Origin of the sequence: Bacillus massilinigeriensis, assembly GCF_900117315.1 — a bacterium.
Lineage (GTDB): Bacteria > Bacillota > Bacilli > Bacillales > Cytobacillaceae > Bacillus_BE > Bacillus_BE massilionigeriensis.
Genome location: NZ_LT630337.1, coordinates 288,356 through 346,026, shown reverse-complemented (window position 1 = coordinate 346,026; position 57,671 = coordinate 288,356). Strand labels below are relative to the sequence as shown.

At 36.4% G+C, this 57,671-nt stretch carries 53 protein-coding genes and 1 other annotated feature (2 of these 54 running past the window's edge); of the genes, 20 read left to right on the top strand and 33 right to left on the bottom strand.

The features are described from left to right. On the top strand, window positions 1-16 hold the end of the coding sequence (locus BQ6100_RS21395; protein ID WP_173719801.1) for a hypothetical protein. 143 nt of this gene lie to the left of the window's left edge; the window shows 16 of its 159 coding nt (coding positions 144-159); the start codon falls outside the window, past its left edge; the stop codon is at window positions 14-16. 141 nt (window positions 17-157) lie between these two features. Beyond that, window positions 158-481, top strand: a complete 324-nt coding sequence (locus BQ6100_RS01615; protein WP_075980088.1) for a YbjQ family protein — start codon at window positions 158-160, stop codon at window positions 479-481. 91 nt (window positions 482-572) lie between these two features. Here BQ6100_RS01615 and BQ6100_RS01610 read toward each other — a convergent pair whose 3' ends face one another. Beyond that, window positions 573-815: a hypothetical protein gene (locus BQ6100_RS01610; RefSeq protein WP_075980087.1), complete on the bottom strand. Its 243-nt coding sequence runs from the start codon at window positions 813-815 to the stop codon at window positions 573-575. Window positions 816-1,233: 418 nt separating this feature from the next. Here BQ6100_RS01610 and BQ6100_RS01605 point away from each other — a divergent pair, with 418 nt between their 5' ends. Beyond that, on the top strand, window positions 1,234-2,448 hold the full coding sequence (locus tag BQ6100_RS01605; protein WP_075980086.1) for an MFS transporter: 1,215 nt from the start codon (window positions 1,234-1,236) through the stop codon (window positions 2,446-2,448). Between the two features lie 154 nt (window positions 2,449-2,602). Here BQ6100_RS01605 and BQ6100_RS01600 read toward each other — a convergent pair whose 3' ends face one another. Beyond that, on the bottom strand, window positions 2,603-4,792 hold the full coding sequence (locus BQ6100_RS01600; RefSeq protein ID WP_075980085.1) for a DNA topoisomerase III: 2,190 nt from the start codon (window positions 4,790-4,792) through the stop codon (window positions 2,603-2,605). Between the two features lie 796 nt (window positions 4,793-5,588). Between BQ6100_RS01600 and BQ6100_RS01595 the strand changes: the two genes are divergently transcribed. From BQ6100_RS01595 to BQ6100_RS01555, 9 genes are all read left to right on the top strand, one after another. Next, complete coding sequence (locus BQ6100_RS01595) at window positions 5,589-6,869, top strand: MDR family MFS transporter (RefSeq protein WP_075980084.1); 1,281 nt, start codon at window positions 5,589-5,591, stop codon at window positions 6,867-6,869. Window positions 6,870-6,968: 99 nt separating this feature from the next. Next, window positions 6,969-8,201 (top strand): aminopeptidase, encoded by a 1,233-nt coding sequence (locus BQ6100_RS01590; RefSeq protein WP_075980083.1) that lies wholly within the window; start codon window positions 6,969-6,971, stop codon window positions 8,199-8,201. 128 nt (window positions 8,202-8,329) lie between these two features. Then, window positions 8,330-8,716 carry a large conductance mechanosensitive channel protein MscL gene (gene mscL, locus BQ6100_RS01585; protein WP_075980082.1) on the top strand — a complete coding sequence of 129 codons (387 nt, stop codon included), beginning with the start codon at window positions 8,330-8,332 and terminating at the stop codon, window positions 8,714-8,716. 59 nt (window positions 8,717-8,775) lie between these two features. Beyond that, window positions 8,776-9,411: a Bax inhibitor-1/YccA family protein gene (locus tag BQ6100_RS01580; protein ID WP_075980081.1), complete on the top strand. Its 636-nt coding sequence runs from the start codon at window positions 8,776-8,778 to the stop codon at window positions 9,409-9,411. Window positions 9,412-9,599: 188 nt separating this feature from the next. Beyond that, window positions 9,600-10,088, top strand: a complete 489-nt coding sequence (locus BQ6100_RS01575; protein ID WP_075980080.1) for a MarR family winged helix-turn-helix transcriptional regulator — start codon at window positions 9,600-9,602, stop codon at window positions 10,086-10,088. Next, a complete protein-coding gene (locus BQ6100_RS01570; protein ID WP_075980079.1) occupies window positions 10,081-11,808 on the top strand; it encodes an ABC transporter ATP-binding protein in 1,728 nt (575 codons plus the stop codon). The genes BQ6100_RS01575 and BQ6100_RS01570 overlap by 8 nt, the downstream gene beginning before the upstream one ends. After that, window positions 11,805-13,670, top strand: a complete 1,866-nt coding sequence (locus BQ6100_RS01565) for an ABC transporter ATP-binding protein (protein ID WP_075980078.1) — start codon at window positions 11,805-11,807, stop codon at window positions 13,668-13,670. The genes BQ6100_RS01570 and BQ6100_RS01565 overlap by 4 nt, the downstream gene beginning before the upstream one ends. Before the next feature lie 553 nt (window positions 13,671-14,223). Further along, a complete protein-coding gene (locus BQ6100_RS01560; protein WP_075980077.1) occupies window positions 14,224-14,796 on the top strand; it encodes a TetR/AcrR family transcriptional regulator in 573 nt (190 codons plus the stop codon). 84 nt (window positions 14,797-14,880) lie between these two features. Next, complete coding sequence (locus BQ6100_RS01555; RefSeq protein WP_075980076.1) at window positions 14,881-15,813, top strand: NAD-dependent epimerase/dehydratase family protein; 933 nt, start codon at window positions 14,881-14,883, stop codon at window positions 15,811-15,813. Between the two features lie 38 nt (window positions 15,814-15,851). On the opposite strand, the gene BQ6100_RS01550 is transcribed toward BQ6100_RS01555, so the two are convergent. From BQ6100_RS01550 to rraA, 10 genes are all read right to left on the bottom strand, one after another. Continuing rightward, window positions 15,852-17,186 carry a polysaccharide biosynthesis protein gene (locus BQ6100_RS01550; RefSeq protein WP_075980075.1) on the bottom strand — a complete coding sequence of 445 codons (1,335 nt, stop codon included), beginning with the start codon at window positions 17,184-17,186 and terminating at the stop codon, window positions 15,852-15,854. Window positions 17,187-17,527: 341 nt separating this feature from the next. Next, a complete protein-coding gene (gene abc-f / locus BQ6100_RS01545; protein ID WP_075980074.1) occupies window positions 17,528-19,414 on the bottom strand; it encodes a ribosomal protection-like ABC-F family protein in 1,887 nt (628 codons plus the stop codon). A gap of 157 nt (window positions 19,415-19,571) precedes the next feature. Next, a complete protein-coding gene (locus tag BQ6100_RS21155; protein WP_315970031.1) occupies window positions 19,572-19,709 on the bottom strand; it encodes an RAxF-45 family protein in 138 nt (45 codons plus the stop codon). A gap of 126 nt (window positions 19,710-19,835) precedes the next feature. Next, the gene (locus tag BQ6100_RS01540) at window positions 19,836-20,468 is read right to left on the bottom strand and encodes a response regulator transcription factor (RefSeq protein WP_075980073.1); all 633 of its coding nucleotides are present in this window, start codon (window positions 20,466-20,468) and stop codon (window positions 19,836-19,838) included. Next, window positions 20,461-21,504: a sensor histidine kinase gene (locus tag BQ6100_RS01535; protein WP_075980072.1), complete on the bottom strand. Its 1,044-nt coding sequence runs from the start codon at window positions 21,502-21,504 to the stop codon at window positions 20,461-20,463. The genes BQ6100_RS01540 and BQ6100_RS01535 overlap by 8 nt, the downstream gene beginning before the upstream one ends. Further along, window positions 21,501-22,232: a cell wall-active antibiotics response protein LiaF gene (liaF, locus tag BQ6100_RS01530; RefSeq protein ID WP_075980071.1), complete on the bottom strand. Its 732-nt coding sequence runs from the start codon at window positions 22,230-22,232 to the stop codon at window positions 21,501-21,503. Before liaF ends, BQ6100_RS01535 begins: the two co-directional genes overlap by 4 nt. A 107-nt stretch (window positions 22,233-22,339) precedes the next feature. Further along, the gene (locus tag BQ6100_RS01525) at window positions 22,340-22,984 is read right to left on the bottom strand and encodes a PspA/IM30 family protein (RefSeq protein ID WP_075980070.1); all 645 of its coding nucleotides are present in this window, start codon (window positions 22,982-22,984) and stop codon (window positions 22,340-22,342) included. A 72-nt stretch (window positions 22,985-23,056) separates the two neighbouring features. Then, window positions 23,057-23,404, bottom strand: a complete 348-nt coding sequence (locus BQ6100_RS01520; protein WP_075980069.1) for a lmo0954 family membrane protein — start codon at window positions 23,402-23,404, stop codon at window positions 23,057-23,059. A 193-nt stretch (window positions 23,405-23,597) separates the two neighbouring features. After that, on the bottom strand, window positions 23,598-24,209 hold the full coding sequence (gene safA / locus BQ6100_RS01515; protein WP_075983395.1) for a SafA/ExsA family spore coat assembly protein: 612 nt from the start codon (window positions 24,207-24,209) through the stop codon (window positions 23,598-23,600). Window positions 24,210-25,010: 801 nt separating this feature from the next. Continuing rightward, window positions 25,011-25,490: a ribonuclease E activity regulator RraA gene (gene rraA, locus BQ6100_RS01505; protein ID WP_075980067.1), complete on the bottom strand. Its 480-nt coding sequence runs from the start codon at window positions 25,488-25,490 to the stop codon at window positions 25,011-25,013. Between the two features lie 187 nt (window positions 25,491-25,677). Here rraA and BQ6100_RS21390 point away from each other — a divergent pair, with 187 nt between their 5' ends. Beyond that, window positions 25,678-25,824 carry a hypothetical protein gene (locus BQ6100_RS21390; RefSeq protein ID WP_173719800.1) on the top strand — a complete coding sequence of 49 codons (147 nt, stop codon included), beginning with the start codon at window positions 25,678-25,680 and terminating at the stop codon, window positions 25,822-25,824. 201 nt (window positions 25,825-26,025) lie between these two features. After that, on the top strand, window positions 26,026-27,552 hold the full coding sequence (locus BQ6100_RS01500) for an FAD-dependent oxidoreductase (RefSeq protein WP_075980066.1): 1,527 nt from the start codon (window positions 26,026-26,028) through the stop codon (window positions 27,550-27,552). 108 nt (window positions 27,553-27,660) lie between these two features. Here the strand turns inward: BQ6100_RS01500 and BQ6100_RS01495 are convergent, their stop codons facing one another. From BQ6100_RS01495 to BQ6100_RS01470, 7 genes are all read right to left on the bottom strand, one after another. Next, window positions 27,661-28,614, bottom strand: coding sequence for a DUF4097 family beta strand repeat-containing protein (locus tag BQ6100_RS01495; RefSeq protein WP_075980065.1), 954 nt, complete (start codon window positions 28,612-28,614; stop codon window positions 27,661-27,663). Continuing rightward, on the bottom strand, window positions 28,611-29,171 hold the full coding sequence (locus BQ6100_RS01490; RefSeq protein WP_075980064.1) for a DUF1700 domain-containing protein: 561 nt from the start codon (window positions 29,169-29,171) through the stop codon (window positions 28,611-28,613). Before BQ6100_RS01490 ends, BQ6100_RS01495 begins: the two co-directional genes overlap by 4 nt. Next, the gene (locus BQ6100_RS01485; RefSeq protein WP_075980063.1) at window positions 29,158-29,487 is read right to left on the bottom strand and encodes a PadR family transcriptional regulator; all 330 of its coding nucleotides are present in this window, start codon (window positions 29,485-29,487) and stop codon (window positions 29,158-29,160) included. The genes BQ6100_RS01490 and BQ6100_RS01485 overlap by 14 nt, the downstream gene beginning before the upstream one ends. Window positions 29,488-29,671: 184 nt before the next feature. Beyond that, window positions 29,672-29,806, bottom strand: a complete 135-nt coding sequence (locus tag BQ6100_RS21790) for a hypothetical protein (RefSeq protein ID WP_261798567.1) — start codon at window positions 29,804-29,806, stop codon at window positions 29,672-29,674. 93 nt (window positions 29,807-29,899) lie between these two features. After that, window positions 29,900-31,039, bottom strand: coding sequence for a DEAD/DEAH box helicase (locus tag BQ6100_RS01480; protein ID WP_075980062.1), 1,140 nt, complete (start codon window positions 31,037-31,039; stop codon window positions 29,900-29,902). A gap of 133 nt (window positions 31,040-31,172) precedes the next feature. Further along, window positions 31,173-33,698 carry an EAL domain-containing protein gene (locus tag BQ6100_RS01475; protein WP_075980061.1) on the bottom strand — a complete coding sequence of 842 codons (2,526 nt, stop codon included), beginning with the start codon at window positions 33,696-33,698 and terminating at the stop codon, window positions 31,173-31,175. Then, window positions 33,695-35,110: an ABC transporter substrate-binding protein gene (locus tag BQ6100_RS01470; protein ID WP_075980060.1), complete on the bottom strand. Its 1,416-nt coding sequence runs from the start codon at window positions 35,108-35,110 to the stop codon at window positions 33,695-33,697. The genes BQ6100_RS01475 and BQ6100_RS01470 overlap by 4 nt, the downstream gene beginning before the upstream one ends. A 324-nt stretch (window positions 35,111-35,434) precedes the next feature. On the opposite strand from BQ6100_RS01470, the gene BQ6100_RS01465 reads away from it, so the two are divergent. Genes BQ6100_RS01465 through BQ6100_RS01450 form a run of 4 tightly spaced genes read left to right on the top strand, consistent with a single transcriptional unit; the run spans window position 35,435 to window position 37,888 of the window. Beyond that, window positions 35,435-36,154: a copper amine oxidase N-terminal domain-containing protein gene (locus tag BQ6100_RS01465; protein ID WP_075980059.1), complete on the top strand. Its 720-nt coding sequence runs from the start codon at window positions 35,435-35,437 to the stop codon at window positions 36,152-36,154. A gap of 15 nt (window positions 36,155-36,169) precedes the next feature. Beyond that, a complete protein-coding gene (locus tag BQ6100_RS01460; protein ID WP_075980058.1) occupies window positions 36,170-36,418 on the top strand; it encodes a hypothetical protein in 249 nt (82 codons plus the stop codon). Next, complete coding sequence (locus tag BQ6100_RS01455; protein WP_075980057.1) at window positions 36,393-37,313, top strand: FAD:protein FMN transferase; 921 nt, start codon at window positions 36,393-36,395, stop codon at window positions 37,311-37,313. The genes BQ6100_RS01460 and BQ6100_RS01455 overlap by 26 nt, the downstream gene beginning before the upstream one ends. Before the next feature lie 8 nt (window positions 37,314-37,321). Beyond that, window positions 37,322-37,888, top strand: coding sequence for a ferric reductase-like transmembrane domain-containing protein (locus tag BQ6100_RS01450; protein WP_075983394.1), 567 nt, complete (start codon window positions 37,322-37,324; stop codon window positions 37,886-37,888). 145 nt (window positions 37,889-38,033) lie between these two features. On the opposite strand, the gene BQ6100_RS01445 is transcribed toward BQ6100_RS01450, so the two are convergent. The 9 genes from BQ6100_RS01445 to BQ6100_RS01405 form a co-directional block, all read right to left on the bottom strand. After that, window positions 38,034-39,305 carry a sensor histidine kinase gene (locus BQ6100_RS01445; RefSeq protein WP_075980056.1) on the bottom strand — a complete coding sequence of 424 codons (1,272 nt, stop codon included), beginning with the start codon at window positions 39,303-39,305 and terminating at the stop codon, window positions 38,034-38,036. Then, window positions 39,298-39,975: a response regulator transcription factor gene (locus BQ6100_RS01440; RefSeq protein WP_075980055.1), complete on the bottom strand. Its 678-nt coding sequence runs from the start codon at window positions 39,973-39,975 to the stop codon at window positions 39,298-39,300. Before BQ6100_RS01440 ends, BQ6100_RS01445 begins: the two co-directional genes overlap by 8 nt. Window positions 39,976-40,224: 249 nt before the next feature. After that, window positions 40,225-41,505, bottom strand: coding sequence for a S1C family serine protease (locus BQ6100_RS01435; RefSeq protein WP_084780168.1), 1,281 nt, complete (start codon window positions 41,503-41,505; stop codon window positions 40,225-40,227). A gap of 191 nt (window positions 41,506-41,696) precedes the next feature. Continuing rightward, a complete protein-coding gene (locus tag BQ6100_RS01430; protein WP_159433115.1) occupies window positions 41,697-42,098 on the bottom strand; it encodes an acyl-CoA thioesterase in 402 nt (133 codons plus the stop codon). Window positions 42,099-42,222: 124 nt separating this feature from the next. After that, window positions 42,223-43,623 carry a sensor histidine kinase gene (locus tag BQ6100_RS01425; RefSeq protein WP_075980054.1) on the bottom strand — a complete coding sequence of 467 codons (1,401 nt, stop codon included), beginning with the start codon at window positions 43,621-43,623 and terminating at the stop codon, window positions 42,223-42,225. Then, a complete protein-coding gene (locus BQ6100_RS01420; protein ID WP_075980053.1) occupies window positions 43,620-44,318 on the bottom strand; it encodes a response regulator transcription factor in 699 nt (232 codons plus the stop codon). Before BQ6100_RS01420 ends, BQ6100_RS01425 begins: the two co-directional genes overlap by 4 nt. 427 nt (window positions 44,319-44,745) lie before the next feature. Then, window positions 44,746-45,468 (bottom strand): amino acid ABC transporter ATP-binding protein, encoded by a 723-nt coding sequence (locus BQ6100_RS01415; protein ID WP_075980052.1) that lies wholly within the window; start codon window positions 45,466-45,468, stop codon window positions 44,746-44,748. Further along, the gene (locus BQ6100_RS01410) at window positions 45,465-46,121 is read right to left on the bottom strand and encodes an amino acid ABC transporter permease (protein ID WP_075980051.1); all 657 of its coding nucleotides are present in this window, start codon (window positions 46,119-46,121) and stop codon (window positions 45,465-45,467) included. The genes BQ6100_RS01415 and BQ6100_RS01410 overlap by 4 nt, the downstream gene beginning before the upstream one ends. 99 nt (window positions 46,122-46,220) lie before the next feature. Then, on the bottom strand, window positions 46,221-47,045 hold the full coding sequence (locus BQ6100_RS01405; protein WP_075980050.1) for a basic amino acid ABC transporter substrate-binding protein: 825 nt from the start codon (window positions 47,043-47,045) through the stop codon (window positions 46,221-46,223). A gap of 557 nt (window positions 47,046-47,602) precedes the next feature. Between BQ6100_RS01405 and BQ6100_RS01400 the strand changes: the two genes are divergently transcribed. Continuing rightward, entirely contained in the window at window positions 47,603-49,261 is a 1,659-nt protein-coding gene (locus tag BQ6100_RS01400) for a glutamine--tRNA ligase/YqeY domain fusion protein (protein ID WP_075980049.1), read from the top strand. Between the two features lie 57 nt (window positions 49,262-49,318). Here the strand turns inward: BQ6100_RS01400 and recQ are convergent, their stop codons facing one another. From recQ to BQ6100_RS01375, 5 genes are all read right to left on the bottom strand, one after another. Next, a complete protein-coding gene (recQ, locus tag BQ6100_RS01395) occupies window positions 49,319-51,451 on the bottom strand; it encodes a DNA helicase RecQ (RefSeq protein ID WP_075980048.1) in 2,133 nt (710 codons plus the stop codon). A gap of 193 nt (window positions 51,452-51,644) precedes the next feature. Beyond that, the gene (locus BQ6100_RS01390; RefSeq protein WP_075980047.1) at window positions 51,645-52,667 is read right to left on the bottom strand and encodes a LacI family DNA-binding transcriptional regulator; all 1,023 of its coding nucleotides are present in this window, start codon (window positions 52,665-52,667) and stop codon (window positions 51,645-51,647) included. 206 nt (window positions 52,668-52,873) lie between these two features. After that, window positions 52,874-53,689, bottom strand: coding sequence for a carbohydrate ABC transporter permease (locus tag BQ6100_RS01385; protein WP_075980046.1), 816 nt, complete (start codon window positions 53,687-53,689; stop codon window positions 52,874-52,876). Continuing rightward, a complete protein-coding gene (locus BQ6100_RS01380; RefSeq protein ID WP_075980045.1) occupies window positions 53,689-54,549 on the bottom strand; it encodes a carbohydrate ABC transporter permease in 861 nt (286 codons plus the stop codon). The genes BQ6100_RS01385 and BQ6100_RS01380 overlap by 1 nt, the downstream gene beginning before the upstream one ends. Window positions 54,550-54,678: 129 nt before the next feature. Continuing rightward, entirely contained in the window at window positions 54,679-55,980 is a 1,302-nt protein-coding gene (locus tag BQ6100_RS01375) for an ABC transporter substrate-binding protein (RefSeq protein WP_075980044.1), read from the bottom strand. A gap of 550 nt (window positions 55,981-56,530) precedes the next feature. Further along, window positions 56,531-56,777 (top strand) — a binding site (T-box leader). 82 nt (window positions 56,778-56,859) lie between these two features. On the opposite strand from BQ6100_RS01375, the gene brnQ reads away from it, so the two are divergent. Next, window positions 56,860-57,671: the 5' portion of a branched-chain amino acid transport system II carrier protein gene (brnQ, locus tag BQ6100_RS01370; RefSeq protein ID WP_075980043.1), read on the top strand. Its footprint extends 511 nt past the window's final position; 812 of the gene's 1,323 nt are visible here — the first part of the coding sequence; it begins with the start codon at window positions 56,860-56,862; its stop codon lies beyond the right edge, outside the window.

Here is a 57,671-nt window from a genome sequence, read left to right as displayed (position 1 = left end):
TGAAGAAGACGAATAATTCGATTCTCATTCGTTTTAAATTAGGGGTTAGTGCCTGACAACTTATTGTGCACCCCCCTCGTTCTTTACAAAAATAGTAGTTGGACCCTTTTCAAATTCCCCTGAAGTAAATCACTCTATTAGATTTGGAGGCTTAATAATGGTTATTACTACTACTTCAACTTTACAAGGCAAGGAAATCGAACGCTATCTTGGGATTGTTTCTGGAGAGGCAATAATGGGGGCAAACGTACTTAGAGACTTCATGGCAAGTGTGACAGATATCATTGGCGGTAGAAGTGGTGCCTATGAAAATAAGTTATCGGAAGGCCGAGAAATCGCCATCCGTGAAATGGTGGATAAAGCCAGGAGTCTTGGGGCTAATGCTGTCATTGGAGCCGATTTAGACTTTGAAACCTTGCGTGAAGGAATGATGATATGTGTAGCAACGGGAACCGCTGTATTTGTAAAGGATTTACGATAAAAGAGATAGTCACTATTAGTTTGCCTCTATTAAAACCAAATTGGAAAAGAGGCAGTCCAATCTGGCTCTTTTTAAATAAAACAGCAGAATATTAATGAAAATATGGCATTTCAGCTGGACAATGGATCTTTTTGTATATCCTTAAAAAGTACATAAACTCATCAAATAGAAAGGAATCCTCATCTTCAAACTGAAAGGCTTCTAAGAAGGAAACTAATAACTCTTCATCCTCCCCTTCCAAAATACCGTTTAACCAGAGCTTAAATGCAAACTTTTCCCGAAAATAATGATAGCCCATATTGTCAAAGACATCTGCTATTTGTTGTTTTTCCACATTAATCCCACCTAACCCAATCTATTCATTATCTTTCCACTATTTATAAAAATGGCTGTTTTCGTATAGATTGTTGCTTTTATAACCGCAGCCTGAATACACTCCGCTTTCCGTGGGCGAGCGGTGAGCCTCCTCGTCGCTACGCTCCTCGGGGGTCTCACCTTTCTCGCATTCCCACAGGAGTCTACGTGTATTCAGGCTGCTAAGCCAGTACTCTCTACTTATTTATCATCACAATTTTGAGAAAACAGCCATAAAAATAAATCAAATAAATAAGAGCTCCTCATTCTTGGGCATACAAAATATTAAAAAATGTGATTCATTTTGTTTCTTTTAATGAAGAATTTGCTTTATAGTGTTATGTTAATAATATAAATATTTAGGAATACGAAATGTTTTTCGAAAGAAGTGTTTAGCAATGAATCAGCTTGAAAATGCTCGGCGGAATTTATTTATCATGTGGTTTGCAAATTTCTTTGTTAATTCAAGCATGACAATGGTGCTCCCTTTCATATCCTTATACATCCAAACATTTGGCCATTTTTCAGAAAAGTACGTTCAGCATTGGGCAGGATTAACCTTCGGAGTCACCTTTGTTTCCGCATTTATTTTTTCACCAATTTGGGGGAAAATTGGTGATCGATATGGTCGGAAGAGGATTCTTATTGCTTCAGGACTCGGTATGGCGCTATCAATCTTCTTAATAGGATTTGTTCATAGTGTGTGGCAGCTATTTATTCTTCGTTTTTTTATGGGTTTTTTCGCAGGGTTTATCTCCATGTCGCAGGCCTACATTTCAACTCAAACACCAAAGCATATGGCCGGTCGAGTTCTTGGAACGTTGCAAACTGGTACAATTACAGGAGCCCTTCTAGGACCAATCCTTGGAGGGGTATTAGCCGATGCAGTGGGCTATTCAACAACATTTAAATGGACTTCCATTTCGATATTGATTTCTGCCCTTCTTGTTATGCTTACGAAAGAATATCGTTTACATGAAAAACAAAGCTCAAGATCTATACATTCCAGCAAGGAGCTAATCAAGCATATTATCAGTAATCCAGTATTATTAACAGCTTTACTTATTTCAGCACTTATTCAAATTGCTCACTTCAGTATTCAGCCTATCCTTTCGCTTTATGTAACTGAATTACACGGGAAGGTGAATATTGCTTTTTACTCTGGAATTGCCTTTTCCGTCGCAGGACTAGGAAATTTATTGATGTCCCGCAAATGGGGAGAAGTCGCTGACAAGCATGGTTATGTTAAGGTCTTAATTATTCTCCTCTTTGTTGCTGGAATTGCCTATTTGCCAGGTGCAATTGTCAACAATCTATGGCAGCTTGTGATTATTCGCTTTATTCTAGGAATTGCTCTCGGAGGAATTGTCCCTGTTCAAATTGCCTACCTCCGCCAAGAGGCCCCTATTAGTATGCAAGGGGAGATTATCGGGTATAACACAAGCTTAAGATTTTTTGGTAATATGATTGGTCCATTATTAGGAGGTTTCGTTTCTGGGTACTTTGGTTTTCCAGCCGTATTTATTATGACAAGTTCATTACTACTGCTATGTGGGTGTCTTCTTTTTACTATTGTTTATCGACATCAGGATTTAGTGAAGCATTCCATGTAACTTGAAGTTGCTTCAATAAATACTCTGATAGATAAGAATCCATTTTGTTCATTCTTTTTTCAAAATGGATTCTTTTTATTTATCATAAAATATTAGTTTGTTGGTATTCTTATTAAATCCCTATTTCAAAGCAACAAGTCATTTTCTATAAACTTTAATCAAATTTCAATCCTTTTAGCGCCTCAGCAAGTGCATTATTTAAAGGTTCTTCAACCTTATTTTGATTTTTCAAATACTTCTGTACCGTACGTTTATCTACTTTTCCCTTTGATTCTTTTTTTCGACGTGCTTGGAAGGTAGATAGTTTTTCACGATAACCGCATTTACATGTGAAGATTTGACCCTCACCTTCACCTCTAAGCTCTAATTTTTTATGACATTGTGGACAACGCGCGTTTGTAACTCGTGAGACATTTTTACGATGTCCGCATTCACGGTCCTGACAGACAAGCAATTTGCCTTTTTTTCCGTTTACCTCAAGCATTGGTTTGCCGCAATCTGGACATTTTTTTGTAGAAATATTGTCGTGCTTATATCTTTTATCACTTGCTTTAATTTCAGCAACAATGTCTTTTGTGTGTTTCTTCATTTCATTAATAAATACTTCTTTTTTTAGTTTTCCTTTTGCAATTAACTCCAATTTTTGTTCCCATTCAGCTGTTGTTAATGGTGATCGTAACTCTTCAGGAACTAAGTCTAATAATTGTCGGCCTTTCGATGTGATGTGGATCTCTTTTCCACGTTTTTCAATTAAAAAGGAATTAAATATCTTATCAATTATATCAGCACGAGTTGCAACAGTTCCTAGGCCGCCAGTCGATTTTAATGTGTCTGCAAGCTGTTTATTTTGCGTCTCCATATACTTTGTAGGATTTTCCATTGCCGATAACAATGTCGCTTCTGTAAAACGTGCTGGTGGCTTTGTTTGCCCAGATGTTTGTGTAGTTAGTTTAACGTTTAATGTTTCTCCCTTTTCAATACGAGGCAAGATTTGTTCTTTTACATCATTAGTTGATTCCTCGTCATCAAATTGGTTCTCATAAACCTCTTTCCATCCGGCATTAACGATTGTTTTTCCGCGAGCAACGAAGTTTTCATTTCCTATTTTCGCACGAAGTGTTAACTGCTCGTATTCAAACGCAGGGAATAGAACAGCCAGGAATCGTTTTATGACTAAGTCATAAATTTTTCTTTCTTTATCTGTGAAGGCTGAGAAGTTCACATATCCTTCGGTTGGGATGATTGCATGGTGATCACTTACTTTGCTATCATCTACAAATGATTTAGAAGCCTTAATTGGTTTTTTAAGCACCTTATTTACTAGTGTTCGATAATCCCCTACCCCACAAGCCTTCAGACGTTCTGGAAGAGTTCCTACGATGTCTGACGAGAGGTAGCGTGAATCTGTACGAGGATAGGTTAATACTTTGTGCTGCTCATACAGTTTTTGCATGATGTTTAATGTTTCTTTAGCAGAGTATCCAAAGATCTTATTCGCATCACGTTGTAGCTCTGTTAAGTCATAAAGACCAGGTGAAAATGTTTTTTTAGGTTTGCGGTCGAGATCAATGACCGTGGCATTTTTGCGGTCAAGCTGCTTTACAATTTGATCAATTCTATCTTTATCAAAGCTTCTGTTATTCCCTTTAGCATCCTGCCATGTCAGCTTTAAGTCGTTCGCTGTTTGTGCCTCAATTCCGTAGTATGTTTGTGGTTTGAAATTTTTAATTTCATCTTCTCGTTTAGCGATAATTGCTACAACTGGTGTCTGAACGCGTCCACAATTCAATTGGGCATTATATTTTGTAGAAAGTGCACGACTGGAATTAAGTCCAATATACCAATCTGCCTCTGAACGAGCTACAGCAGAAAAATAAAGATTTTCATAAGCTTTTCCTGGCTTTAAATGATTGAATCCTTCTTTAATGGCTTTATCAGTAACAGAAGAAATCCAAAGACGTTTTATGGGTTTCTTTACTTTTGCTTTTTCAATTATCCAACGGGCAACTAATTCCCCTTCGCGCCCAGCATCTGTTGCAATAATAATCTCTGTAACATCCCCACGTACCATTTGGGATTTCACTGCATTAAATTGCTTCCCTGTTTGTTTAATGACTGTTAACTTTAACCGTTCAGGAAGCATTGGTAAATCTTCCAGTTTCCATGTCTTATATTTCACATCATAGCTCTCAGGATCAGCTAAAGTTACTAAGTGACCTAAAGCCCATGTCACAATATATTTATCCCCTTCTAAAAATCCATTCCCTTTTTTGGTACATTTTAATACCTTTGCAATATCTCTTGCCACTGAAGGTTTTTCAGCTAAAACCAGGCTTTTTGCCATACTTTCTTATCTCCTTTATCTTTTTTGTATGTTTAATATAACATAGTTTATGTTTGAAACATGAGTAGACCCTTTTTTAAAAAAAGAGAGTTGTTAGGCTGCATGAGTTCGGGTAAAGGGTCAGAATATTTTAAACTCCTTAAACCCAAAATCTCAAACAAGCAACTTTTTACCATTAGGCTAATTTCATTGATTATATCTGGTAAAAGTTATCCTTGTACTTTGACAGTTGGAGTAAATTACCTCTTTAGTTTTCAAACTCTCCATCCCTTTATTGGAATATCCAAAATCATAGGAGAAGAAGATTTTTGATGAGCCATACGTCTTTGATTTGCTATCTTTTTGACTTTGTTCCAGCATATTGTTGATTTTTTTGCTATGCTGCCTGGAACTGGTGATTAAAATGTAAATGAGTAAGGCCAAAAAAATCGGATATCCGCGATTATTACCATTTATCCGCGATTCCCTGAATATATCCGCGATTTTCAAGATATATCCGCGATTTTTTCCATATATCCGCGGAAATTTCCATTTTATCCGCGATAAGGCTTTTCAAGAACCTTCAATGAGCAATAGCCTACCGTGCCCCACCATCCCCACTAACAAATACACACATAAATCGTGAACTTCCTCCGAAACAATCAAAAAAGAAAAAGTGAACCCACATTCTCCTAAAAATAATTTCACAAAATACTAAATTTCACAAAAAATCCTTTTCCCTTTTAAACTACTAACTTGAATTATCTTTCTTCTGAATAGTATGATAACGTTATTCGAATTTAAGCGAGGAGTCATCATGAAGATAAAAAATTGGGATCGTAATTTAAAAATTCGCTTAATTGGCGAAGGAGCTATGAATATTACCTATTGGATGTTCTTTCCCTTCTTAACCATCTTTTTTGCAGAAGCATTTGGAAAAGGAAAGGCAGGAATTTTACTTATTGTGTCACAGCTATTATCAGTATTCGCCAATCTTATTGGTGGATATTGTGCAGATCGTTTTGGCCGAAAAAAAATGATGGTGCTATCCTCATTAGGTCAAGGTATTTGTTTCTTCTTATTTGCTATTGGGAACTCCCCTTGGCTCTTTTCTCCAAGCATTGCCTTTATAAGCTTTGCTCTAGTAGGCTTTTTTGGGTCGATTTATTGGCCAGCTAGCCAGGCCATGGTTGCGGATGTGGTGGATGAAAAGGAACGGAGCAGCGTCTTCGCTGTCTTTTATACCGCTATTAATATTGCTGTCGTGGTTGGACCAATTCTCGGAGCCATCTTTTATGATAACTATCTTTTTGAATTATTACTCATTGCTGGTTTATTATGTATTGTTCTTTCTCTTGCCCTATCAAAATGGACCCGCGAAACGGCACCACACATCAATCATTCAGTCGAAAAGAACTTATTATGGTACGAAAACATTATTCAGCAATTTAGAGACTACAAAATTATCTTCCGCGATAAAGTATTTCTACTATTTATCCTTGGAGGAATCTTTGCTTGTCAAACTAGCGCACAATTAGACCTCTTATTACCTGTTTATTTAGATGAATTTGTTCATAATCAAACCCTTTTATCAGTTGGGGACTGGTCTTTCTCTATTCAAGGGGAACAGGCCTTCGGGATTATTCTTGCTGAAAACGGTCTACTTGTAGCTCTCTTTACAGTCATTGTGACCAAGTGGATGTCCAATTATAAAGAGAAAAATGTCTTTATTCTTTCATCTATATCCTATGGCATCTCCATGATTCTTTTTGGCCAAACTCATTGGATTTGGGGACTTATTTTCGCAATGGTTGTTTATACATTTGGCGAGCTTTCTTCCGTTGGGCTCCAACAAAGCTTTATTTCCGAAATCTCACCTGAACATATGCGCGGTCAATACTTTGCTGCAGCAAGTTTAAGATGGACTATTGGAAGGACGATTGCCCCAGTGGCCATCCCAATGACAGCATGGATTGGATACAATTGGACCTTTATCTTCTTATGCTCATTAGCTATTTTAAGTGCTTTATTTTACGCGTTTATGTTTACATTCTATGAAAAAAGAAAATCTGGGCATCTCAGAAGACAAGCCATATAATTTCGTGTGGTTAAATTGCATCAAGAAGGGATATAGTTTCCTTTTTTTGCATAATAGGTCTAAAATAATATTAATGAATCAAAAAAGGAGAATAGACAAATGACCAATTTCCAAAAAAATTTAGAAAAGTATGCAGAGCTAGTAGTTAAAGTCGGTGTCAATATTCAAAAAGGGCAAACGGTCGTTATTAATACGAAGCTGGATTCTGCTGAATTAGTAAGATTAATAGTAAGAAAAGCATATGAGGTGGGCGCGAAGGACGTCGTTGTCAATTGGAGCGATGATCAAGTTTCCCGCACAAGATACGATTTAGCCCCTGATGAAGTTTTTCTTGAATATCCAAAGTGGCGTGCAAAGGAAATTGAGGAATTAGCTGAAAATGGTGCGGCATTTATCGCTGTTGATTCATCCAATCCTGATTTGTTAAAAGGGGTTAATCCTGAGCGTATTTCTAATTTTCAAAAGGCTTCTGGTCAAGCATTAAAAACCTACCGTCGATACATCCAATCTGACAAAATCAGCTGGACTGTTATCGCTGCTCCATCTGAGGCATGGGCTGATAAAGTGTTCCCTAATGATCCTAAGGAAAGTCGCGTGACGAAGCTTTGGGAGGCTATTTTTACATCCACTCGTATCGATTCTGATAATCCTGTGGAGGCTTGGAAAAAACATGATCAAACCCTTCATGAAAAGGTACAATACTTAAACGAAAAACGATATAAAAAATTACATTATCGTGCTCCAGGAACAGACCTAACAATTGAGCTCCCTGAGAACCATTTATGGGTAGGAGCTGGTAGTGTAAACGAAAAGGGCTTTGAATTTATGGCGAATATGCCTACTGAAGAAGTATTTACCGTTCCATTGAAGACCGGTGTAAATGGTGTGGTTTCAAGCACAAAGCCTTTAAGCTATGCAGGGAATATCATTGATCAATTTTCCATCACCTTTGAAAATGGTCGAATTATTGATGTAAAAGCAGTTGAAGGTGAGGATATTTTAAGAGGAATTGTTAATACAGATGAAGGTTCTCATTATTTAGGTGAGGTTGCATTAGTTCCTTATAATTCACCAATTTCTAAGTCAGATCTTCTCTTCTACAACACGTTATTTGATGAGAATGCCTCAAATCATTTAGCCATTGGTAGTGCTTATGCGTTCTGTATTGAGGGTGGAAAACAAATGACAAGTGAAGAACTTGCGGCTAACGGATTAAACGAAAGCCTCACACATGTGGATTTTATGATTGGATCAAATAAAATGGATATCGATGGTATCACTCCTGAAGGTAAAGTAGAACCTATCTTCAGGAATGGAGATTGGGCGTTTTAAGACAGTCTTTCCAAAATAAGCTAGCACATTTTCCCTTGTGCTGGCTTATTTTTTTAATAAATCGCATAGCCTAACCATTATAATAATCCTTCAAACAAATTGGAGGATATAAATCAGGAGGATTGTGTATGTGGCAGGAGTTTAAAAAATTTGCTTTAAAAGGAAATGTAATCGATCTTGCGATTGGTGTAATCATCGGTGGAGCTTTCGGAAAAATAGTTTCATCTCTTGTTAATGATGTGATTATGCCATTCATTGGTTTGCTACTTGGCGGAATAAACTTTAAGAAATTAGAATACCCATTAGGTGATGCATTATTAAAATATGGGATGTTTCTACAAACAGTTGTTGACTTTTTGATAATTGCAGTATCCCTTTTTATTTTTGTTCGCATAATTAATCGATTCAAGGGGAAAGTGGAAAGCCCACAAGAAGCAAAGATGGAGCGTCAGGAAGAATTACTTACCGAAATACGAGATTTATTAAAAAGGCAAATTGTACCTGAGGAAAATTGAAACCTTCTTTTTCGTCAATACGTATAATTAGGAAACATTTTACCCGAGGTGAAAGATTTATGTATTCTCAGACTACTAATCGGTACATGCCTTCTGTTCTTAAGACATTTGCCTTTTCATTAGCCATTGCCTTTATAGGAACTATGGCAGGTGTTTTTATTCCGCAATCATTATTTTTGCCCCTAGTGATTCTAGAATTCGTTATGTTAATCGGAGCCTTTTTCCTAAGGCGTAAAAAAGCAATTTCCTATGGATTTGTCTATGCCTTTACTTTTATTTCTGGTATGACTACTTATCCAATAATCGCCCACTATTTAGCAACAATTGGCGCTAATTTAGTGTTAATGGCCTTAGGCACAACCACTGTCGTTTTCACTGGTCTAGCAGTATATGCGACGACAACGAAAAGGGATTTATCCTTCTTAGGTGGCATGTTAATGGCTGCTCTTCTTGCATTAGTTGCTATCGCCATTTTTAATATTTTCTGGCCGTTAAGCTCAACTGCTATGCTTGCTTACTCTTTTATTGGAGTACTCGTATTTAGTGGCTATGTATTATTTGATTTTAACAGGATGAAGCATTATGGGATAAGTGCAGAGGAAGTCCCGTTAATGGCCTTAAATCTCTATCTGGATTTTATTAACCTATTTATCGATATCCTAAGAATCTTTGGTATTTTAGGTAGTGACGATTAATTTATTAAATAACAAATGGGCTATTCCAAGTGTTAGCAGCTTTGGGATAGCCTTTTTTTCAACATTTATTCATTGACTTTTCCTAACCATGGAGTATAATGCGTAAATAGTTAACTTTATTAATTATTCATTTATGAACAGTTATTTTTTGAACTATTCATACACTTAAGGAAACCGGGTGAAAGAGAATGGAAAGGGAATATACTGATTCCAATCAAACATTAGCCATGCTGCAATCGTTTCGTGAAATTCATATGATATTTGCTAAATGGTCACGGGAAGTAATCTTAAAAAATAAATTGAGTCTCCCCCAATTTCGAATTCTACAAGCAATGCATTTAGGTATAATTATTCCCCAAAAAACATTGGGTGAAAAAACGAATTTCTCAAAAAGTACACTAAGCGCTAATGTTGAAGGATTAGTGTCAGCTGGTTTAATAAAAAGGATATTTTCAGAGGAAAATAGGCGGGAGGTTCAGCTTTTGCTTACCGAAGAAGGCGAACAAAAGGTTCGTCAAATCAATGAAGACCCAGATGGAGTCCTTCAAAGAATGAAACATGTCCTAGAACAAATTCCACAAGATAAAATAAATGCTTTACTAGAAATTCACCACCAGATCTATGAATTATCAATAGAGGGAACAACCATCAATCACGGAGGAAAAAAAGTTGATTAAACTATTACGTCATTTAAAACCTTTTACCCTAATCGTCACTGGGGTCCTTATTTTTGTTTTTATTCAAACTATGTCTGAATTATATTTACCAACTTTAATGTCTGACATTATCGATGTTGGGGTAGTAAAAGGCGATACGCATTATATTATAAAAATCGGTGCTCTTATGCTAGGAATAGCAGCTATCGGTGCGATTTGTTCCGTTTTAGTAAGCTATCTTTCTTCGAAAGCCTCTATGGGATTCGGAAGAAACTTACGAAAACAAATATTTTCTCGTGTTGAGTCTTTCTCTTTACATGAGTTTGATAAGGTTGGAACGGCTTCACTGATTACAAGAACAACGAATGATATCACACAAATTCAACAGGTACTTGTGATGCTAATGCGAATGGTAGTTGCTGCTCCATTTATGTTTATTGGCGGGGTCATTATGGCTGTTACAAAGGATGCCAAGCTTTCCCTTGTTATTTTAGCTATAACTCCGATTTTAATTTTAACCATTTTCTTTGTTCAAAGAAAAGCGATTCCCCTTTTTCAATCGATGCAGCTAAAGATAGATAAACTAAACCGAATACTTCGCGAAGGTCTCATTGGGGTAAGAGTCGTTCGTGCCTTTAATCGTGATCCCTTTGAACAAGACCGGTTTGAAACAGCCAATCGTGACTTAATGGATGTATCAGTAAAGGTTAATAAAATTATGGCATTTATGATGCCAATCATGATGTTGATTTTTAACTTAACCACAATTGCCATTCTCTGGTTCGGTGGAATTCGAATTGATCATGGAAGCATGCAAATTGGAGATTTAATGGCCTTTATTCAATATGTCACACAAATCATGTTTGCGTTAATCATGGCTGCCATGATGTTTGTCATGATTCCAAGAGCTTCGGCATCAGCCGTCCGTATCAATGAGGTACTAGAAATGTCTCCTAGCGTTGTTGATGCAGACATGACATTAGAACCAGATAAGTCTCAAGGTTCTGTTGAGTTTGACCATGTCACATTTAGTTATCCTGGTGCCGAAATGCCTGCTTTATCTAACATTACCTTTAAAGCCTCTCCTGGACAGGTGACTGCTATCATCGGAGGTACTGGTTCAGGTAAATCTACGTTGGTCAATCTTGTTCCAAGATTTTATGACATTGACTCTGGGACAATAAGGGTCAACGGTATGGATATTACTCAAATGTCTCAGGCTGAATTGCGTTCTACCATTGGTTTTGTTCCTCAAAAGGCGGTTATTTTTTCTGGAACTATCAGCGAAAACATCCGTTACGGAAAAGAGGATGCAACCGATGAGGAGGTCGTCCATGCGGCGGAGGTTGCTCAGGCTGCAGATTTTGTTGAGGAAATGAAAGATGGCTATGAATCTGTGATTACACAAGGTGGTAACAATCTTTCTGGTGGACAAAAGCAGCGTTTGGCCATTGCCCGTGCCCTTGTGCGAAAAGCAAACATATATGTTTTTGATGATAGCTTTTCAGCATTAGATTTTAAGACGGATGCCAAGCTGCGTGCAGCGCTAAAAACAGAGACAGAAGACGCAAGTGTTCTTATAGTAGCCCAACGCGTCAGTACCGTTCTTCATGCAGATCAAATTATTGTTCTTGATGAAGGAAAAATAAATGGAATTGGAACTCATGAAGAATTACTAGAGACCTGCTCAGTCTATCGTGAAATCGTGGAGTCACAATTGTCTAAGGAGGAAATCGCATGAGTGAGAATAAACAGCAGCCCCCAAAAAGAGGACCTGGTCCAGGGCATGGTCCTGGCGGCATGATGGTTCAAGGGGCAAAGGTTAAAGACTTCAAGGGAACTCTTCGCCGTCTTCTTGCCTATTTGAGACCGAGCAAATACCATTTAATTGCCGTTTTCTTTACAGCAATTATTAGCACCGTTTTCTTAATTGTTGGTCCAAAACTCATGGGGAAAGTAACAACTAAAATTTTTGAAGGCCTAATGATGAAGTTTAAGGGGATTCCTGGAGCTGAAATTGATTTTGATTATGTAGGGAAAATACTCCTTCTTTTAATTGGGCTATATATTATCAGTGCATTATTTAGCTATCTGCAGCAATATATTATGGCTGGTGTGTCTCAAAAGGTCGTCTATGATTTGAGAACAGCGGTCGATCAAAAGCTTGGAAGACTACCACTTAAGTATTATGATGAGCATTCCCACGGAGATACACTGAGTCGTGTCACAAATGATATTGATACAATCGGAAGTACCTTGCAACAAAGTATAACGCAATTTATAACTTCTATTGTAACAATCATTGGAATCATCATCATGATGCTGACTATTAGTCCTGTTCTAACATTAATTAGTATAGCAGCAACTATTCTTTCTGTTTTTGTCTTAAAACCAATCATGGTTCGTTCTCAGAGACATTTTGCTAATCAACAGCGTTCTCTTGGAAAATTGAATGGCCATATTGAAGAAATGTACACTGGGCACCAAATTATTAAAGCATTTGGACATGAAGAAAAGGCCAAAAGGCAATTTGATGAAGTAAATGAAAAGTTATATGATGCAGGCTGGCGTGCCCAATTTATATCCGGTATCATTATGCCCTTAATGTCTTTTGTAAGCAATTTAGGGTATGTACTGATTTGTATCGTCGGCGGCATTTATGTAACAAAAGGTTTTATAACAGTTGGTGATATCCAAGCATTTATTCAATATTCCAGACAGCTTTCTCAGCCAATTACACAAACAGCAAATATTGCTAATATTATTCAAGCTACAATTGCGGCGGCAGAACGTGTCTTCGAATTATTAGATGAAACAGAAGAAGTAAAGGAATCCAATATAAAAACCTTGCCGCAGGTCAAAGGAAGAGTAACATTTGACCAAGTCGATTTTGGTTATAAAAAAGACCAATTGCTTATTGAAGATATGAATATTGATGTCCATCCAGGTCAGACTGTGGCTATTGTAGGTCCAACAGGTGCAGGAAAAACTACATTAATAAATCTTCTTATGCGATTTTATGAGCTTAACAGTGGTTCTATTAAGATTGACGGAGTTAATATTAAGGAAATTTCCCGTGCTGAATTACGTCAAACCTTTGGCATGGTTCTGCAGGACACTTGGCTTTTCAACGGGACGATTAAAGAGAATATCGCATATGGTCGATTAGATGCTACTGATGAGGAAATTGTAAAAGCGGCGAAAGCGGCACATGCAGATCACTTTATTCGTACACTACCGGATGGTTATGACACGGTACTAAATGAGGATGCCTCAAATATCTCTCAAGGTCAGAGACAATTGCTTACGATTGCAAGGGCCATTCTCGCTGACCCACCAATTATGATTTTAGATGAAGCCACAAGTAGTGTTGACACACGTACAGAGGTTTATATTCAAAAAGCAATGACTTCCATGATGCAAGGCAGAACGAGCTTTGTTATTGCTCATAGACTTTCAACAATCAAAGATGCTGATATCATCTTAGTAATGAATCAAGGAAAGGTTATTGAGCAAGGAAATCATTCCGAATTATTAGCACAAAATGGATTTTATGCTGATTTATACAATAGCCAATTTGCAATAGACCAACATGCTGTATAGAGAAGTTTATTATTGGTGGCAGACTCCAATTACCGCCAAAAATACTAGGACTAACCCGTGAGGTTAGTCCCTTTCTTTTTTTCCTCCAATTGGATATAATTAAAGTGGAAACATTTAGAATTTTCATTAGTTAATCTATGGAAATCAGAGATCCTTGAGGAAAAAAAGCATCTTATTCTCATTCTTTGAATAGGTTATTTCAAATCACCTTATAAAGGAAGGGATAATATATGTGGGTCTGGATACTTATTATCATCTTGCCATTTCTTCTCCTCGCCATTCTGGAGGAGACCATTAATTTTTTCGTAGACAAGTATATTAATAGCACCACTAAAAACCATGAATCCCATATTAAAGGGCTTATAAAAAAACTAATGACTCATACTTAATAAGGTACTGAAGGCCATTGGAAAAATTTTCATCACTTTCCCCTTGCAAAATAATAAACACTGATTTATCATTTTAATTGACCAGTGTTCAATTTTTATTAAACAGTCATGATCATAAATGATATCTAACCCAAAACACACTAAATGATAAGGTGGTTCCTATTGTGTCTCCAAGAAAAACATCTCATGAAGAATTAACGAAAGAAATGATATTAGATGTGGCACGAGATTTATTTGCATCTAATGGGTATGGTTCAATATCCATGCGGAAGATAGCTACTGTCTTAAAATGCAGCCACGGAGCAATCTATTATCATTTTAAAAACAAAGCCGAGCTTTTCTATGAGATTATTAAAGCAGATTTTAATAAACTGAGCAACGAACTAGGAAGCGTTTTGTCTAACATTCAAACGACTGATGAAGAGAAACTATATCTCATCCTCTATCGCTTTATTGAATTCGGGTTAAACCATCCAAATCATTATGAGGTGATGTTTTTAATTCGGGATGATGATGTAAAAAGCTGTCTACAAGAAAGTCCATATGTAAGCTACATGCAATTTGCTAATGCAATTGCTAAATTAACGCAAAAGCCTATTTCCACTAAAGACATATGGTCGATTTTTATTAGTTTACATGGGTTTGTTACTCACTATATTCGCAGTGAGACAACATTTGAAGATGTAAAGGAACTTGCAAGCTCACATGTTCAATTTTTACTAAAAGCGATCAGCTAAAAAGGAATGCAAAGTCATTTCTTTTTTAAACACATTGTTTGAACAGTGGTCAATAAATAATCATTCAAAAGGAGCTGTCTTTTTATGAAAAAATCTTTAGTTTTAGGATCTACAGGAAGCATGGGAAATGCATTAGTTGAAGCATTATCTAAGAGAAATATTCCTACTATTGCCTTAGGAAGGTCTCTTCCTAAGCTTGAAGAGTATAAAAAAAATTGGGACCCTTCTGTTGAGCTTATGGTTGGCGATGCAATGAATAAAAGTGATATACGTGAAGCGATATCAAAGGCAGACTATATTTTTCATTCGATTAATATCCCGTACCAAGAATGGCAGAAAAATTTGAAAAACTTGCTATTAAACATCCTCGAAGAATGCCGCAACCAGAATAAACCATTCATTTACGTTGATAATATCTACTCTTACGGTCGTCAAATTCAAAGGACCGCAGAAACAGCCAACAAGCAGCCGCACACGAAAAAGGGAAAACTTCGCCTACAATTGCTTCAAGAGATAGAAAACTCAGGGGTGCAATACTTAATTGCCCATTTCCCTGATTTTTATGGTCCAAAGGCAGGAAGTACACTGCTTCAATATACCTTTGAACAAGTTTTAAAGAAAAACTCTGGAGGCTTTATTGGTGATTTAAACACCCCAAGAGAGTTCATCTATGTAAAAGACGGGGCAGAAGCATTAGTAGAATTAGCTTTTCGTGATGATACTTATGGAGAAGCCTGGAATATCCCAGGAGCAGGTACGATTACCGGCAAGGAAATTCAACAAATATTATCCAGCCATTTGGGAAGAGATATCAAGCTTAGCACAATACGTAAATGGATGATACAGGGATTAGGTATATTCAATCCCTTTATGAAGGAATTCGTAGAAATGATGTATTTAAACGAAACGCCTGTCATCCTTGATGGTAGCAAATATGAGAGTAGAATCGGCAAAGTCCCAATGACTCCTTATAATATTGGAATTAAAGAAACGTTAATGGATATGGAGAGACAATGAAAGGGAATGAATTTATATGAGGGCATTTCTTATGCCCTCTAATAATCAATAAACTTCCTTTCAGGTACCTTCAACCAGAAGGTCAGCCCAATCTTTTTACAAATGGTCAAATAATGCATCAATGTTAAAAGAACAGAGCCAGCATTCAGCCCAATGATCACACCATGCATTTGAAAGTCTGGAAGTGATCCAAGTATATACATGACACTAAAGGTAATAATGGACGACCATACATTATGTAGGAGCGCATCCTTCATTAACCCTAAGCCGATTAGATAAGCCTGCAAGGGAATAATAAAGAAATGAAGCAAAAAATATGGCCATAAAAGCTTCAAATACTCCGCAGCTGATGTGGAATGGAAAAAGAAATTCGTTATTGAATCTCCGAAAAAATATAAAGTCACTGCGACTGGAACACCATATAGGATAGTAATTTGCATAACCTGCTGAAGAAGCTTCTGTAAAGTCGAATAGTCCCTATCTGAATAGGCCCTTGATACAGTTGGAATTAAAACAATAAGTAGGGAATGGGCTATAAAAGCGGGAAAAAATCCAATTGTCATAGCTATTCCTGCCATTACCCCAAATTGCTCTGTAGCAATATTCGCAGAAACCCCGGCCTTAAGTAAGGCTGCCTTAATTAAAAAGGGCTGAACAGCATGTGTTAAGGAATGGAACATTCTAATGGCGGTTGTCGGTATTGAAACAGCCATTAAGCTTTTTCTAACCGTTCTCGCACTAATGACAGTAAAATGTTGCTTCTTCATTTGGTTATATTGAATTAAGAACATATGAAACAAGTAGATAAATACTAATGCTTCACTCCCCACCAATGTACAAAAGGCTATTAATAAAGAGGTCTCCATATCAAAATTAAATAACTGGTAAAAGAAGACTAATAAAATGAGCTGGCCCACTTTTCTTAAAAATTGGGCGGTTGCCACTTTGCCCATTTGATTCTTCCCCATAAAAAGTCCTCGTGCAATGGAAGAGAAAGAAATCAAGGGAATCAAAATAATAACCAGCCAACGTAATAGTGGATGATACTGATTAAAGACTGGAATGAAGGGGATGAAAATGCTGGCTAAAATAAGCAATATACTCGTAAATATAATGGTTAACTTCAAGGCATGCTGCAGCATACTTTTGTGATAACGATCTTCCCTCTCAGCGATAAATTTAGAAATGGAAATGGGAAGTTCAAAGCTGGCCATCAAAACAATTAAAAAGATGGTAGGCAAGATGGACATATACAATCCTAAACCTCTCTCACCCAGCTCCTCAGCTAGTACCATACTGGTCAAAAACTCTACACATTCCCCAAAGAAGGTAGCAATGATTAATACCAAAGCCCCTTTAAAAAAAGAATTCATGCTGTCTCTCCTAACATATCAATCTCATGTATTAAAGATATGAGACAAGTTTGGAGATTATTTTTAAATTTATTAAAGGAATGGAAATTAATCTCATGCTACTACTTATAAATCTTCTCTACTATTAATAAAATGTCTAGTTCAATCCTAAAGCCTATCAGAAAATAAATAATGACCTATGACCCTACAATACAATCATTCATACATTCATACATAAGCTATCGTGATGATTAACTTAATGTCTTTAAAATCTTTTTAGGTGAAAGAATTTTCACTGAAAAGGTATTTGAGGTGTCTGGCCCTCATACCAGACACCTTCACTTTTGTATTCATTTTTCTATTCATCCCAAAGACTCCAATTGTAGGTAAATATCTTCTCTCTCCAACTCCAGTACTTCCTTTTGGGTATATAGACTCTGAATCTTCTCTAGTTCCACTTCCTTTAGTAATTGGATGTTAATTTCTTTCAATAGCTTTTCTAATTCTTCTAACTTTTTTTCAAATTGATCCCACATAACCTCTGTTTTTATGAAGTGATTTTTTTCTGTTTTTGCTGGTTTCTCCTCTTTTATAATTAGGTGCGATTCTTTTTGTTTTGCCCATTTTTCCTTCATCTTTTTCTTTGCCCAGTTATAATTTCCATCAAATGAATGGAGTTTTTTATCATGGATCCAATAAATTTTGTTAAAGAGCTTATTGAGAAAATAACGATCATGGGATACAGCAATAATTGTGCCATTGTATCCTTCTAAAGCCTCTTCTAACACTTCCCTTGATTCGATATCTAAATGGTTTGTCGGTTCATCTAGTACTAGAAGGTTAATATCCTGATGCATCAGCTGTGCCAGCCGAAGCCTCATCCTCTCCCCTCCACTTAATTGTGAAACCCTTCGAAATACGCTATGCCCATAAAATAGAAACCTTGAAAGCAAATGTCTGGCTTCTCCCTCTGTTACCTTAATTTCATCACGAAAAACATCTATTACGGTTTCATCCTTCCTATCTTGAAAAAGCTTCTGTGACAAGTAACCTATCTTTAAATTACTTCCCAGCTTTACTTCTCCCATATCAGGATTCAATTGCTTAAGCATGATTTTTATAAGGGTCGATTTACCTGTACCATTTTCACCAATAATAGCTGCGCGATCTCGATATTGAACATGCATCATTACATCAGAAAAAAGTATTTGCTCATTAAATGATTTGGATACTTCTTTTAATACAGCAACATCCTTTCCGCTTCGATCGGTTGATTCTATTTCAAATCCCATTTTTTTGCGATTGATGATTGGCCGATCGAGCTTTTCCATTCTTTCTAAGGCTCTTTCCATGTTCCGTGCCCGCTTATGCAACCCTTCGCTTGGTGGATTTGCACGATTTGCCCACTCCCTCAACCGCTTAATAGCCTCCTTCATTTTTTTTATTTTCTTTTGCTGTTCTTCAAATGCTTGAAATTCCTTAAGAAGTCTTTCTTCCTTCTCCTTAACAAATCCAGAAAAATTGGTTTGATATCCAGTAATTTCCCCGTCCTCTAAGTCTAAGATTTTATTCACTACTTCATCTAAAAAGTAGCGGTCGTGTGAAATAATTAACACCGTACCTTTGTATTCCTTTAAAAACCCACCTAGCCATTCAACAGACATTAAGTCGAGATGATTCGTTGGTTCATCAAGCAATAAAAAGTTTGGACTTTTCAAGAGGATGAGCGCTAAACCTACCTTCGTTTGTTCTCCCCCACTCAAAGCTGAGAAATTTTTTGATAATAGCTCATTCATTTTTAGTCCATTGACAATTTTTTCAATAGATGCATCCATTTCATATCCACCTAAAAGGATAAACTGATCCTGAATGACACCGTATTCCTCAATCATATCTTGTAGTCGTTCTGGGTTTGTTTCCTCCCCCATCTTTCTTTCAAGCTCCTTCATTCTTTGTTCTTTTTCTAATAGACCTAAGAAGGCGGTTCTTAGAATATCTTTTGTCGTCATCTCATCATTAAACACCGGAATTTGCGAGAGATACCCTATTTCAGTATCCTTTTTCCAATGAATCTGCCCAGAATCAGGTGGTTCCTCTCCGGCTAATAAACGAAACAATGTTGTTTTGCCACCTCCATTCCGGCCAACTAATCCTACCCGATCGTTTTCATGTATCTCAAAGGTTAATTTTTCAAAAATGGAATTCCCACCATACATTTTTCCTATTGCTTGAACACTGCACGCAATCATCAAAATTGCCTCCTTGTTTAGTAATTATTTTTACACGCAAAAAAACCATGGGAAAGAACAATCTCCCATGGTTTCAAATCATTCGGTACGAAAAAAGGAGAGCATGAAAGCTCTCCTCTAATCCTACGTACTATATAAAATGGATAAAGAGATGTTTTCACCGTTTTGTTCTTGCTATTCGGTTGTTAAAAAAGGGCAGACTAATCCCGTTAACAACTGCAGCAGCAAATTTTCCACGGCAAATACATAGAAAATCTAAATCATTTACGTGGCTTAACAAAACAGCTTGATTCATCACTTTACCCACCTCCTTTAATTGGTAATAAGCAGAAAACCTTTTAAGGTTTTCTAGCTTATTTTATTCTAATATTTCAAATAACAAATTGCAAGTATTTGGATAAAAATGTATGATTACCCAATATTATCTCACAAGGGAGTGCTTAAAGGCATAAATAACCGCCTGTGTACGGTCTTGCACCTGAAGCTTGCTAAGAATATTACTAACGTGCGTTTTCACTGTTTTTAAAGCAATAAAAAGCTCATCAGCTATTTCTTGATTGCTTTTTCCCTCTGCCATCAATAGAAGTATTTCCATCTCACGTGAGGTTAATTCTTCATGGGGTAGTAGGGTATTTTTTTGCCTCATTTTCATCATCATTTTTCCAGTTACTTCCGGCTCAAGTACTGTTTGACCATGATATGTAGCACGAACAGCCTCTGCAATTTCACTTGCCTTTGAGGTTTTCAGCATATAGCTCGTTGCTCCTGCTTCAAGTGCAGGATACACCTTTTCATCGTCTAAGAAGCTTGTTACAATGATAATTTTTGCCTCAGGCCAACGCTCAATGATATTTCTTGTTGATTCAATTCCATCCATTTCCTTCATCACAAGGTCCATGAGTATAATATCCGGACGGAGCTCGAGAGCCAAATCAATTGCAGTTCTCCCATTATCCGCTTCACCCACTACTTCAATATCCGGTTGGGCGGATAGGTATGAAGACACTCCAATACGTACCATTTCATGATCATCAACAAACAACACTCTAATCATTGACCTCACCCTTTTTCATCAATGGAACCTTCACTTCTAGACGAGTTCCTTTATTTTTCACACTTACTATTTTAATTGTACCACCAATTTCAACTGCACGATCGTACATGTTCTGCAATCCGTAAGAACCAGCTTTATTTTCCTCAACATCAAACCCAATACCATCGTCAACAATTCGCATGATGATTAGTTCATCTCTTAGGATAAGAAGAACTTCTAATGTAGATGCCTTTGAATGACGCAGGGTGTTCGAAACAGACTCCTGTAAAATACGAAAAAGATGATCCTCCACCCCTTTATCAAGAGGGAAGTCTTCAATCTTCCATTGAATAGCCATCGTTACCTTTTGTGATAGTTCGAATAATAGCTCTTCCATACCTTCTTTTAGGGATTTTCCCTTTAGAGCAACCGGTCGTAAATGGAGCAATAAAGCCCTCATTTCAAGTTGGGATTGATGGATCATTTCCTCGACCATTTTCAATTGTTTTGATTCTCGATCATCAGAATCCGGTTTCGTTTCATTTATGGCAGACATCATCATCGAAGCAGCAAATAGTTGCTGGCTAACAGAATCATGAAGTTCTCTAGCCAGTCGATTCCGTTCCTGGGAGATAATCTCTTGAATTCGATTTTCTTGATCCTCTGCTTTTTCATTCGCCAGCTTCTGAGACAGCTTTGCTTGATCAGCAATTTGCTTTTGTATTTTCCCTACCCGATGAATGATAGATTGCACTTCTATAGTAGATTCTGTATTACTTATTTCAAAGCTTCGGCCTTCCTCAACCTCATGAAGGTAATTATCAACGGTTTGTAATTGCTTTCGGCCATATAGACCAGTTATTAGCCCCGCAACTATCCCAATTAAAATACTTACAGTTGGGACTATCAATATAAAGGGTATATCCATAAGCCTTCTATTCCAAAGCTCTTCAAACTGAATAACAGGAAAAGTATAGAAGAAAGCTACTGTTATTAAAATAAAGGATATTAAAGAAGTCAATATTCCCCAAATTATTTGTCTTTGTAATGTGCTCATATCCGTTTCACCTCAATATCTCCAATTAATAGCGAGGTGAAAATTTTAATTCTTTGTTCAGCATTCTCAAAGCCTGAAGTTTGAAAATGTAATCTATGATTCAACAATCTTGACTCATGATAATCAAAAATTGAAGTTGAGCCAGCAATAACAGAGTGATTTATACTCACTTCTAAATCATATGGAACAAGGATTTGAATATTGCCAATAAAGTTTTTTATAAAAATGACCGTATCTCCCTTTGGCATAACTGTATAGCTTAAATCAATGACAGTGTCACCAATCCCGGTCTGAATATTTATATCATCCCATTCATAGACATGTTCAGGGGTTTTTTGAGTTCCAAATAAATTATTTTCCAATAAAGGTTCCTTTTTAATAATTGGACCTTCTGTATGGATTGGTTCAGAAGGTTCTTTTATTATTGGGCGAATGGTTTCAGGTTTTTTCTTTGATTGTCCATATTGTATGAATAAATAGACTAAAATAGCGATTAACAAAAATCTAAAGGTCATCATGCTAAATACATTAAGAATGATGATGGTAACTCCTGCCCAAAAGAGTAGTTTTCCTTTTGGTTTTCTTTTTCTTCCTAAATAAATCAATCCTGCTGCGACAAGAAGAGAGAAAATCAAACCATGATTAAAAAAGGATACTTCAAGTAGTAAGACAATCGCGCCTATGAGTAAACTCCAACCAATAAAATCACTTTTCTTATTTTTAAACAAGACCCTTCCTCCCCTCTTACAGCAAAATAAAGTATTATATCCTAACAAGTTAAACTTCAGAAAGGCGTAGAAACCTACGCCCTCTCTAGAATACCATGACTATCCTATTAATTTGAATGAGTTTCTTCTTTTTTCATATCTTTTTCTAATTGTGCGATACGTGCATCAATTGTGTTTCTATAATAGTCGCTGTTCACATTATGTTCTAAGCGATCTAAGTATGTTTCAATTTCTTGAAAGCGGGAATAAGAAGAGTCTGAATATGCATCGTTATCAATTACTTGGTTCATTCGGTAGTTTGCTCTTGTAACATTTTCACGACCCATTAGCTCCATACGACGAATTTGCATGTCTTTAAGCTTATGCTTCATTTCTTCATATTTTCTTTCTAGTTCCCCTAGATGTTCTGTAGCCTGTGTTAATAAGTCTTTTAGACGAGCAGCGCGGTCTTCATATTGTGCCTGTTCAGCTGCAGCAAATTGGAATAATTGTGTTTCCCCTGCTTTAGATGCAACTTCTGCCTGATGTTTGCGTTTTTCAGCAAATTCCAATGCACGTTGATACTCCCTTGAGAACTCATCCTTTAATTTATATTGACGTTCTAACAATTTACGAACCTTTTCTGTTTCCTGTTCACTTTCACGTAAATACTGATTCAATAATGCAATTGGATTTTTGCTTTCCTTTTGGTCTAAAGCCTCATTGATATCTGCTAATACGGTATTTTTGATTCGAGTAAAGATGTTTGCCATTTTAAATTCTCTCCTTTTCATTTTCGTTATTTATAGTAGTTTTACGCAATGGCCAAAGCCTGTTAATGTTTATTAATGTTTATTAAGCTCAGCCCATTGTTTTTCAAAATTATCAAATGGATCATTTGATTCTTCAGTGATAATAGATTTACTTGAATTCCATTTTTTATAAACAAGATAAAGGATATATGCAGCCGCTAAACCAATAATCGCTGGTACATTGGATGCTGAAGCCATAAGGGCGATAAATCCGAAGATTCCCCATGCAACTTTGGCTCCTGTTGAATCGGTTTTTAGGAACCTCTTCAATGCGTAATAGGCAAGCCCTAAACTAATTACCAAACCAATCATCGGTCCTAAATGCGAGATTAAAAATAATGCTGCGATTCCTCCAACTAAAAGCAACCCAAATTTTTTCATTTTTTGTTGCCTCCTTTCTATGTCTTCATCTTACCTAGTTTTTAATGTTCTCATAACGGGCATGAGCTTTAATTTCATATAAGACCTGAGACTGAGTATTGATAGGACTGGAGGTTTCTGAGGGATTCATACAAAAAAATATGCAAAAAAGCCTTGTCAAATATGATCCTTCGACAAGGCTATTACTTACGCATTATTTAGATATAAATTGTTGTGTCCAGTAATGAACACGAGTACCACCTTTAGCATAACCTACTCCAATATGTGTATAGGATGCATTTAATATGTTTTGTCTATGCCCTGGACTATTCATCCATGCTTGTACAACCTGTTGAGGTGTCGGTTGTCCAGCTGCGATATTTTCGCCAGCACTACGATAAGTAATTCCAAAGTTTTTCATCATAGTAAATGGGCTGCCATAGGTAGGGCTATCATGAGAGAAATAATTTTTATCCCTCATATCCATTGATTTATAGCGTGCAACCCTTGATAGCTCCCAATCTGCCACTAGAGGCTTTAGTCCTGCCTTCGTACGTTCTTGGTTGGTTAAATTTATAACCTGCTGTTCAATGCTTTTTGTTGCATCAAGATTCGGTATGTTAACCTTTTGACCTGGATATATAAGGTTTGGATTTGGGAATTGTTTGTTTGCCGCAATAATCTCAGAAATTCCCACCTGATAACGAACGGCAATTTTCCATAACGAGTCTCCTGGTTGCACGGTGTAAACGGTTTGTGCAGATGAGATCGATGGAATGGAAACGATTGAAAAAAGGAAAGTTAAGGCTAATAAAATTCTTTTGATCAATTCTTACACCTCCTCGAAATTTAGGATTCGATTTGGCTATTTGAATTAGTCGAGGGGAGTGTTTCCAGTTGTTTGATTTTGTCAGGCGGGTTTGGTTTAGTCGATTTGCAACATCAATCGTACGGGTTGGGCTGGCCTTTTTTTGCGGGTTTCGGGGTTTCGGGGTTTCGGGGTTTCCGGGGTTTCCAGGGTTTCGGGGTTTCCGGGGTTTTCGGGGTTTCCGGGGTTTCCGGGGTTTCCGGGGTTTCCGGGGTTTCCGGGGTTTCCGGTGTTTCGGCATAATCGCGGATATATCGGGATAATCGCGGATATATCGAAATAATCGCGGATATTTTGCTATTTTCCGCGGATAAATTAAAATAATCGCGGATATATCAAAATAATCGCGGAAATCCCCAAAATTTTCTCAGATATAATAGTACTGTCCCCCTTAATTGGTACAACCCNCAGGGTTTCGGGGTTTCCGGGGTTTCCGGGGTTTCCGGGGTTTCCGGGGTTTCCGGGGTTTCCGGGGTTTCCGGGGTTTCCGGGGTTTCGGCATAATCGCGGATATATCGGGATAATCGCGGATATATCGAAATAATCGCGGATATTTTGCTATTTTCCGCGGATAAATTAAAATAATCGCGGATATATCAAAATAATCGCGGAAATCCCCAAAATTTTCTCAGATATAATAGTACTGTCCCCCTTAATTGGTACAACCCATACTCAAAACCACCCTCCAGATACCCTAAAACGCAAAAAAACCTGCAAATGCAGCTCGCATCCGCAGGTTCCAAAATAATATATGCCACTTTAAAACAATTTTTCCGCTGAAACAATGACTCCATCTTCGTCTGCGTAAACAAATTCTCCAGGTTTCCACTCGATTCCGCCAAATCGGAGAGTAACTTCGTTTTCGCCTTGGCCCCTTTTTACGCTTTTCAATGGGTTGCTTCCTATTGCAAAGATACCCGTATCTGTTTCCGCTAGCTCAGCTACATCTCGAACACAGCCATAAATAATAACCCCTGCTAGCCCTCTATTTTGCGCTATTTCACCTAGCATATCTCCCATAAGCGCACATCGCTTTGAACCGCCTCCATCAACAACTAGTACACTTCCCTCTGGTATTGTTTGCAAGGCGCTTTTTACTAATACATTGTCTTCAAAAACCCTTACTGTGCATATTGGTCCCCAAAACTTTTTCCTTTTCCCGTACGATTTAAACTCAACCTCACAAATTTTGAGTTGTTCGGAAAAGTCATCACACAAATCTGCTGTTTTAAAACTCAATTTTGTTCCCCCCAATGATTTATTCCACTTTCATAATTCTTGAGAACAACATAAATTCCCTTTAATTTTCGACAATTTTTTTATTATTTTGATTGTTTTATAAATTTCATCCTTATGATTGATCATTTTTAAAAGACACTTCTGACCTATTGTTTTTTCACATATATGTTAAAAAGGGGGAATGCAAATGGCAGGAATGTGGATAACGGTAATTGGTTTTGTCATTTGTTTAGGGGTTGTAGGCGGCACTTTATTTCATTATTTAAGATCAGCCATGAACACTGAGGATTCCACTAGAATCGACCGATTAAAGGAGTCTAAAGAAAAACATTAGATTTCACTAGAGGCAGCTCTCATTAAGAGGGTTGTCTCCTTTTTGTTCAAATGGAGAACGAGAAACAGCTCCAGTGTTGACAAAATCGCCAAAGACATCCGGGAACGTTACTCCGGTTTTATCAAGAGTTTATTTTTCATTTAATAATTATTGATAAAGATGGCAAAATTACCTACTAAGATGCTTAGTAGGAGGATATCAATGAGTACGAATGATCAAATGCCACAGTTTCCTGAACCTTTTTGGAGAGAAGTTGAGCTACCAAGCTTTCCAGCTTTAAATGAAGATCAATCCTTTGATGTAACCGTTGTGGGGGGTGGAATTACCGGGATTACCACAGGCTACCTTTTATCTAAGGAAGGTTTAAGGGTCGCTATTGTTGAGGCTGGGAAGATTCTCAATGGAACCACCGGGCATACAACAGCAAAGGTAACAGCCCAGCATAGTCTTATTTATGATGAATTGATTAGCCATTTTGGTCAAGAAAAAGCAAGGCTCTATTATTCTTCCGCAACGGATGCAATGGAATTTATTAAAAGTACGATAAAGGATAAACAAATAGAGTGTGACTTTAGCATGGAGGATGCGTACATATATGCCATAAAGGATCAATATGCCAGTAAGATTGAAAAGGAAGCAGATGCATACAGAAAACTCGGTATAGATGGTTCGATTGTCCCTTCCATTCCTTTTGAAATCAAAATACAAAATGCATTAGTTATGAAAAATCAGGGACAATTTCATCCTTTAAAATATTTGAAGAAAGTCGTGGATGAGTTTACAAATGCCAATGGAGTGATTTTTGAAAATACCACTGCAACGGATATTGAAGAAGGGGCTCAACCAAAATTGGTAACCCGTTCTGGAAATAAGATTACGTCAAAGTATATCGTCATTGCCTCTCATTTTCCTTTCTATGATAAAAAGGGACTCTATTTTACAAGAATGTATCCAGAAAGAGCTTATGTCATTGCAATCAAGCCGAGGTTAACCTTTCCTGGTGGGATGTATCTAAGTGCTGATGACACAACACGTTCCCTTAGGTATACACCTGTTAATGGGGAAAAGCTTGTCCTAGTAAGTGGCGAAAATCATAAACCAGGCCAAGGGATTGACACGATGCAGCATTACTTAGCATTAGAAGAATTTGCTGAGGAGATTTTTGGAATTGAGCAATACAAATATCGTTGGTCCACTCAGGATTTAACCACACTCGATAAGGTACCCTATATCGGACCAATCACTGAAAATCATTCAAACATTCTTCTTGCGACAGGTTTCCGCAAATGGGGGATGACAAACAGTACCTCAGCCGCTCTATTACTTAAAGACCTAATCCTTGAAAAGGAGAATCCATATAAGGAATTATTTTCACCACAAAGGTATAATGCAGACCCTAGCTTAAAGAAATTTATCAGCACCAATGCTGATGTGGCTGGTCACCTATTAAAAGGAAAGCTGGAGTTTGTACCTAAGGATCCTAACGATTTAACAAATGATGAGGGCTCCGTTGTAATGGTGAATGGAAAAAGAGCTGGGGCATTCAAGGATTCTGATGGAAAGCTTCACATAGTTGATACTACCTGTACCCACTTAGGCTGCGAGGTTGAATGGAACCATGGTGACCATACATGGGATTGCCCTTGTCATGGATCCAGATATTCCATCGACGGAGAGGTTATTGAAGGTCCAACCAAAAAGCCGTTGAAGAAAATTGAGTACAGTTAAATAATAAAAGGGTCTCATTTCTACCGCCTTAATATCTAGATTTCAAAAGGATACCTTCTAGATTAATGGATATGGTATTAACGGACCCTTTACCTTTTTTTCAAACGATTATTTCAATTCAAAGTCACCTGAACTAGTTCTAACCTTTAATTTATATTGTCCAGAGCCAATCTGCCCGATGATGTTGTCCTCTGATTTTTCATCATATTTTAATCCCTTTATCTCTACATTCCCTTCCCCTGAGTTACCCTTAAAATCAATTGCTAATGAAGTAGGTTTTTTATCAAATGCAACAGATACATCCCCGCTTGACGTTTCTGTATACATATTTCCTGTCGTCTCTTCATTATCAATGATTATTTCCCCAGAGGAGGCCTCTGCAACGATCTCTCCAATGACATTTTTTAAACTAATTTCTCCAGAGGATGAATGAAAGGTTGATTCCTTTCCATCTAAATCCACTGCATATAATGATCCACTGCTTACCTTCACATCAAATATATTTGCTTTATTATTCTTTAAATCTACTTCCCCACTTGAGGATTGTATTATGAATGTATCCTCTGCTACCGAATCTCTAGCTAGAAGATCACCAGAGCTAGTTCTTAAAGAGAGTTCTTTTGCCTTTAAGCTATCAATTTCATTAGAGCCTGAGGAGGTTTCCACTTTTATTGATTGGTAGACCTTTTCTGGTAGGTAGACGTTAATATTTGTATCTACAATCAGTACTCCAATATTGAATTTGAGTTGATTTTCTCCTTTTAATGCTACTTCTAATTTATTTCCTCTTTCAACAACATCAAGCTGAAGCTTCCTCTTTAGCTTTTTACTTACCTTGCCGGAAAGCTCAATGGATATCTCTTTTTCATCTGTTGGAACAACCTTCACATCACTTGATGAACTATCAATTTCAACTTCCTCAATGTTTTCTCCATTTACTGTCTTTTTATCGCTGACATTATAGGTGTCAAAAGAAAATCCGCCATTTGCCTTTAGAGAAACAATTGTCCCAACCATTCCAATGACAAGTAATAATAACAACCCCGATGCTAGTTTTTTCATGCTGCTTTCCCCCCTTTAATGACCCTAATATTAAATTTTATATATCGAAGGATAATTTGGTAGAAGAATTTCCCAACATAAATCATCCCGATGCTAAGCAATGCTCCTAAGCTAAATAGGGTAATGGAAACAAAAAAGTTGACAGTAAAGCTTTCATAACTAAAACCCATTACCGATGAAAAAATGACAACTAGTGGTGAAAGTGTTAATGCGAGCGCAGTTGCACATAAACCAATGTAGACCCCAAGTAATCCAATCACAGGACCTAAAACAAATACAAGATTAAAAAAGCTTAGACTAATAGAGGCAATAATCGCATGAAATATATTTGATACCGTTCTATCCTTTTCTGCCTTTTCAACACGATAATCAGCGAGTAGGTCCCGCGCAATAACATAAGGATCTCCTAATTCTGCAATGAGATCCTTTTCACTCTTCCCGTTTGCTAACCCGATTTCAAAATGCTCTTCGTAGTCGTACAGCATCTCCCTTCTATCATCCTCTGGGACCCTACTGAGCAATGATTCTAATTTTGATATAAATTCATTCTTGACCATCCAATATTCCCTCCTCGATAAACTCATTTACTGCGCTAGAAAACTGACGCCATTCCTTTACCAATTCATTCATATAATCGTATCCAGTGAATGTAATTGAATAATATTTTCTCGGTGGACCTTCTGTCGATTCTAATAAATATGTTGTTAAGTACCCCTCTTTTGTGAGCCTTCTTAATAATGGATAAAGAGTTCCCTCTGCCACTTCAATCCTACTCGAAATATTTTGGGCTAATTCGTAGCCATATTGATCCTTTTTTGAAATCAAAATTAAAACGCATAATTCAAGCACGCCTTTTTTAAACTGTACATTCAAAGGATTGTGCCCCCTATTCTTTATTTGCTACTAATGAAAATACAATAGCAGGCAAACAGTTATATATTACCAGCAATCACTATAATAATACACGGTAGTGAATAATGCAAGGTACTGATTTATATTTTTTTAAATACTACAAAAAAAGAACTCCTTTCAGAAAAAGGGAGTTCTCTGTATTTCATTAATCTAATGGGACGTTATTCTTCCGTTCCTTTGTCGTGTTCGTAAACTCTACAAGCTCTTCGCTTGTTCGTGGTCCTTCTTTCTTGTTTTTGTTACGCTGTGCATTGGCATTGCCACGTTTAGTCCTTCCCATTTTCCCACTTCTCCTTTATTAAAGAGTCAAAAATAGTATGAGTAAAAAGGAAGGGTGCTATTCGATAACTATAACTAAAGGAAAAAGTATCCTCTATTTTCTTTCTGATTTGTTGATGATTTCGCCTTTAAAGAAGACCTTCTCTGATAAAGGGATTTCTAGCTCACGAGCAAACTTTTTTAATTCCCTTTCTTCACGATCTGTTACAATGGATAACACTGTACCTTCCGCTCCAAATCTTCCTGTACGTCCAGATCGATGGATGTATTGCTTGATATCCTTTGGAAAATCAAAATGAACGACATGCGTGATGCCTTTAATATCCAAGCCTCTTGCTGCTACATCGGTAGCCAACAAAAGATTAGTTTTTCCATTTCGAAAATCCTTTAAAGCATTTTTTCTTTTATCCTTATTTAAATCACTATGAAGTATTGCTACGTTTATTCCCTTATAATTAAGCTTCTCAGAGGCTACTGTTAAATTCCCGATATCTTTCATAAATACTAATGCTTTTACATCCAATCGAGAAATCTTTTCCAAAATAAGGATTTTATCTCGAGGTTCCGAAGTAAAATAAATATGCTCAACATTTGCTGCGTTTATTGTTTCATCCTTTTCAACCTTTATGACCTCTGCCCCTGCTGTTAATTCCCTAGCAAGTGTTTCTGTTGGATTGGGAAGTGTTGCTGAGAAAAGAAGCACCTGTCGTTCCTTTAAGGTGGATTTTATTATATCTGTTACAGTTCCTCTATGCTCTTGGGTTAATAATTGGTCACCCTCATCCAAAACAATAGTTTTGACCTCATGCATTTTTAGCTTCTTTTGTTTAATAAGCTCTAAAGTTCTTCCAGGTGTCCCAATGATGACATGAGGGTTTTTCTTGATCTTTTCAAGCTGTCTTTTCACATTGGCACCACCAATAAACGTTGCCGCTCGAATTCCGCTATTTTCCGACCATGTCTGCACCTCGCTTTGAATTTGCATAACAAGCTCCTGAGATGAAGCTAAGATAACTGCTTGAATGGTTTTCTTAGTCGAATCAATTGCATTCAAAACTGGCAGTAAGTAGGCCAGGGTCTTACCTGTCCCAGTTGGAGATTCTGCTATTACGTCGACTCCATCTAAAATGAAAGGAATGGCCTTAGATTGAATTGTGGTTGGTTGAGTAAAACCAGCCTTCTCCCATGCAGCTTGAATAAACGGCTTCATCTTTTCTATCATATTTTCATTCATAATTTTCTCCTTCACTATGTAAAGATCATCATTGCTTTTGATACTAGCTTATCTCAATGAAGATGTCTATATGAATTGTTCGTAATACAAAAAAAGACTGCCCCATAGAAGTTCTCTTGAGACAGTCCTTTATTTAACTCACCCTTTCGAGCTTCCAATCCTTTGCTTTTTCCTTTATGACTTGGTAATTCTCCAAAAATTCATTTGCTGCAAGTGGATGGCTAAAGTAATAGCCTTGAATTTCCTCGCAAAGATTATTTTGTAAATAAGTCGTCTGACTTTCCGTTTCTACCCCTTCAGCAGTAACACGTAGCTTCAGGTTGTTTGCCATATGAATAATTGTGGATACAATTGCGGCATTATTTTCATTGGTTGTAATATCTTTTACAAAGGATTGGTCAATTTTCAACCGATCAATTGGTAGTTGTTGCAAATAATGAAGAGAGCTATAGCCCGTCCCAAAATCATCTATACTAATTTTTACACCAAGTGATTTTAGACCATCAAGGATTCCTAGAGCTCTATCAATATCGAGCGTCATGCTCTCCGTTATTTCTAATTCCAATAAATGAGGTGGCAATCCGGTTTCCCGTAAAACACTTTCTACAGTTGACACTAAGTTGGATTGCAAGAACTGTCTTGTTGATAAATTTACTGCAACAGGAATAGGTGGAACTCCCGCCTCTTGCCATGCCATATTTTGGCGAGCTGCTTCACGAAGAACAAATTCGCCAATTGGGATAATAAGCCCTGTCTCTTCAGCAACTGGAATAAACTTCATTGGAGGAATAGACCCCTTTATAGGATGAACCCATCGTAACAATGCTTCCAATCCAGATATTTCTCCCGTGAAAATATTTATCTTTGGCTGATAGTGAACGGTGAATTCATTTTTATTTAATGCCTTACGTAAATCGTTTTCAAAAATTAATTGATCATAGGAAGGATCTGATTTTAAAGGAGAATAGACCGCATAATTGTTTTTCCCTTGCTCCTTCACTCGATACATTGCCGTATCAGCATGTTTAATTAAGGTATCCGAATCTTCTCCATCATTCGGATAGACGGCTACACCAATACTAACTGATAAATGAAGCTCATAGCTTTGAACACTGAATGGCTTCTTAAATAAGGAGAGAATTTCTTTTGCGTAATTAGCCGCTTCCTCTTCTTGTTCTATTTCTGGAATTAATATCGTAAACTCATCGCCACTCATTCTTGATACCGTTAAACCTTCATCCAAATTCTTCTGAAGACGCTTACTTACCTCAACCAATAATTGGTCTCCTATTTTATGTCCTAAAGTATCATTAATTATTTTAAAACGATCAATATCCATAAAAAGAATGGCAAATTTCTTGTCTTTGCCTTCTTTAATATCTGTTAAGATTTCCTCTATTTTTTCTTTATACATCCGATTATTTGGTAAGCTTGTTAAATAATCATGATAGGCAGCCCAATGAAGTGATTCATCTAATGATGCACGGTCGATGGCCATGGCAACATGATTGATAAAAACGGATACTTGACTAACGATTTCATCATTGAAGAAATCCTTCTGTTTACTGGAGAAGTTAATAGTACCAATGACCTTATATTTTGTTAATAAGGGAATAATTAGAGTTGAACGAAATCCCTCTGCAATTAATTTCCTTTCTCGAGAAAATGAAGAGTTGGCTTCTAAATTGTTCCGAATTAATGGCTTTGATTCTGCTACTACTTTTTGTATTGGCGAATCAAATGTTTGAACAATCGATTTCTTAATATGGTCAGTCCCATCAAGCTCGTATATATCAATGCTTTCCAAATTCATTTCATCACTAATTGATAATGTAATCTTATCTACCTTTGTATAATGCAATAATTGGCTTAAAATAATTTTAATGATTTCATCCTTATTTAAATCATTTTCAATAACAGATTGAGATATATTACTCATCACTTCAAGAACTTCCACTTTTTCGGACAAATCTTTAGTTGCCATATCTATCTTTTCTACTAGTGTATTTTCATAGTCCTGGACGGTTTGTGACATTTTATTGAAGGCAACTAGAAGTTCATTCATTTCCCTAGTACCACCTTCAGTAACAACAATATTTCTGTTGCCTTTTGTCATTTGTCTTGTTGCTACAACTAACCTCTTTAAAGGCATTGTTAATCGTTTACTAAACCAAAAGGATATGATGACAGATATCAATGAGGTTATTAATCCAGTTAATATCGTGGATAGTACAAGCAAATTGATTTGTTCCTTATATTCATCTGTTTCTAATCCAATCTCAATTTCACCAACATTTTTTTGAAAGTAAAGAATAGGTACTTTTTCAACGATAATTCGGTTTTTATTTGTATCTGACGTTTCGCCTTTTTGATTAATAATTCTTCCGTCTATGTCTTTGATAATGACATATTTCATATTCGGTTGATCTAATAATGAATAGGCAAGTGGACTAATTTGCGAATAATCCCCTTTTAACATATTTAGACCAATGGCAGAGCTTAAAGTATTAGCTGCAGTTATTCCTTCATTTTTGAGTGTTGTTTCTAAATGGTTAGATTCTTTGAAGAGATGAACTAAACTTATCGCCGTTATTCCGATTAATATGATTATGTTCATCGTTAACCAAAAACGGAAGGCGATTGAATTTAGCCGTTTCATGGTGAACGAACCTCCTCTAATTTATCTATCCATTGGTTGTAATATTTGATTTGACTTTCTCTTCCATATCGCTCGGTGATTTTTTCCCATTCAGCTGCAGTATTGTTTAACGCTTCTTCTGCGCTCACCTTCTTAATTAATGCTAGACCGATATTTCGATCCAATACCTGCATGTATTCCCAACCCCCTGGAATCATTAAATCCGAATTTGTATTCTTTAAACTATCTTGAACAGAGCTAAGAAATTCCTTATTAATTTGGTGGCTAGGGAAAGGTCCTTTACCCTCTGCGGAAAAATGACTGTTTCTATATGGGTCATTTATCGTTTTAAGTGATGTAACTGCCTTGCTGCTAGCTTCCTCTGAAGCCAAATATTGAACGACCTGCCATGCCTTTTCTTTATTTTTTGTTTGACTGGATATTCCCATCACTCGACCAATCCATACCCCGCCTCTAGGGGCATCCTTTATTTCACCAGGTACTAGGGACCAGCCAACCAAGTTTTTCACACTTGAATTCCATGTGTCATCATCAAAGGAAAAACGTAATGTATCACTCCATTGAACAACCATGGCTACCTCACCGTGTAAAAAGACATTATTCAAATCAATCCAATCATACATAGACTCGGGAGGTGTAGCACCACTTGATTGAAGCTTAATCCAATCATTCAAAGCCTTCTTCCCTGCTTCACCTTGTATCATTGGCTTCATTTGGTCATCAAAATAGTGACCACCCATGGAAAGAAATCGCTCAGAAAACCATACATACCGCTTGGCATCCCCAGAGAATGTTGCAGTACCATATATATCAATTTTTCCATCGTTATCGGTGTCTCTAGTAAGGAATTTAGCTATTCGGTCATACTCCTCCCATGTTTTTGGAGGCAAAAGCTCTTCGCCATATTGTTTTTCATATTCCTTACTATATCTTTTAAACAAATCTTTTCGGTAGAATAATAAATGAGTATCCCCATCATAAACGACCCCATAATCATGATCATCGTAATTCATATATATCTTTCGATAAATAGGAACGATATCCTCAAAGGATGAATCCGCTTGAATATAATCATCTAACGGGAGAAGCATATCTCTTTCCACATATTGTGGAATCTTTCCAGGAAACAATATATAGATATCATATGTTTCTCCACTGGCAAAAAGAAAATCCTCTAAATTATCATTTAATCTATTGGGAAAGTAATATTCAAACTTTACTCCAAACTTTTCCTTCATTTTCTTTTCTTCCATTTTAAATGAAGCAAAGGCCTGTTCAGAATCTGCAATGACCCTAATTGTAGTTAAATTCGAGGTGTTTTGTTGTTTTTCTTCCTTAGTGGTACTTTTTTGGCAGCCTGATAGAATTAAAGCGAATATTAGAAAACATATAAGTACAACCTGCTTCCTCATTCTAAGCACCTTCTTATCGATTCAATTCGACATCCTTAGAAATAGTATACAAAAGGTCCTGTTAGAATTTTGCTAATTATTAAAATTGTCATTAATTTGACAAGGTTCATTTCACTCCATGTAAATAGAGGGAAATATTATCCACTCCATTATCTCACCTTTTTTTTGGTCGAAACACCATTCTTTTTTAAAAAATTTCAAAAAAAATGAGATGTAAACACTAGATTTAATTATGATTTTAAAAAATTAAAGAATCCTTTCCTATTTTCAGATTTTTTTCAGAAAGAGCGGTTAAAGTTTTGATTACAAGGAGGGATATTGTTAATGAAAAAATTTTCAAAATGGTTAATGATACCACTTACCATAGCATTAGTTGTTGGTCTATTCAGTTCAATTGTAAATGCTGACGATGATGACCATGAGAAATACGGGGAATATGGTGAGTATGAAAAACATGAAAAGAGTCATGATGGGTTTATTCTTGATGATGATGAAGAGTATGAGCATGAGCGACATGGAGAATATGACGACGATGATGAGTACGATAAGCATGATGATGAAGGTTACGAGAAAGATGGGTATAAAGATGGCGGGTTTAGAGGAAATCAATCAACCATATCACAAAGCTCATTTTGGAATATCTGGACTAGAGAGGCAGTTACCTCTATAAATAATGACCTTCCATTTCAAAATGCTCAAGAGGTAGAGATTGAACTCAATCAACAAACTGAAAAACTATTTATGTTGCCTCAAAATGGACAGCTGTTGATATCTAGTGAGCAGCTTGGAAAATTTATAGGTGCAAAAACGACATTCTATCAACAAAGTAAAATCCTTGTTATTTCAAAAGGAAAAAAAGAGTTGATTGTTCGGGCGGGAACAAATGCAGTCTATGAAGACATGGTCAAAACACCTATACCAACGAAATCTCTCTATTATGAGAATTCTATCTTTGTCCCCATTTCAGTTATTGCTAATGCATTCGACTATAGAGTGAACTGGGATGCACAAAAGGAAATCATGACATTACAATCAATCAATTAAAAAGAGGTGGCCATAATGAAACCAAAAGCAAAAGCAAAATGGATAATCGGAGTTACAGGAACGGCTTTTTCTGCATTCGTACTTGGGCAATTAAATGATACTCCCACAGCTGCCAATTCGGAAGACAGTCTAAAAATTGAAATTACTGACTCAATGAGTGAACGAGAAAAGGAATTAGCTAAGCTTGATTGGAGTAATTTTGCAATCCAACAAAGTAATCCTGAGGGGAATTTTGAAAATGACCGGACGACAAGAAGAACATAACCAAGGAAATAGCCATTCTATGCAATTGAAGCTGATGAACACCTCCTTATACATCTCGATATCAAATACCGAGCTAGTATCTTGGAAAAAACATATAACTTCTTGGTTTCAATACATTGAAAAAGCCTTCTCGAGATTCTTGACACATAATGAATTGTGGCTATTTAACCAGGCGCCGGTTAATGAATTGATACAGATTTCTCCGGTATTTTACGACATACTTCAAAAGGCAGAAGAATATCGAAAAAAAACTGAAGGACGATTTTCCCCCTTTTTGCTTAATGAACTAGAAGCACACGGGTATAATCAGTCCTTCCCTTTTAAAGAAGCCACAACCAACAACGCCAAGATTGAAAGCCATTTTGATTCAAAACCTTTAGAATTTCACGAAGGATTTCAAATTATTAAACGTACAGACCAAAAGATCGATCTCGGAGGTATCGCCAAAGGATATGCAGTAGAAGCAGCAGCCAAGTGGTTAAGAACCAATGCCAAAAGCAGATATGGAATAGTCGATGGTGGCGGAGATATGACCGTTTGGTCAAATGGAGAAAAGACCTGGGATATAGGTATTATGAATCCTTATCATGAGGATCAGCGAATTGGAAGCTTTCAGATTCAAAACGGCGGAGTAGCAACATCTAATACTATTTATCGAAGCTGGTTACAGGGAGGAACGAAGAAGCATCACCTTTTAGATGGTCGAACAGGTAACCCAGTGAAAACCTCAATCATACAAGCAACCGTAGTTATGAATCATTGTCTCGATGCTGAAATTGGTGCAAAGGTATGCTTTATGAATGACGGAAAACCAATAAAATCAATCTTAAATAAACTTGAAGAAAAGAATAATTTTTTAATTGTTAACTCTGATGAAAATATCGAAATGGGGTGACTTATGTGTTGAGTGAAGCTTTATCAAATTGGAATTTAATTCGAATCTCAGGTTTTCTTGCCTACTTTTTATTTACCTTTTCTATAGCAGCAGGAATTACTGGAAGGATCTCCATACTACAAAAGAATAAACAATTAGTAATGGAGTTGCATCAACAAAGTGGTTGGGTTGGGCTATTAACTGTTATCTTTCATTTTACGCTCCTTTTAAAGGATCATTATGCTCCTTATACGCTAAAGGAAATATTCATCCCATTTATAGCTGAAAATGAACCATTTTATTCAGCACTCGGAACCATTTCGTTTTATTTATTGATAATAACAGTTGCTACTTCAGACTTTTTGATGAAACGCTTAGGGAAGAATCTATGGAAAAAGATCCATTTTGCTGTCATTCCAGCATGGCTTCTTTCACTTTTACACAGTGTATTCATGGGGACAGATAGCCAACAGATGTGGGCGACCTATTTGTATAGTGGGGGACTGGTTCTCATAGTTGTTCTTCTTATTTTCCGTTATTTAGATAGCCAAGTTAAACAGAATAAGAAAAAAGTATCGATACAAAAAGCACCATAGGGACTGGTGCTTTTTGTATGTCTGTCCGGTTCCTGGGGCATTTCTGAATGAATATGAACTGGTGTTTCGAAATTACAATTACGAAAGCACCCTTAAAGCTTCATATAACCAAAACAAAAAAGGGAGAGAACCCCCTCCCCTCTAATCAAGTGCGAGCTACATTTTGTTTAAACTGAATAATAAATGTAGTTCCTTTATTTACTTCACTTTTTACATCTATTTGACCTTCATGTGCCTCTACAATTGTTTTTGCAATCGCAAGTCCTAATCCTGATCCCTCTCTATTTCTTGATGTATCAGCCCGGAAGAATCGATCAAATATATGTGGGAGATTATCAGGAGAAATACCTGGACCTATATCTTGAACTTTAATTACAATTCCTTGATTCTTAATCTTCAAGGAACATGTAATTGTTCCTTCCTTTGTATAACGTATCGCATTATCTAATAGTATATACATTAGCTGCTCAATTCTCGCCTTATCCCCAATCATCCACGCCTGTTCTTCTATTTCTTCCAGGAGTGTGATGGTTGGTGGTATAACTCTTGAAAATCTATTCACTAGTGAATTGAACACTTCAGATAAATTTAGGTTCTCTTTCTCAATTTTGAATTGCTCATTATCATATCTTGCTAAGAATAATAAGTCATTGGTCAGCTTATTCATTAATTCGGATTCATTTTTCATATCCTCAAGAATTTCTTTTCCTAAAGGACTAAGATGGTCCCTTTCCTCCTGGTTAAGCAAATCAATGGAGCTATAAAAAATGCTTAATGGCGTTCTTAGCTCATGGGAGGCATCTGATATAAATTTCTTTTGAATTTGAAAGGATTTTTGAATCGGCTTCATTGCCTGCCCGGCGAAAAAATATCCAGCAAAAGCAAAAAGGACACTAAATATTAATGAAATAATCAGCAAAATCCAAATGATATTTTTAATGATATGCTTTTCGTTTGTTATATCTTTTCCAATAATAATACTTCCAAAGGAATCCTCATCATCACTTACAGGGTATTGGATGATAAGTAAATGACTGTCCTCCCACTTCACCTCTTTTGAGAAAGAATTCCCATTCTTTTCATGAATCCAGTTGTTAACATAATTTGAAAAGCCCCTAACCGTTTCTTCCCCTGAAACTAAGTTTTCACTAGAATCAAATATATAATAGAATATCTCCCTGTCTCCCCTAATATCTAGATGACTATCATGATAATCTTCCTCCTCCTCATCATCATCTTCAAGATCCTCCAAATATTCATGGACCACTTTTTGATGATAGAGGTTTAATTCATCTATGTTGTCTTTTTTTATGGAGTTTGAGATAAACCAATAAAGAACAAAGATAAATATGGCCAAAATGATTAAAAGAGAGACTGTATAAAGTATGGTAAGCCTTGCTTTTAATGTATTAAACATCTTGATCCCTCAGCTTATAGCCTACCCCTCGTATGTTTTGAATCATGGACTGCTTACCCTTTTGGTCAATCTTTTTCCGAAGAAGCTTAACTAATGCATCCAAAGCATTTGGTGTTACCTCTACATCAAATCCCCAAATCCTCTCAATTAAGACTTCTCTTGTCATAACCTGATGCTTATTCCTTAGAAAGATTTCTAGTAATTCATATTCCTTTTTGGAAAGATCAATGAATTGACCATTTCTCTTTACCTCGTGCGTATTAAGGTTTAACTGGATTCCGTTACAGCTTAGAAATTCTTCAAAGGGTTTCTCCTTTCTCCGCAATAAAGCCCTTAATCTCGCAGATAATTCTTCAAATTTAAAGGGTTTAATCAGATAATCATCTGCACCAGAATCCAGACCAGCAACTACATCTTCTAATGCATCCTTAGCAGTAAGGAACATAATTCCTCCTTTATACCCATTCTTTCTAATTTTTTTGCATGCATCTATTCCATTCAGCTTTGGCATCATCCAATCAAGAATAATGATGTCATAATCAGTGAAAAGCGCATGATCACAGGCATCCTGCCCGTCTCGTACCCAATCCACTAGATTAAACTCCTTTTTTAAAAGATGATAGATTATCTTCCCTAGACGCTCATCATCTTCCGCTAATAATAAATTCATTTAGCCTTCATCCTTCCTTAAAAGGCATTATTTTAACTCTAGCATAGCAAATTAATCTGAAAATTATATGAAAGAATGTTGAGTTTTTTTCACAATATATAAAGATTGAGCGTTGATGCTTGGCTTAGATTGAACTTCATTTCAGAGTATCTGTATTTCAGATTCCTAAATTGCTATTACATAGAAAAAACAGCCTCTAGTAAGGGCTGTTTTTGTTAAAAAATCATCTATCTTTCCATTCCGTTTACATTAAATACTATTACCAGTCAATTTCACCTCTACAGTCTTTATTTTACCATTTTGGTATACCTCTAGCTTGATTGTGTCCCCAATTTTTATTTTAGAATATAAGTATTTTCTTAAATCACTCGTGTTTTCAATTTTGTTTCCATTAATGGATACGATAATATCTTCTACTTTTAATCCTGCCTTTGCAGCTGCTGAGTTTGGATCAATTTGAGTAATAATTGCCCCTTCTTTTATATCCTGATGAATATTTTTCAAGTATGCTTGAGGGATTTCATTTAGACTTGATAACGCCACTCCTAGATATGGTCGCTCTACCTTTCCTTTTTCGACTATTTCATTAATGATTGGCACAAGGTCATTGCTTGGAATCGCAAATCCTAATCCTTCTACTCCACTCTCAGAGATTTTCAAGCTATTAATCCCCATAACCTGACCTGCAGCGTTGATCAATGCTCCGCCGCTATTACCTGGATTAATGGCTGCATCCGTTTGAATGACATTCAAATCCCAATCTCCTGCTGAAGTAGTGACAGATATCGTTCGATCAGTGGCACTTACAATTCCTTGGGTCACTGATCTTGAAAAGTCCAGTCCAAGCGGATTTCCAATGGCTAATACTTGGTCGCCCGGTCTGAGTGTGGAGGAATCCCCAAAATCTAATACCGTCGTAACATTCTTCGCATCAATCTCTAAAACAGCCAAATCAGTTAATGCATCGGCCCCAATGAGCTTTGCTGAAGTCTTTTTACCGTTGTAAAGGGACACCTCAATTTTCTGAGCTCCTTCAATCACATGATTATTAGTTACTACGAGTGCTTTGCCATTATTCTTTTGAAAAATCACACCAGAACCTGTTCCACTTTCTACATCTTCGCTATTTGCATAAAAATTCGCTTGCTGCTCTTGAATATTAACAATCCCTACAATAGCCTTAGATGCCTTTTCTACCGTATCCGCTATGGAATTCGAAGTGTTTGTAGATGTTTTCTGAACTGTCACTGTATCAGTATTTGTTGTTTTTGAATCACTATTTTGGAGAGAATTTTCTACCTTAGCATTGCTAGAATACATATCTTCCAAATAATTTGTATGTGGAATGATAGCTAATGTTAGGGCAGACCCAATCACACCCGCTGCCACAGTTGATAGAATACCTTTGAATATGATACTCGTTTGTCTTGGTTCCTTTTGAATATGACTAAATTCTTCCCTCTGTTCAACCTCATTATTTTCAATTGAACTTTCCGTTTCATTTGAATTAAATTCTTCATTATTATTCATGCTGTATTCCTCCTTATCGGATTTGCTTAGCTTCCATATCCTTTTGTTTCTCTATGCTTAAACTATATCCGGAGAATATGAATAAACTATTAACAATCCTTTAATAGAGTTAGAAATGTTCATTAAAAAAGTGAGTAAACTATATGCTTATTAACTAAAAAACCCCCATTAAAATGGGGGCTTAACAACTATTATGCTTCCGTGAGATGATCATTTAATATCAGATCTTTATTGAGTAAATCTCTAAGCTCATCTGGTACTCTTACTTTTTCCCTTGACTGCCGGTCTATGGTAGTTAGCACGACAGTTGATTCGATGACAAGCTCTTCAGTTTTATTATCAAGCATGATTTGATTTAAGGTAAAGCTTGTATGGCCAATATGGTGAATTGAAGTGCGAATCGAGAGATGGTCATTATGAAACACTTCTTTTTTATAATCTGCACTAATATGTACAATTACTGCTTCCACATTCAGTGATAGGCAAAATTGATACCACACCTTCCGAGCTTGATCTAAATACTCCAATAGTTTCACATTATTCACGTGATAGTATTCTGTTTTTGCAACGAGCTGGAGCTCCGAATAAGTCAAAATATCCCCTCCATGAATCAAAAAAATAGAATATTTACTGTTTATTCGCTAATTAAATTTGTATTCCTTTATTTATAGAAAAACCGCCAAATTTATTTTTGACGGTAATTAACCATTTCCCTTATTAAACTGGAAAGCGAATGACAAACTTCGTGCCCGTTCCTTTTTCACTTGAAACCACTACTGTGCCGTTATGGAGAGTAACTAATTGTTTTACGATAGACAAGCCCAGTCCAAATTCTCCGAATGGTGTTCCGGTCCGTGACATATCCGCTTTATAGAACCGACGCCAGATTTTCTCAATTTCCGCCGGCTCTATTCCTATTCCGGTATCCTCAATCTCGATAATAGTCTCATTTTCGCCTGATTTCCCTCTTAAAGTGATTGTCCCATTTTCCGTAAATTGAATACTATTTTTCGTAATGTTTATCAGAATTTGGACCAATCTATCATAATCGGCAGTTACATACACATCTTCATCCACATCTAAAATGATTTGATCATTCTTTTCTTCGGCTTGAAGATCCAGCTGCTCCTTTATTATTTCAAGTACTTCGGCTAGCTCGATTCTTTCTTTAAATAATTTCACCTGATTGGAGCGAATCTTTTCGTAATCAAGGTTTTCATTCACAAGGCGAATCAATCTCTTTGTTTCCTTGCTAACTAATTGAAGCCCTTTTTCTTTTTCATTCTCGGGAATCATATCATTTCTAATTCCTTCAATCATGCCGCTAATGGTTGTTAAGGGGGTGCGCATCTCATGTGATACATCAGCCATGAATTGTCGTCTTCTATTTTCAAGACTATCGATTTCCTCCATTGAGGCATTAATTTTTCCAACCATGCTGTTAAAATCCTTCGCTAATTCTCCGATTTCATCAAAATTGGATGCAGGAATATTAACGGTATAATCTCCCGCAGCAACGAGAGAGGTGGCGTCTTGAATTCGTTTAATTCGTTTGACGTGGATTTTCGAAAGCAGCCAGCTTAATAATAAGGATACCCCTAATGCAATTAGTACCGTATATAATAAAAATTGATTGATATCATGTATCATTTCCCTAGAGCCACTTACTGGAGAAGTTAATAGAATCCCTCCAACAAATTCCCCTCTATTTATATAAGGTAAAGCTACTAGTGTGACGTCCTGGTTATACCGTTTATCATCATATTTTACAACTACTGGTTTAGCCCCCAAAATGGTTTCCCATTCTTTTTCTGTAAGCTGAATGTCAGGACCAGGGATGCCAAACTGCAGGATGTTCTTATTGATATCAAATAAACTAAAGCTAATCCCTCTTCCTGATAAAACATTTGCATATTGACTGATAACCTGTTCTCCACCAGTTTTTCCACGGTCTAAATCATGCAATATATTTTTACCATAGGTAATTAGTTCCTCTGTTTTGTTGTTATAAACCAAATTCTCAACATAATGAGAGAACAGCAAACTTAATACTAAAAATGCAACGACAATGATGCTGATATGGCTAATAAATTGTTGGTAAATGTATTTAAATTTCATTCTCCATCTACCGTCTCATCAAATTTATAGCCTACACCCCACACCGTATGAAAGAAAGGTTGTTCAAAAGTTCCAACCTTTTTACGCAATCGTTTAATATGCACATCTACTGTGCGCTCGTCCCCATAATATTGATAGCCCCAAACCGATTCTAATAACTGTTCCCTTGAAAAGACCTGTTTTGGATGCTGGGCAAAGTAATAGAGCAATTCAAACTCCTTTGGGGTCAAATTTGTAATTGGTTGATCGTTTAAAAAGACCTCTCTTGTATCCTTGTTAATTTTAAAATGCTGGGTTTGAATCATTCCTTTAGGCATTGATTCATTTTGTCCCCCTTGATATCTACGGGTAACTGCTTTAATTCTTGCCATCAATGCAAGTGGGCTGAAAGGCTTTGTCACATAATCATCCGCTCCCATCTCAAGACCCAAAACTTGATCGGATTCACTGTCTTTTGCTGTGAGCATAATAATTGGAACGGTACTTTTTTCCTCTCTAATCTTTCTGCAGATGCTTACCCCGTCCATCCCTGGTAGCATCCAGTCGATAATAAGGGCGTCCCATCTTCCACTTTTATACCGGTTATAGCCTTCGAGTCCATCATTGACAAACTCGCCCTCTATTCCCTCTTTTGAAAAAAACATCTCTATCATTGAACAAACACTTTCATTATCTTCTATCACTAATATTTTCATTATTAGCTTCTCCCTTCGCTTTTTCGAAGTACGAAAAACTTCTTCTTAATTCAAATTAAAACGAATTTCATTATTTATCAACTATCTTCTCTGGTTCTTCCCTAAATGTTTCGCTTTAGGAAATAGATTAGTCGTAATTTATTCATAATATTTTGTGGTTCTCTTTTGGTGTTGGTGTTGGGCCATATGATAATACCGATTTGGGTCGATCGCGGATAAATTGGGATTACCGCGGATATATCTGGATTATCGCGGATATCCCAAAATGATCGCGGAAATATCAAATTTACTGTCATTGTTTCTACATTATCCCGGCCTAAACTCCAAATAAAATAGCTATAATCTCATCAATATCATTTTCCAAAGGCAAAATAAAAAGCTCAATTCGCTTTTCCCCTGCGAATAGAGCTCACAAACACATATATCCTTATAATACTTTACTTAAAAATGCCTTTGTTCTTTCATTTTGTGGGTTTTCAAATAATTCTTTAGGAACGTTTTCTTCCACGATATATCCGCCGTCCATGAATAATACTCGGTCCCCTACTTCGCGTGCAAAACCCATTTCATGTGTCACGACTACCATGGTCATCCCTTCCTTAGCGAGCTGCTTCATAACTTCAAGCACCTCTCCAACCATTTCTGGGTCTAATGCAGATGTTGGTTCATCAAAAAGCATTATCTTCGGTTCCATTGCAAGTGCTCTTGCAATGGCTACACGTTGCTTTTGACCACCTGATAAGGAATCGGGATAAGCATTTGCCTTATCTTCTAACCCTACTTTTCTTAACAGCTCAAGACCTTTTGAATGAGCTGTTTCTTTATTGACTTTACGAACCTTTAAAGGTGCGAGCATGATATTTTCTAGAACTGTTTTATGTGGAAATAAGTTAAATTGCTGGAATACCATTCCCACCTCGGTTCGAATTTCATTTATATTGACCTTTTTATCGGTAAGATCCATTCCTTCAATATAAACATGTCCATCTGTAATAGTTTCTAATAAATTTATACATCTAAGGAAGGTTGATTTACCCGAACCTGAAGGTCCAATGACCACAACCACCTCTTGAGGATTAATTTGTACATTAATATCCTTTAATACTTCATGCTTCCCAAATGATTTTTTTAGCCTTTCAACCTTAATCATTCTGTTGAGAGCCTCCTCTCAAGTCGATTTAATATGAAGCTCAACGTCAATGTTAAGATTAAATAAATTAATGCAGCAGTTAACAATGGTTCCCACACGCGATAGTATTGTCCCTGCATAGCCCTACCCCAATACATAAGCTCAGGTGCCGCAATGACAGACGCAAGTGAGGAATCCTTTAGAAGGACGATAAATTCATTTCCTAACGGAGGAATCATTCTTTTAAAAGCCTGTGGCAAAATGACATACCTCATTGCTTGAACATGACTCATACCTAATGACCGAGATGCCTCCATTTGCCCACGATCAATGGATTGGATACCTGCCCTGAATATTTCGGCAATATACGCGGCAGAATTTAACGAAAGTCCAACAATTGCAGCTATAATCCCATTTGTTGAACCAGTGAATAATGGCACTACACCAAAATGAATAATTAATATTTGTACCAATAGGGGTGTCCCGCGAAAAAGGGTAATATAGCATTCAAACGGAAAAGCGAGGAGTTTATTCTTCATCATTTTTCCTAATCCAATGAGTAACCCGAAAACTGTTCCAAGTAGGATACTCGCAATGGAAAAACCAATCGTTAAAAGCGTCCCTTTCCAAAAATACGGGGCATAGTCAGCTATCAGGTCAAATCGGAAGTCCATAGCTTACCTCTCCTTTTTATCTTGCATCATCTAATAGGTGAATGAAAAGTGAAAAAATGCGTAACACCATTTATAGAGTTACGCAAATTTCACTCCTAGTTATTGCTGTGCTTTTAAAGTTTCAATATCTGGTTCTGCTCCAAAATTATCTTTGTAAACTTTTGCATAAGCACCGTTTTCAAATACTTTGTTAATTGCTGCATCAAATTCAGCCTTTAACTTACTTCCTTTAGGGAACATAAGTCCGTAGAATTCCTGATCGAAGCTGTCAGTATCTTCAATTACAACAAACTTATCCTTTGGATTATTCTTCGCATATTCTTCAACAACAGTATTGTCAGCAACTACTGCGTCTGCACCTTTATTTTTAAGTTCCATGATTGCTAGATTGTTATTTTCAAACATTTTAATATCTTTGCTGTTTTTTCCAAGGATTCCTTTAACTGCTTCATGACCAGTTGTTCCATTTTGAACAGCTACTACTTTTCCTTTTAGATCCTCTGCAGATTTAATATCACTGCCTTCAGGTACTAAAATTTTATTAGTAGATAGGAAATATGGTACAGAAAAATCATAGGTTTGTTTTCTATCATCATTAATGGTGATTGCGGAGATGGCGATATCAGCACGTTTGTCTTTAATTTCAACAAATAGTGGATCCCAACCCACATGTTCTAATTTCATCTCATAGCCGGCTTCCTTTGCAACGGCTTTGATAAAGTCTACGTCAAACCCAACAATTTCGTCACCCTTCATTGATTCGAATGGTGCATACGCTGCATCTGTTACAACTCTTATGGTTTTCTTCTCTTCACTTGCCCCATTACCCTTATCTTCTTTACTTGCTTCCTTGGTCCCACACGCAGATAGAATAAGAGAAATTGAGACAAGTAAGGCTAACATAAGAAATGACATTTTCTTCATTAATAAAATTCCCCCTTTTTTAATATCAGCATTTTCAGTTTTACTAAATATTAATATTATTCAGTCTTTTTTATTGAGTATAATTCTACTTTCACCTTTTTGCAAGAATATGTAGAAAAAAACTTTAGGAAACTACCATATTAGAATAATAAATTTTTTATTCATTATTCCATTCATAATATATGAGACAGCTTTAATTGATATAACTACGATAAACAAAATGGAAAACCTTTTTTAATCAACTTTTCCTTTGCCTATTTATGTTAGACAATTGCATCCTTATGTTTGTTTAGATTCACCAGTTGATGTACATCCTGTAATTAAAATTATTTTAATTTTTAATATTTATTTTATACAATATCATATTTTAATGAATATAATTGGGATAATTTCTTCTGGAATACTGGTTATACTTAAAATATTTTTGCTAGAATAAGAAATGACATTTTACGTTAGGATAGGAACTATATTTCCTTTTATATAATAAGATTTTTACCAAAAATACTGATATAATAATTAAAATACAAGGTAATTAAATGCAGAAAGGTTGATAACGGTTGGATAATAATTCTTCAAATTTTATTCGAAACATTATCGTAGAGGATTTGGAAAGCGGTAAGCGCAAAGAGATCATTACTCGTTTTCCACCTGAGCCAAATGGCTATCTTCATATTGGACATGCCAAATCCATTGTCATAAACTTTGGACTTGCTGATGAATTTAATGGAAAAACTAATTTACGATTTGATGATACAAATCCTTTAAAAGAGGATCAGGAATATGTGGATTCAATTAAAGAGGATGTAAAATGGCTTGGTTATGAGTGGGATGAGCTTCGTTTTGCTTCAGATTATTTCGATGAAATGTTTGAAAGAGCGGTTCTTCTAATCAAAAAAGGAAAGGCCTATGTCGATGAATTAACCGCAGAGCAAATTCGTGAATATCGCGGAACATTAACAGAGCCAGGAAAAGAAAGTCCATACCGCAATCGCTCGATAGAGGAGAATCTAGATTTATTTGAGCGAATGAGAGCCGGTGAATTTGAGAATGGTAGCAAGGTCTTAAGAGCAAAAATTGATATGGCTTCTCCAAATATAAATTTACGTGACCCGGTCATCTACCGTATTTCTCACACCACTCATCATAATACGGGGGACAAATGGTGCATTTATCCAATGTATGCATATGCGCATCCACTTGAAGATGCCATAGAAGGAGTTACTCACTCCCTATGTACGACCGAGTTTGAAGACCAACGCCCACTTTATAATTGGGTAGTTGAAGAGTGCGAGATGGAAAATCAACCACAACAAATTGAGTTTGGTCGTTTAAATCTTACAAATACAGTCATGAGTAAACGGAAGCTAAAACAATTAGTTGAAGAAAACTATGTTGATGGATGGGATGATCCTCGTCTCCCTACCATTTCGGGCCTCCGTAGAAAGGGATATACACCAGAGGCAATCCAAGAGTTCGTTAAAGCAGCCGGTGTTTCAAAAGGATACTCTACTGTTGATGTACAAATGCTTGAGCATTTCGTTCGAGAGGATTTAAAGCTTAAGGCTCCACGAACAATGGGGATTTTAAAGCCATTAAAAGTGATAATCACGAACTATCCTGAGGACCAAGTAGAAATGCTTGATGCAGAAATAAATCCTGAAAATCCGGAAATGGGTGTTAGACAAATTCCTTTCTCAAGAGAAATATATATTGAACAGGAGGATTTCATGGAAAACCCTCCAAAGAAATATTTCCGCCTCTTCCCTGGAAACGAAGTACGTTTAAAACATGCTTATTTCATTAAATGTGAAGACTTTATTAAAGATGAGGATGGGAATGTTGTTGAAATCCATTGTACTTACGATCCAGAAACTAAGAGTGGAACAGGTTTTACTGGTCGAAAGGTGAAAGGAACAATACACTGGGTTGATGCTAAGAATGCGATACCAGCTGAGTTTCGCTTATATGAACCATTAATTTTAGATAGTGAAGAAACGGAAGAAAAAGAAGAAACCAAATCCTTCCTTGATGATGTCAATCCGAATTCACTACAAATTGTTCAAGGGTTTATTGAGCCAAATATGAAGGATGTAAAGCCACATGAGAAGTTCCAATTCTTTAGACATGGATACTTTAATGTAGATCCGAAGCATTCATCAGCTGAAAAGCCAGTTTTTAACCGGATTGTCTCTTTGAAGAGCTCGTTTAAACTATAATATAAAAGGAGCAGACCAATAAAGTGATATCACTTTATTGGTCTGCTCCTTACTTTTTTACTGTGTAACCTTTTTTCTCAAACTAGAAAGATAAATTTTAATCATAAAATAGGATATCTCATCCGGTAGCTGTTCTTTGATTGGCTTTAATCGGTCCATCCCAACCCTTTCTACCGCTTCCTCCAGTAAATGTAAAGAATTCTCAGGTATCTCTGACATTAAATCTATTTCTAACCCTTGTTCAAAGCAAAGAATCAAATGATTTTCTACAGTAGTTACGTTAAGGTCACGACTTTTTGCAATATCTTTCACAGATAATTGCTCACGATACATCTCATAACTAATTAGATGTGAGTCTCTAACCACTTTTTTTGTTGCTTTTGGTTGTTCGATACTTTGAACTTTTTCAGGTCTTCTTTCTGGATTGGACTGACAATATTCAATAATCACCTTGATAAACTGTTCACCATATTTTTTTAGCTTATGCTCCCCAACCCCACTCACCTGCAAAAACTCGACTTCTGACAAAGGTAATTTCGTACACATGTCTCTTAAAGATGTGTCTGAAAAAATCACAAAAGGTGGAACACCTTCTTGCTCTGCCAAGGATTTTCGAACACTTCTTAGCTCTTCAAATAAAGGGTCATTTCTCGAAATCATCTTAACCTGAACAGATTCTTTTCTCATAACTGTTTCCTTGCCCAGCAGAACCTCTTTCCCCTTTCCTGCCACAAATAAAGTCGGGAAGGAGCCTTGAGCGACACCTATGAGATCTTGAGTGATTAAAAACTCGATAAAATCGCTAATATCTTTACTGCTTCTATCCTTTAAGATTCCGTATGTAGGAAGCTTATGAAAGCCAAGTTCTATAACCTTTTTATTTCTCGAACCAGTGAGGACCTGGGCAATTAAATTTTTCCCGAAACGCTGCCCCATTCGAATCATGCATGACAATACCATCTGCGCTTCCCTTGTAACATCAATACTATTCCTCGTGTCGGTACAATTTCCACACTTTCCACAAGGCACAATCACTTGTTCACCAAAATAATGAAGAATAAAACCTTGTAAGCAATTCTCTGTATGACAATAATCTACCATGTGTCTCAGTTTTTCCAGCTCTGATTGAATCCGTAGATGGTCTGTTGATTGATCAATTAGGAACCGTTGAACCTGGACATCCTGTTGAGAAAACAACACAATACACTCACTCTCTAGACCATCTCTTCCAGCACGGCCTGCTTCTTGATAATAGCTTTCCATGTTCTTAGGAACCTGAAAGTGAATCACATATCTGATGTTGCTTTTATCAATCCCCATTCCGAACGCTGATGTTGCAACCATGACTGTCTTTTTATCTTGAAGAAATTGTTCTTGTTCATTTATCCGGTCTTGGTCATTCATTCCTGCATGATATCGGGCGACTTCTATATTTTCTCTTGCTAATCTCTCATATAATTGGTCTACTGTTTTTCTAGTTGCTGCATAAATAATGCCTGCTTCCTTTTCATTCTTCTTAATATAATCCTTTAAAAATAGGAAACGGTCCTGACCCTTGATTACTGAAAATGAAAGATTTTCTCGTTGGAATCCTGTAATAACGGTGCTATTTTCATCAATATTTAGTGAGCTGCAAATATCTGCACGAACAATTGGAGTTGCCGTTGCTGTGAGAGCTATCACAACAGGTGTTTTTTCTAAACTTTGCACTATTTTATGAATATGTCGATAGCTCGGCCGAAAATCATGGCCCCATTGTGAAATACAATGTGCTTCATCAACAGCGATTAGAGGAATTTCCATTTTTTGAAGTTCCTCCAAAAAATCATATGATTCTAATCTTTCAGGTGCAATATAAAGTAGTTTATAATCTCCATTTTGTGCTGCTCTAATCCTCTCGTTTGCCTCTGAAACGCTGATTGAACTATTAATATAAGTAGCAGGTATTCCCAATTGGAGTAATGTATCAACCTGATCCTTCATGAGTGAAATAAGTGGAGAAATTACAATCGTGGTTCCTGATAACATAAGCGCAGGAATCTGGTAACAAATCGATTTCCCGCCCCCAGTAGGCATGACACAAAGGGTATTTTCCCCTTCAAGGCAGGAGAGAATTGCTAATTCTTGACCCTTACGAAATGCTGAATATCCAAAGTAAGAATTTAATAATTTCTGGGCTTGCTCAATCAAATGACTATTGCTCCTTTCGATAAAAAATAGGGATGGAATAAAAAAGGTTGTGATGTATGAAGTACATTCGAGGCTATTGATGAGGTTAAATAGGGATGGTGATTCCTTTAAATCATATCACAAACACCCTATTATTAGCTAATAAGAAAAAAGGCATACTGACTCTTTTTATTAGAGATACAGCTGCCTTTTATTACTTATTGGGAGAGCACGACTTGCGGATAATCAGTCTTGTTGGAATGGTAATCCGTTTTGGTAAAACATTAGGATTTTCAAGTTTTTCTAACAAACAATTTGTTGCTTCATAGCCTAATTGAAAAATACTAATGTCTACTGAAGTCAAAGGTGGCTTTAAATGCTCAGAAAGCATATAGTTGTTAAAGCTAACGATTGAGATATCCTCTGGAACTCGAACGTCCAGATTTTCCAGATGACTGATTAATGTATAAGCCATCGAATCATCCAAGGTTACTAGAGCTGTTGGAGGAGATTCCATCGTAATTAAGGATTTAATAACCTCCTCACCTTTGTCAGTTGATTGAATATCATGGACTACATTTTCTTCCCTAAATTGAAGGTTCGCTTCTGCTAAAGCCTGTTTGAATCCATTAAGACGATCTAAAGTCACAACAAAATCCTTACTTCCGCCAATAAAGGCGATATTTTCATGTCCTAGGTCAATTAAATATTTAGTTGCCTGCTTTGTAATGAACACATTGTCATTATCAACATAGGTAATCTGACCTTCATTAGCATAGGGCCTTCCTACAACCGTAAAAGGGAAATCTACTTCATCCAAGTATTGCATCGTTTTATCATCGGTTCTTGATGAGAGTAGAACAATGCCGTCTACCCTCTTCCCTTGAACCATTGATATGACTTCTTCATATATTTCAGCTTCTGTTGCACCAGTCGAGAGGTACATTCCATATTTTTTACAATGGGCTACTGTACTGATCCCCTGTAGGACAATAGGAAAGAAAGGATTCTGGAAGGAATTAAATCCTGAGTTTGGAAAAACGACACCAATCGTTTGCGTACTCTTAGCAGCCAAACTCCTTGCTTGCAGATTCGGATAATAGCCAAGACGGTCCATTACCTCTCTAACCTTTTTCTTTGTTTTTTCACTTATCCTCGGATTATCAGCTATAACCCTCGAGACAGTTGAAGGTGCAACATTTGCTTCCTTTGCTACATCCTTAATCGTAATCACCAAAATGACCTCCAGGTTTGGTTACGTATTTATTCATGGTGAATCGATTTTCTATTTCTTAATCACATAATCCTACTAGAAATCCAATTCTTAATAAAAACCAATTCACAAAATTTTGATAAAGGTAATCTATCTTCATTATAGAATACTATTCATTGACAGAAAACGATTTTTATTAATGAATTTTATGTTTCTATAAGGAAAATGTCCTATTTAACTGCCCCTTCAGATACACCTTTAATAATTTGCTTTTGCGCAAAGAAGTAAGCAATTATTACTGGTATGATGGCGATGGTTAAACCAGCCAATGCTAAATGCCATTGTTTCGTATATTCACCGAAGAAGAAGAACATTCTAAGTGGAATTGTTTGCATTCCTTCTTGGTTAATTACAAGTGATGGTAATAGATAGTCATTCCAAATCCAAATGGTATTTAAGATTGCTACAGTAACAGATATTGGCTTAAGCATTGGGAAAATGATATACCAGAAAATCTGAAATTTATTTGCACCATCGATGGTTGCAGCCTCGTCTAATGATTTTGAAATCCCACCAAGAGTTCCGTGGTAAAGGAAGATAGATAAGCTACTTCCAAATCCTAAGTACATAAAGATGATTCCTGCTCGGTTTAACATTTCAAACTTACCAAAAAGCGTGATTAATGGAATCATAACTGATTGGAAAGGAATCAACATAGCTGCTACAAAGATAAAGAAGATGATTGTACTTACTTTCCCTTTTGCACGAGATAAAGCATATGCTGCCATGGAAGAGAAAAGGATAATAATTACAACACTTACAACTGTAATAATTAATGAGTTCATAAATGTTTTAAGAAACTCTAGTTGTGTAAAAGCCTCTACGTAGTTATCAAACGTAAAATCTTCAGGTAACTTTAATACATCCGAGAACATTTCCCTTTTTGTTTTAAAAGAGTTTACAATCATTAAGTAAAAAGGAGCGATCCATAATAGGCCTAAAATAACACCTAAAACTTCAACTGGAAAATTATACTTTCTGCCCATTACATTTCGACCTCCCTTTTCTTATTGATATATGTCTGTGTTAATGATATGACAGCAACAATGATAAAGAAGACAACTGCTTTCGCTGATGCGTAGGCCATTTCATTTTCACTGAAGGCGGTTTTAAAGATTTCCATAGCGACCATTTGTGTTGAATTATAAGGTCCACCTGCAGTTAAGGATAAGTTTTGATCATAAAGCTTAAATGTATTAGATAATGTTAAGAACAAGCTTACTGTGAATGCTGGAGCAACTAATGGGAAAATAATGTAGCGGAACTTTTGCAAAGTGTTTGTCCCATCAATCTCAGCTGCTTCAAGTAATTCTCCAGGTAAACCTTCAAGATATGAAATATAGATAATCATGATATATCCGGACATTTGCCAGCTCATGAGGATAACCATACCCCAGAAACCTGTTTCGGTTGTAGAAAGCCAACCCATTAAGCTTTCAATTCCCATAAGCTCCCCAATACCATTGAATACTTTTGTAAAAATAAATTGCCAGATAAATCCTAAGATTAATCCTCCAATTAGGTTAGGCATGAAGAAGATTGTTCTTAAGAAATGATTAGATTTAATTTTAGAAACAACAATTAGCGCTAAACTTAGCCCGATAATATTAATTAGAATAATAGATACTACCGAAAACTTCACTGTAAACCATAATGAGTCCATAAATTCAGTATCATGGAATAAATCGATGTAGTTTTGGAACCCGACAAATGCATTCGCTTCAATTCCATTCCAATCAGTAAAGGAATAGTAAACCCCAAATAGTAAAGGAATGATAACAACTAAAGTAAGTGCAACAAGTACGGGGGCTAGAAATAGCCAATAGGATAAATCCCGAGTACGCATAAAGTTTTCCCTCCAAATTTTTCTAAAGATAGAACATTGAGGCATAATAGAGGTATATTATAGAGAAAACAAAGTAGCTAAGGGGCAGCTACTTTGTTTTCTAAGCAAATCTATCTTAGATCAAAATAATTATTTTCTAGCTTTTGCCCACTCATCTTTTGAAGCTTTAACAACTTCATCCCAAGATGCTTTATCGCTTAAATATTTTTGAATGTTAACACCAAGTTGGTTTTCTCCCCAACCAGTTGGATATCCCATGAATGTCCAGCCAATAGTTTTTCCATCTAAAGCATATTGGTAAACAGCTTTAGAGATTGGGTCAGAGATTTTTGATACATCATAATCTTGGTATGCAGGGATAAATTTAAAGTCTTCTAATACAGTATTTTTACCGTCTTCAGAAGTGTATAACCAGTCTAAGAATTCTTTTGCAGCTTTTACAGTAGCTTCGTCTTTATTGCTGTTAACTCCCCAGTACATTGGGATACCTACAGGGATTGAGTCACCTTTGTAGCCTTCAACTGGAATTGGTAGTAAACCTACGCTGTTATTTGCAAATTCTTCATCAACACCTGCGATTGAACCATATACCCAGTTACCTTGTTCAATGATAGCAACTTTTTGTAATGAGAATAATTCTTCAACTTGTTTTGAATAGTCAAGGCTTACAGTTGGTTGTACAGAATAATTGTTTTGTAAGTCAAGAACCTTCTTGAATGCATCAGAATATTTGAATTCAACTGTTTTTGCGTTGAAAGAATTTAAAACATTGTTATCGAATTCTGGAGCTAAGAAAGCATTAGATAAGTGTAAACCAGTTACCCATTTTTCTTTACCAGGTAATGCGAATACTGCTTCAAGACCTAAATCTTTTTTCTTAGAATCCAATGTTTTAACTGCTGCTTCTAAGCTAGCAAAATCTTTGATGCTTGCTGGGTCAATTCTAGCTTTTTCAAATACTGCTTTATTATATAGGAATCCATAACCTTCTTGGTTGTATGGTAAACCTAAAGTTTTTCCATCTGTTTTAACACCTTCAAGTGTTCCTTCAAGAGCTGCTGCTGCTGCTTTTGTATCAGATAGGTCAGCTAATTTAGCTTTCCAATCCTCAACGTCTTGTGGTCCACCGATGTTGTAGATAGCTGGCTCTTTACCAGATGCAAATTTAGATTTTAATGCTGCACCGTAATCTTCGCCGCCACCAACAGTTGTGATGTTGATGTCAACATTTTTGTTTTCTTTCTCGTATTTTTCTGCAACTTTTTCAAATTGATCTTTGAACTCTACTTTAAATTGGAAAACATCTAAAGTAACTTTTTCTTGATCACTTTTTGATTCTTTACCTGAGTCTCCTGATGAACAGCCCGCAAGAATAACACTTGAAAGTACTACAGAAGATAAGACTCCGGTCAGTAATTTTTTCTTTTGCATCTTATTACCCCCAATTTTGTGTGTTTGAGAAATCGTTTGCGCAAATGAGTAAACGAACCGCTATATTTTACTAGCATAATAAAAGGGAGATCTTGCTATCTAATTAGCAGTTATAGTCTACTGTCACCTCGTAACGATTTTCGGTTAATGAAATTAATGAAATCGTTTGCATTAATTTCTAACCCAATACTAACATAACTATTTCCAATGTACAACAATAAATATGCATGAAATAATTCTTTTCATTACATATTCTTTCGAATATTTTCCAATAAACTCAGTAATGACAAGGTTTTTTAATAAATCGCTATCTTAGCCCTTCACAATCTTTTCACATTTTTCGTGCAATCCTTTTTGCAAAAAGCTCATAAAACAATCGATTTTTAATATATTAATGAATAATTATTATATTATTCTACTTTTATATATTTGATTTGATTCAATTATTTTTCCTTAATATTAACCAGTATATATGAGAATTATTAGAAAAAAGTTAACAATCAAAATATATTGACATAGTATTTTTATTATGGTAAATTAAATGCATTAACAAAAATCAGTGACGAGAAGAGTAAGTAAGAAACTCTATTCTTTAGAGAGTCGGCATTTGGTGGGAGTCGATGAATAGGTTCTATCTGAAGATCATCTCTGAGATGCAAAGCTGAAGGCTAGTAAGCTTTGACGGGTTATCCTCCGTTACAAAGGAACGCGTATGACAGTACGTTGACTAGAGCGCCGCAAAAAAGTTTTAAATTGCGGAATTAGGGTGGTAACGCGAGTACAAACTCGTCCCTTGTTTGGGGACGAGTTTTTTTATTTCTATAAATAGGAGGTAAGCTGTCACTTGCCAAATTTGATGTTTAGAGGAGAGATTTAAAAATGAAAAAACGCGACACATTATTTATCGGACTTATGCTTTTTTCGATGTACTTCGGGGCAGGTAACTTAATCTTTCCTCCCTTTTTAGGAGTCCAATCAGGCACATCCTTTTGGCTTGCTATTTCTGGATTTGTTCTAACAGGTGTAGGGCTACCGTTTGTTGTTATCTTAGCCATTTCTCTTGTTAAGGGCGGGGTTCAAACGATTGGGAATCGGGTACATCCAGTTTTCAGTACTATTTTTATGGTGATTGTATATCTGAGCATTGGACCATTTCTAGCCATTCCAAGAAACGCGAATGTAGCTTTTGAGACAGGATTAAAACCGTTTATTCACGTCGGAAACTCTTCACTTGTTTTATTTCTATATTCCGTTGTATTCTTTGCTCTTGTTTATTTTATCAGTCTTAATCCTACTAATATGGAAAAATATTTAGGTCGATTTATTACACCTATATTACTTGTCTCTATGGTCATCTTATGTGTTGTTGGTTTTGTTAAATTGGATACATCCTTCTTAGCTCCTTCTGTAGCCTATGAAAAAGGTGCCTTCTCCAAGGGCTTTATTGAAGGATATAATACGATGGATGCCCTTGCTTCGTTAGCATTCGGCATAGTAATTCTTACTGCCATCGGACAAAAAGGTGTTAAAGATAGAAAGCAATTAACAAAATATACATTAAAGGCTGGGGTTATTGCAGGGTCATTACTTGCTCTTGTCTATGTTAGTCTTGGCATGATTGGGGTAAAGATGGCCGGAAGTGGTTCATTCGATAATGGAACCGATATTTTATCAAATGCTTCAACTGTATT

Coding starts and splice junctions, on each gene's coding strand:
- BQ6100_RS01615 (WP_075980088.1), top strand. CDS start 158: ATGGTTATTACTACTACTTCAACTTTACAAGGCAAGGAAATCGAACGC.
- BQ6100_RS01605 (WP_075980086.1), top strand. CDS start 1,234: ATGAATCAGCTTGAAAATGCTCGGCGGAATTTATTTATCATGTGGTTT.
- BQ6100_RS01600 (WP_075980085.1), bottom strand. CDS start 4,792: ATGGCAAAAAGCCTGGTTTTAGCTGAAAAACCTTCAGTGGCAAGAGAT.
- BQ6100_RS01595 (WP_075980084.1), top strand. CDS start 5,589: ATGAAGATAAAAAATTGGGATCGTAATTTAAAAATTCGCTTAATTGGC.
- BQ6100_RS01590 (WP_075980083.1), top strand. CDS start 6,969: ATGACCAATTTCCAAAAAAATTTAGAAAAGTATGCAGAGCTAGTAGTT.
- mscL (WP_075980082.1), top strand. CDS start 8,330: ATGTGGCAGGAGTTTAAAAAATTTGCTTTAAAAGGAAATGTAATCGAT.
- BQ6100_RS01580 (WP_075980081.1), top strand. CDS start 8,776: ATGTATTCTCAGACTACTAATCGGTACATGCCTTCTGTTCTTAAGACA.
- BQ6100_RS01575 (WP_075980080.1), top strand. CDS start 9,600: ATGGAAAGGGAATATACTGATTCCAATCAAACATTAGCCATGCTGCAA.
- BQ6100_RS01565 (WP_075980078.1), top strand. CDS start 11,805: ATGAGTGAGAATAAACAGCAGCCCCCAAAAAGAGGACCTGGTCCAGGG.
- BQ6100_RS01555 (WP_075980076.1), top strand. CDS start 14,881: ATGAAAAAATCTTTAGTTTTAGGATCTACAGGAAGCATGGGAAATGCA.
- BQ6100_RS01550 (WP_075980075.1), bottom strand. CDS start 17,186: ATGAATTCTTTTTTTAAAGGGGCTTTGGTATTAATCATTGCTACCTTC.
- abc-f (WP_075980074.1), bottom strand. CDS start 19,414: ATGATTGCGTGCAGTGTTCAAGCAATAGGAAAAATGTATGGTGGGAAT.
- BQ6100_RS21155 (WP_315970031.1), bottom strand. CDS start 19,709: ATGAATCAAGCTGTTTTGTTAAGCCACGTAAATGATTTAGATTTTCTA.
- BQ6100_RS01540 (WP_075980073.1), bottom strand. CDS start 20,468: ATGATTAGAGTGTTGTTTGTTGATGATCATGAAATGGTACGTATTGGA.
- BQ6100_RS01535 (WP_075980072.1), bottom strand. CDS start 21,504: ATGAGCACATTACAAAGACAAATAATTTGGGGAATATTGACTTCTTTA.
- BQ6100_RS01525 (WP_075980070.1), bottom strand. CDS start 22,984: ATGGCAAACATCTTTACTCGAATCAAAAATACCGTATTAGCAGATATC.
- BQ6100_RS01520 (WP_075980069.1), bottom strand. CDS start 23,404: ATGAAAAAATTTGGGTTGCTTTTAGTTGGAGGAATCGCAGCATTATTT.
- BQ6100_RS21390 (WP_173719800.1), top strand. CDS start 25,678: ATGGCAGGAATGTGGATAACGGTAATTGGTTTTGTCATTTGTTTAGGG.
- BQ6100_RS01500 (WP_075980066.1), top strand. CDS start 26,026: ATGAGTACGAATGATCAAATGCCACAGTTTCCTGAACCTTTTTGGAGA.
- BQ6100_RS01495 (WP_075980065.1), bottom strand. CDS start 28,614: ATGAAAAAACTAGCATCGGGGTTGTTATTATTACTTGTCATTGGAATG.
- BQ6100_RS01490 (WP_075980064.1), bottom strand. CDS start 29,171: ATGGTCAAGAATGAATTTATATCAAAATTAGAATCATTGCTCAGTAGG.
- BQ6100_RS21790 (WP_261798567.1), bottom strand. CDS start 29,806: ATGGGAAGGACTAAACGTGGCAATGCCAATGCACAGCGTAACAAAAAC.
- BQ6100_RS01480 (WP_075980062.1), bottom strand. CDS start 31,039: ATGAATGAAAATATGATAGAAAAGATGAAGCCGTTTATTCAAGCTGCA.
- BQ6100_RS01475 (WP_075980061.1), bottom strand. CDS start 33,698: ATGAAACGGCTAAATTCAATCGCCTTCCGTTTTTGGTTAACGATGAAC.
- BQ6100_RS01470 (WP_075980060.1), bottom strand. CDS start 35,110: ATGAGGAAGCAGGTTGTACTTATATGTTTTCTAATATTCGCTTTAATT.
- BQ6100_RS01465 (WP_075980059.1), top strand. CDS start 35,435: ATGAAAAAATTTTCAAAATGGTTAATGATACCACTTACCATAGCATTA.
- BQ6100_RS01460 (WP_075980058.1), top strand. CDS start 36,170: ATGAAACCAAAAGCAAAAGCAAAATGGATAATCGGAGTTACAGGAACG.
- BQ6100_RS01455 (WP_075980057.1), top strand. CDS start 36,393: ATGACCGGACGACAAGAAGAACATAACCAAGGAAATAGCCATTCTATG.
- BQ6100_RS01445 (WP_075980056.1), bottom strand. CDS start 39,305: ATGTTTAATACATTAAAAGCAAGGCTTACCATACTTTATACAGTCTCT.
- BQ6100_RS01440 (WP_075980055.1), bottom strand. CDS start 39,975: ATGAATTTATTATTAGCGGAAGATGATGAGCGTCTAGGGAAGATAATC.
- BQ6100_RS01435 (WP_084780168.1), bottom strand. CDS start 41,505: ATGAATAATAATGAAGAATTTAATTCAAATGAAACGGAAAGTTCAATT.
- BQ6100_RS01425 (WP_075980054.1), bottom strand. CDS start 43,623: ATGAAATTTAAATACATTTACCAACAATTTATTAGCCATATCAGCATC.
- BQ6100_RS01420 (WP_075980053.1), bottom strand. CDS start 44,318: ATGAAAATATTAGTGATAGAAGATAATGAAAGTGTTTGTTCAATGATA.
- BQ6100_RS01415 (WP_075980052.1), bottom strand. CDS start 45,468: ATGATTAAGGTTGAAAGGCTAAAAAAATCATTTGGGAAGCATGAAGTA.
- BQ6100_RS01410 (WP_075980051.1), bottom strand. CDS start 46,121: ATGGACTTCCGATTTGACCTGATAGCTGACTATGCCCCGTATTTTTGG.
- BQ6100_RS01405 (WP_075980050.1), bottom strand. CDS start 47,045: ATGAAGAAAATGTCATTTCTTATGTTAGCCTTACTTGTCTCAATTTCT.
- BQ6100_RS01385 (WP_075980046.1), bottom strand. CDS start 53,689: ATGGGCAGAAAGTATAATTTTCCAGTTGAAGTTTTAGGTGTTATTTTA.
- BQ6100_RS01380 (WP_075980045.1), bottom strand. CDS start 54,549: ATGCGTACTCGGGATTTATCCTATTGGCTATTTCTAGCCCCCGTACTT.
- BQ6100_RS01375 (WP_075980044.1), bottom strand. CDS start 55,980: ATGCAAAAGAAAAAATTACTGACCGGAGTCTTATCTTCTGTAGTACTT.